Source organism: Paenibacillus prosopidis, from assembly GCF_003337375.1.
In the GTDB taxonomy this organism is placed as follows: domain Bacteria; phylum Bacillota; class Bacilli; order Paenibacillales; family Paenibacillaceae; genus Pristimantibacillus; species Pristimantibacillus prosopidis.
On record NZ_QPJD01000011.1, the window covers coordinates 173,015 to 230,685 of the forward strand.

General features: G+C 49.7%; 51 protein-coding genes, 2 pseudogenes and 1 other annotated feature (1 of these 54 cut by a window edge). Of the genes and pseudogenes, 12 read left to right on the forward strand and 41 right to left on the reverse strand.

The features are described from left to right. Nucleotides 1-244 precede the first annotated feature (244 nt). The 7 genes from DFP97_RS18315 to cls form a co-directional block, all read right to left on the reverse strand. On the reverse strand, nucleotides 245-790 hold the full coding sequence (locus DFP97_RS18315) for a glutathione peroxidase (protein WP_114381633.1): 546 nt from the start codon (nucleotides 788-790) through the stop codon (nucleotides 245-247). 557 nt (nucleotides 791-1,347) lie between these two features. Then, entirely contained in the window at nucleotides 1,348-2,682 is a 1,335-nt protein-coding gene (locus DFP97_RS18320) for a DUF2252 domain-containing protein (protein WP_114381634.1), read from the reverse strand. A gap of 23 nt (nucleotides 2,683-2,705) precedes the next feature. Next, nucleotides 2,706-3,185, reverse strand: coding sequence for a CcdC family protein (locus tag DFP97_RS18325; protein ID WP_342773282.1), 480 nt, complete (start codon nucleotides 3,183-3,185; stop codon nucleotides 2,706-2,708). 158 nt (nucleotides 3,186-3,343) lie between these two features. Then, nucleotides 3,344-4,798: a catalase gene (locus tag DFP97_RS18330; RefSeq protein ID WP_114381635.1), complete on the reverse strand. Its 1,455-nt coding sequence runs from the start codon at nucleotides 4,796-4,798 to the stop codon at nucleotides 3,344-3,346. A gap of 152 nt (nucleotides 4,799-4,950) precedes the next feature. Further along, nucleotides 4,951-5,784: a winged helix-turn-helix transcriptional regulator gene (locus tag DFP97_RS18335; RefSeq protein ID WP_114381636.1), complete on the reverse strand. Its 834-nt coding sequence runs from the start codon at nucleotides 5,782-5,784 to the stop codon at nucleotides 4,951-4,953. Beyond that, nucleotides 5,769-6,155 (reverse strand): Fur family transcriptional regulator, encoded by a 387-nt coding sequence (locus tag DFP97_RS18340; protein WP_114381637.1) that lies wholly within the window; start codon nucleotides 6,153-6,155, stop codon nucleotides 5,769-5,771. The genes DFP97_RS18335 and DFP97_RS18340 overlap by 16 nt, the downstream gene beginning before the upstream one ends. 560 nt (nucleotides 6,156-6,715) lie before the next feature. Continuing rightward, a complete protein-coding gene (gene cls, locus DFP97_RS18350) occupies nucleotides 6,716-8,164 on the reverse strand; it encodes a cardiolipin synthase (RefSeq protein ID WP_114381639.1) in 1,449 nt (482 codons plus the stop codon). Between the two features lie 173 nt (nucleotides 8,165-8,337). On the opposite strand from cls, the gene DFP97_RS18355 reads away from it, so the two are divergent. After that, complete coding sequence (locus DFP97_RS18355; protein WP_114381640.1) at nucleotides 8,338-9,654, forward strand: deoxyguanosinetriphosphate triphosphohydrolase family protein; 1,317 nt, start codon at nucleotides 8,338-8,340, stop codon at nucleotides 9,652-9,654. A 103-nt stretch (nucleotides 9,655-9,757) separates the two neighbouring features. On the opposite strand, the gene DFP97_RS18360 is transcribed toward DFP97_RS18355, so the two are convergent. Continuing rightward, nucleotides 9,758-10,729: a nucleoside hydrolase gene (locus tag DFP97_RS18360; RefSeq protein WP_114381641.1), complete on the reverse strand. Its 972-nt coding sequence runs from the start codon at nucleotides 10,727-10,729 to the stop codon at nucleotides 9,758-9,760. Nucleotides 10,730-10,801: 72 nt separating this feature from the next. Here DFP97_RS18360 and DFP97_RS18365 point away from each other — a divergent pair, with 72 nt between their 5' ends. Continuing rightward, complete coding sequence (locus tag DFP97_RS18365) at nucleotides 10,802-10,957, forward strand: DUF1540 domain-containing protein (RefSeq protein WP_114381642.1); 156 nt, start codon at nucleotides 10,802-10,804, stop codon at nucleotides 10,955-10,957. A 132-nt stretch (nucleotides 10,958-11,089) separates the two neighbouring features. Here DFP97_RS18365 and DFP97_RS18370 read toward each other — a convergent pair whose 3' ends face one another. Beyond that, nucleotides 11,090-11,914, reverse strand: a complete 825-nt coding sequence (locus tag DFP97_RS18370; RefSeq protein ID WP_114381643.1) for a M15 family metallopeptidase — start codon at nucleotides 11,912-11,914, stop codon at nucleotides 11,090-11,092. A gap of 289 nt (nucleotides 11,915-12,203) precedes the next feature. On the opposite strand from DFP97_RS18370, the gene DFP97_RS18375 reads away from it, so the two are divergent. Further along, nucleotides 12,204-14,066 carry an LTA synthase family protein gene (locus tag DFP97_RS18375; protein ID WP_114381644.1) on the forward strand — a complete coding sequence of 621 codons (1,863 nt, stop codon included), beginning with the start codon at nucleotides 12,204-12,206 and terminating at the stop codon, nucleotides 14,064-14,066. A 55-nt stretch (nucleotides 14,067-14,121) separates the two neighbouring features. Here the strand turns inward: DFP97_RS18375 and bcp are convergent, their stop codons facing one another. Further along, nucleotides 14,122-14,595, reverse strand: coding sequence for a thioredoxin-dependent thiol peroxidase (bcp, locus tag DFP97_RS18380; RefSeq protein ID WP_114381645.1), 474 nt, complete (start codon nucleotides 14,593-14,595; stop codon nucleotides 14,122-14,124). 26 nt (nucleotides 14,596-14,621) lie between these two features. Next, the gene (locus DFP97_RS18385) at nucleotides 14,622-15,683 is read right to left on the reverse strand and encodes an asparaginase (RefSeq protein WP_114381646.1); all 1,062 of its coding nucleotides are present in this window, start codon (nucleotides 15,681-15,683) and stop codon (nucleotides 14,622-14,624) included. Between the two features lie 234 nt (nucleotides 15,684-15,917). Here DFP97_RS18385 and DFP97_RS18390 point away from each other — a divergent pair, with 234 nt between their 5' ends. After that, entirely contained in the window at nucleotides 15,918-16,493 is a 576-nt protein-coding gene (locus tag DFP97_RS18390) for a PadR family transcriptional regulator (RefSeq protein ID WP_114381647.1), read from the forward strand. A 62-nt stretch (nucleotides 16,494-16,555) separates the two neighbouring features. On the opposite strand, the gene DFP97_RS18395 is transcribed toward DFP97_RS18390, so the two are convergent. The 17 genes and pseudogenes from DFP97_RS18395 to DFP97_RS18475 form a co-directional block, all read right to left on the reverse strand. Next, nucleotides 16,556-19,771: an efflux RND transporter permease subunit gene (locus tag DFP97_RS18395; protein ID WP_114381648.1), complete on the reverse strand. Its 3,216-nt coding sequence runs from the start codon at nucleotides 19,769-19,771 to the stop codon at nucleotides 16,556-16,558. Between the two features lie 22 nt (nucleotides 19,772-19,793). Continuing rightward, nucleotides 19,794-20,234 (reverse strand): MarR family winged helix-turn-helix transcriptional regulator, encoded by a 441-nt coding sequence (locus DFP97_RS18400; protein WP_114381649.1) that lies wholly within the window; start codon nucleotides 20,232-20,234, stop codon nucleotides 19,794-19,796. Between the two features lie 246 nt (nucleotides 20,235-20,480). Continuing rightward, on the reverse strand, nucleotides 20,481-21,593 hold the full coding sequence (locus DFP97_RS18405; protein ID WP_114381650.1) for an SHOCT domain-containing protein: 1,113 nt from the start codon (nucleotides 21,591-21,593) through the stop codon (nucleotides 20,481-20,483). 466 nt (nucleotides 21,594-22,059) lie between these two features. After that, complete coding sequence (locus DFP97_RS18415; RefSeq protein WP_114381652.1) at nucleotides 22,060-22,395, reverse strand: glycosyltransferase family 2 protein; 336 nt, start codon at nucleotides 22,393-22,395, stop codon at nucleotides 22,060-22,062. Then, a complete protein-coding gene (locus DFP97_RS32300) occupies nucleotides 22,388-22,513 on the reverse strand; it encodes a glycosyltransferase (RefSeq protein WP_114381653.1) in 126 nt (41 codons plus the stop codon). The genes DFP97_RS18415 and DFP97_RS32300 overlap by 8 nt, the downstream gene beginning before the upstream one ends. Nucleotides 22,514-22,814: 301 nt before the next feature. Beyond that, a pseudogene (locus DFP97_RS32305) lies at nucleotides 22,815-22,964 on the reverse strand (hypothetical protein); the annotation flags it as partial. 226 nt (nucleotides 22,965-23,190) lie between these two features. Next, nucleotides 23,191-24,563: pseudogene (locus tag DFP97_RS31945) on the reverse strand (sugar phosphate nucleotidyltransferase). A gap of 14 nt (nucleotides 24,564-24,577) precedes the next feature. Then, nucleotides 24,578-25,696, reverse strand: a complete 1,119-nt coding sequence (gene gmd / locus DFP97_RS18435; protein WP_114381655.1) for a GDP-mannose 4,6-dehydratase — start codon at nucleotides 25,694-25,696, stop codon at nucleotides 24,578-24,580. Nucleotides 25,697-25,712: 16 nt separating this feature from the next. After that, nucleotides 25,713-26,654, reverse strand: a complete 942-nt coding sequence (locus DFP97_RS18440) for a GDP-L-fucose synthase family protein (protein WP_114381656.1) — start codon at nucleotides 26,652-26,654, stop codon at nucleotides 25,713-25,715. Between the two features lie 14 nt (nucleotides 26,655-26,668). Continuing rightward, nucleotides 26,669-27,550, reverse strand: a complete 882-nt coding sequence (locus DFP97_RS18445; protein ID WP_114381657.1) for an NAD-dependent epimerase/dehydratase family protein — start codon at nucleotides 27,548-27,550, stop codon at nucleotides 26,669-26,671. Continuing rightward, complete coding sequence (locus tag DFP97_RS31610; RefSeq protein WP_245976375.1) at nucleotides 27,547-27,762, reverse strand: GDP-mannose 4,6-dehydratase; 216 nt, start codon at nucleotides 27,760-27,762, stop codon at nucleotides 27,547-27,549. The genes DFP97_RS18445 and DFP97_RS31610 overlap by 4 nt, the downstream gene beginning before the upstream one ends. Before the next feature lie 29 nt (nucleotides 27,763-27,791). Continuing rightward, nucleotides 27,792-28,016: an NAD-dependent epimerase/dehydratase family protein gene (locus tag DFP97_RS31615; protein WP_245976377.1), complete on the reverse strand. Its 225-nt coding sequence runs from the start codon at nucleotides 28,014-28,016 to the stop codon at nucleotides 27,792-27,794. Then, nucleotides 28,016-28,795, reverse strand: a complete 780-nt coding sequence (gene rfbF, locus DFP97_RS18455) for a glucose-1-phosphate cytidylyltransferase (protein ID WP_114381711.1) — start codon at nucleotides 28,793-28,795, stop codon at nucleotides 28,016-28,018. The genes DFP97_RS31615 and rfbF overlap by 1 nt, the downstream gene beginning before the upstream one ends. Before the next feature lie 614 nt (nucleotides 28,796-29,409). Next, complete coding sequence (locus DFP97_RS18460; protein ID WP_114381658.1) at nucleotides 29,410-31,431, reverse strand: ABC transporter ATP-binding protein; 2,022 nt, start codon at nucleotides 31,429-31,431, stop codon at nucleotides 29,410-29,412. Nucleotides 31,432-31,453: 22 nt separating this feature from the next. Continuing rightward, nucleotides 31,454-33,199 carry an ABC transporter ATP-binding protein gene (locus tag DFP97_RS18465; protein ID WP_114381659.1) on the reverse strand — a complete coding sequence of 582 codons (1,746 nt, stop codon included), beginning with the start codon at nucleotides 33,197-33,199 and terminating at the stop codon, nucleotides 31,454-31,456. Between the two features lie 714 nt (nucleotides 33,200-33,913). After that, entirely contained in the window at nucleotides 33,914-34,561 is a 648-nt protein-coding gene (locus DFP97_RS18470; protein WP_114381660.1) for a transcriptional regulator, read from the reverse strand. 259 nt (nucleotides 34,562-34,820) lie between these two features. Then, a complete protein-coding gene (locus DFP97_RS18475) occupies nucleotides 34,821-35,417 on the reverse strand; it encodes a DUF1349 domain-containing protein (protein WP_114381661.1) in 597 nt (198 codons plus the stop codon). Nucleotides 35,418-35,864: 447 nt separating this feature from the next. On the opposite strand from DFP97_RS18475, the gene hmpA reads away from it, so the two are divergent. Next, nucleotides 35,865-37,097 carry an NO-inducible flavohemoprotein gene (hmpA, locus tag DFP97_RS18480; RefSeq protein ID WP_114381662.1) on the forward strand — a complete coding sequence of 411 codons (1,233 nt, stop codon included), beginning with the start codon at nucleotides 35,865-35,867 and terminating at the stop codon, nucleotides 37,095-37,097. 35 nt (nucleotides 37,098-37,132) lie between these two features. Here hmpA and DFP97_RS18485 read toward each other — a convergent pair whose 3' ends face one another. The 6 genes from DFP97_RS18485 to DFP97_RS18510 all read right to left on the reverse strand — a co-directional run bounded on the left by DFP97_RS18485 (nucleotide 37,133) and on the right by DFP97_RS18510 (nucleotide 44,348). Further along, a complete protein-coding gene (locus DFP97_RS18485; protein WP_114381663.1) occupies nucleotides 37,133-37,633 on the reverse strand; it encodes a Crp/Fnr family transcriptional regulator in 501 nt (166 codons plus the stop codon). A gap of 31 nt (nucleotides 37,634-37,664) precedes the next feature. Next, nucleotides 37,665-39,974: an ATP-dependent DNA helicase gene (locus DFP97_RS18490; RefSeq protein WP_114381664.1), complete on the reverse strand. Its 2,310-nt coding sequence runs from the start codon at nucleotides 39,972-39,974 to the stop codon at nucleotides 37,665-37,667. Between the two features lie 362 nt (nucleotides 39,975-40,336). Continuing rightward, nucleotides 40,337-40,741, reverse strand: a complete 405-nt coding sequence (locus DFP97_RS18495; RefSeq protein ID WP_114381665.1) for a hypothetical protein — start codon at nucleotides 40,739-40,741, stop codon at nucleotides 40,337-40,339. A 45-nt stretch (nucleotides 40,742-40,786) separates the two neighbouring features. Further along, on the reverse strand, nucleotides 40,787-40,978 hold the full coding sequence (locus DFP97_RS18500) for a hypothetical protein (protein ID WP_114381666.1): 192 nt from the start codon (nucleotides 40,976-40,978) through the stop codon (nucleotides 40,787-40,789). 27 nt (nucleotides 40,979-41,005) lie between these two features. Then, nucleotides 41,006-42,178 carry a PP2C family protein-serine/threonine phosphatase gene (locus DFP97_RS18505; protein ID WP_114381667.1) on the reverse strand — a complete coding sequence of 391 codons (1,173 nt, stop codon included), beginning with the start codon at nucleotides 42,176-42,178 and terminating at the stop codon, nucleotides 41,006-41,008. Between the two features lie 469 nt (nucleotides 42,179-42,647). After that, nucleotides 42,648-44,348, reverse strand: a complete 1,701-nt coding sequence (locus DFP97_RS18510; RefSeq protein WP_114381668.1) for a glycoside hydrolase family 2 protein — start codon at nucleotides 44,346-44,348, stop codon at nucleotides 42,648-42,650. 148 nt (nucleotides 44,349-44,496) lie between these two features. Between DFP97_RS18510 and DFP97_RS18515 the strand changes: the two genes are divergently transcribed. Beyond that, on the forward strand, nucleotides 44,497-45,717 hold the full coding sequence (locus DFP97_RS18515) for a DUF4872 domain-containing protein (RefSeq protein WP_114381669.1): 1,221 nt from the start codon (nucleotides 44,497-44,499) through the stop codon (nucleotides 45,715-45,717). 99 nt (nucleotides 45,718-45,816) lie between these two features. Here DFP97_RS18515 and DFP97_RS18520 read toward each other — a convergent pair whose 3' ends face one another. Further along, nucleotides 45,817-46,047, reverse strand: coding sequence for a cold-shock protein (locus DFP97_RS18520; RefSeq protein WP_114381670.1), 231 nt, complete (start codon nucleotides 46,045-46,047; stop codon nucleotides 45,817-45,819). 164 nt (nucleotides 46,048-46,211) lie between these two features. Beyond that, nucleotides 46,212-46,685: a hypothetical protein gene (locus DFP97_RS18525; RefSeq protein WP_114381671.1), complete on the reverse strand. Its 474-nt coding sequence runs from the start codon at nucleotides 46,683-46,685 to the stop codon at nucleotides 46,212-46,214. Nucleotides 46,686-46,809: 124 nt separating this feature from the next. On the opposite strand from DFP97_RS18525, the gene DFP97_RS18530 reads away from it, so the two are divergent. Together DFP97_RS18530 and DFP97_RS18535 are read left to right on the forward strand one after the other, a co-directional pair. Then, nucleotides 46,810-46,941 (forward strand): DUF4023 family protein, encoded by a 132-nt coding sequence (locus DFP97_RS18530; protein ID WP_114381672.1) that lies wholly within the window; start codon nucleotides 46,810-46,812, stop codon nucleotides 46,939-46,941. A gap of 141 nt (nucleotides 46,942-47,082) precedes the next feature. After that, nucleotides 47,083-47,335, forward strand: a binding site (T-box leader). Nucleotides 47,336-47,408: 73 nt separating this feature from the next. Further along, nucleotides 47,409-49,088 carry a glutamine--tRNA ligase/YqeY domain fusion protein gene (locus tag DFP97_RS18535; protein WP_114381673.1) on the forward strand — a complete coding sequence of 560 codons (1,680 nt, stop codon included), beginning with the start codon at nucleotides 47,409-47,411 and terminating at the stop codon, nucleotides 49,086-49,088. 125 nt (nucleotides 49,089-49,213) lie between these two features. On the opposite strand, the gene DFP97_RS18540 is transcribed toward DFP97_RS18535, so the two are convergent. Both DFP97_RS18540 and DFP97_RS18545 read right to left on the reverse strand, forming a co-directional pair. Next, a complete protein-coding gene (locus DFP97_RS18540) occupies nucleotides 49,214-49,540 on the reverse strand; it encodes a hypothetical protein (RefSeq protein ID WP_114381674.1) in 327 nt (108 codons plus the stop codon). Nucleotides 49,541-49,626: 86 nt separating this feature from the next. After that, nucleotides 49,627-50,328 carry a pirin family protein gene (locus tag DFP97_RS18545; protein ID WP_114381675.1) on the reverse strand — a complete coding sequence of 234 codons (702 nt, stop codon included), beginning with the start codon at nucleotides 50,326-50,328 and terminating at the stop codon, nucleotides 49,627-49,629. A 138-nt stretch (nucleotides 50,329-50,466) separates the two neighbouring features. Between DFP97_RS18545 and DFP97_RS18550 the strand changes: the two genes are divergently transcribed. Both DFP97_RS18550 and DFP97_RS18555 read left to right on the forward strand, forming a co-directional pair. Continuing rightward, a complete protein-coding gene (locus DFP97_RS18550; RefSeq protein WP_114381676.1) occupies nucleotides 50,467-51,774 on the forward strand; it encodes a phytoene desaturase family protein in 1,308 nt (435 codons plus the stop codon). Beyond that, nucleotides 51,764-52,711, forward strand: coding sequence for an RNA polymerase sigma-70 factor (locus tag DFP97_RS18555; protein ID WP_114381677.1), 948 nt, complete (start codon nucleotides 51,764-51,766; stop codon nucleotides 52,709-52,711). Before DFP97_RS18550 ends, DFP97_RS18555 begins: the two co-directional genes overlap by 11 nt. Here the strand turns inward: DFP97_RS18555 and DFP97_RS18560 are convergent. The 3 genes from DFP97_RS18560 to ggt are packed head-to-tail and all read right to left on the reverse strand — an operon-like array spanning nucleotide 52,692 to nucleotide 56,381. Further along, on the reverse strand, nucleotides 52,692-53,552 hold the full coding sequence (locus DFP97_RS18560) for a fumarylacetoacetate hydrolase family protein (RefSeq protein WP_114381678.1): 861 nt from the start codon (nucleotides 53,550-53,552) through the stop codon (nucleotides 52,692-52,694). The genes DFP97_RS18555 and DFP97_RS18560 overlap by 20 nt on opposite strands. Before the next feature lie 16 nt (nucleotides 53,553-53,568). Then, the gene (locus DFP97_RS18565; protein WP_342773283.1) at nucleotides 53,569-54,828 is read right to left on the reverse strand and encodes an amidase; all 1,260 of its coding nucleotides are present in this window, start codon (nucleotides 54,826-54,828) and stop codon (nucleotides 53,569-53,571) included. Further along, nucleotides 54,801-56,381 carry a gamma-glutamyltransferase gene (gene ggt, locus DFP97_RS18570; RefSeq protein WP_245976379.1) on the reverse strand — a complete coding sequence of 527 codons (1,581 nt, stop codon included), beginning with the start codon at nucleotides 56,379-56,381 and terminating at the stop codon, nucleotides 54,801-54,803. The genes DFP97_RS18565 and ggt overlap by 28 nt, the downstream gene beginning before the upstream one ends. 242 nt (nucleotides 56,382-56,623) lie before the next feature. On the opposite strand from ggt, the gene chrS reads away from it, so the two are divergent. Next, entirely contained in the window at nucleotides 56,624-57,106 is a 483-nt protein-coding gene (chrS, locus tag DFP97_RS18575; protein ID WP_114381681.1) for a chromate efflux transcriptional regulator ChrS, read from the forward strand. After that, nucleotides 57,107-57,671, forward strand: the 5' portion of a protein-coding gene (chrB, locus tag DFP97_RS18580) for a chromate efflux transporter ChrB (protein WP_281270983.1). It continues 74 nt past the right edge of the window; only the first 565 of its 639 coding nucleotides appear in the window; it begins with the start codon at nucleotides 57,107-57,109; its stop codon lies off the right edge, out of view.

Genomic DNA, 57,671 nt, shown 5'->3' on the forward strand with positions numbered 1-57,671 from the left:
GGATGCGCGAACGAACTTCTTATGGGATTTAGCTACAGCTAAAACTTCTGCCCTTCTTCGAATGGCTTTGGGTAGTCGTTCACATCATCATGTACGCCCGCACGTACAGTCACAAAACGCCAGCATAAATCGTCTATCCACGCCACCTAACGTCAAAGTCCCCCATCTAACGACGGAAATAGCCATAAAATGGGCTTTTTAGAGCCCGCAGACCGCATAAATTAAATTTTAGGGTGAGGGAGAACTACAGCAGCTGCTCGATATCAGCCTTCATATTTAGCGGCTCGTCGGTAGACTCGAACCGTTTTATAACGTTGCCTTCGCGGTCGATCAAAAATTTCGTGAAGTTCCATTTGACCGAGTTGCCTTCGAGGAAATGAGGCAGCTTCTCTTGAAGGAATGCATTCAGCATTTTTCCACTTGGTTCAGTTATATCGAATCCTTCAAAAGGCGCTTCCTCCGTTAAATAACGAAACAGTGGATGTGCCGTCTCGTCACGAACATCGGTTTTCGCAAAAAGAGGGAAGGTTACGCCATAATTCAATTGGCAAAAGCTTTGCACATCAGAATTGGCGCCCGGCTCCTGCTCGCCAAACTGGTTGCTTGGAAAACCGAGTATTTCCAGTCCTTGCTCTTGATACTCGGCATACAGCTTTTGCAAATCTGTATATTGCGGCGTAAAGCCGCATTTGCTTGCGGTATTAACAACGATAAGAACCTTGCCTTTATATTGCTCCATGCTAACTTTCTCACCTTTAATGGTTTCCAGCTCATACGAATAAACGCTCATTGATAATTGCCTCCTCTAATTGTAATTAAGTTTTTATAAATTTAATTGTATACAATTTATTTCTAGAGACAAGAATATCACGCCTCCCGCTCATCTGTCAAATTCGCATAATACTTTTGCACGCAGAACAGGATCACCCTGCGGGTTTTTTCCAGGAAGGTCTAACGGGAAAACATCCCGCTAATAGTTCTATTTGAATGATAACGAAAGCCTATACATGGAAAACCTCCCGTTATTTTAATCCGATTCGGACAATATTCGAGAAAACCCCCGATTTAGATGGAGCTTTTCCGGTTGGCTATCTGTCTGAATGATTTCGGCAGCAAATTTACTGGAGAAATTCCTTTTATTAACGAAAGGGGCCTGCCGATTCCGGAGCGCTACTGCCCAATATGGACTCGGAGCGAAATCCGATCGGCCTATTATTTCCTCGGGAATAAAATAACCCATTTCAATTTTTTGTGATTCATACTTTCCTAAACAACAAAAAAACCGCTCTCCGCGCCGACTATCCAAGGCGCAGGAAGCAGTTCTACTCCGCCATAATTTATCAATGATTACTTCTTTCTCCCGATCAGCCAATCCGTGAACAACGAATAATCATGCTCGACCTGATCCGCGTAGGATATGGCCCATTGCCCAATAGACAAACAGAATCCATCCTCATCGCTGCCCATCGCCTTTACGATTTCCTTCTCACTGTGATAAGAGAGTATGCCCTGCTCCACATCAGCATCAGCCCGCGCATGCATTTTTGCCGTCAGATGCCCCATACATTCCGTAACGGACAATAAATCACCCATCGTTTCGAGCGATTCCAGCTTAAGCCGTTTCTTATAAGGCGACCGTTCCCGCACATAAAAGTGACGTTCCCCTATCGACAACCAGCCTAGATAAGGATCTGCTTCATGATGCATCGCCTTTTGCGTCATTGTCACCCGTTGGCCTTGATGCCCGAACATGGACCAGAACGTCTCATCATAAGGCATAAAGTAAGCCGGGACCGGAACGCGCACTTCCTTTACTTCAAGCACGACGTCGTCCTCACCCTGCTCCTCTTCACCCGCCTCAATTAACATATAGAATCGGTCAAGGCCGATCGAGGCCGTCCCGGAGCCGTGCTTCACTGCAATATCCTTCACCTGAAAATGGCGCAGCTCCTCCGCGTCATCCGCAGCAACAGTCGCCAAATAATCGGGCCATGCTTCGAGCAGCGCGGCTCGCTCCTCATCAGTCGGCGGCACAATCTCCTCATTTGCCGCGAATTGACGATGCTCCTGTACGAGCGCGGTCACCTTTTCGAGAAAATGCAGATCCCTGCGTTTTTGCAGCTTTTTGAGCAGCTTCTTGACGGGACCCTCAGCCGATTCAATATCAATTGTAAAGGTAGCTGGATCGTCTTTCCCTTTCGCAAATCTGCGCATTTGCTTCGAGTAGGCCCGCAAATACGCTTCAATCGCAGCGAATTGACTGTAGACCGGCTGCTCCTTCAGTCTGCCAACGAGCGCAATGCTTACCGACATTCTAAGCAGGTCATATAAGTACGAGCCCAGATAGCCCTCATCGAAATCGTTCACGTCATAGACGAGCGCCCCCCGCTCATTGCGAAAGGCGCCGAAGTTCTCGAAGTGCAAGTCGCCTTGTATCCATGTCGGACGATCAGCCGGGGTATGATAAGGAAACCATTCCCTCGACACGTCAAAATAAAACAAATAAGCGCTGCCGCGAAAAAAGGAAAACGGCGTCGCCGCCATTTTCTGATATTTTTCTGCACGCTTGCCGCGCTCGAGCATCATAATTTTATTATCGAATTCTTGAAAAATAGCGGATAAAGTCCGCTTTCTCAGCTTGTTCTGGGTTAGCTTTACTCGTTCTGTCAGCTTCGAATCCATATTCGTTTCCCCCATTCAAACTATTATTCTACTTTTTGCAATCTCATATAGTCGCTTACCATAGCGAGCCGCCACGGAATAATCATTCCGAAAGCGAGTAAATAAAAGATCGCTCCGGTTTGAGGAATCGACATGTACTGCTCGACGATACTATGCAGCGACAGCCGTATGGCAAACAACGTAATCATAATAAAGACGAATGCTTTGGATCGCCTGACATAAATCTCGGATTCCACCCGTTCCAAACGGGTCGTTACGATTAAGGGGAAAGCGAAAATCAACATTCCCGTCCCGAAAGCGGACAGTCCCCATCCCCACGGAATGTGGGTAACCGAAAAAGCGAACATGATAAACCCGGTCGCCATTCCTAGAGGAGGCATTATGATTTTGCGTAAGGAGGTTGGTTGTTTCCCTGCCCGAATTCGAAGCATGATAAGCATAATTCCGGCCATAGCCGAAACAATTATCGAGCTGACTTGGATCATTTGTGTAGATAGCAGCACCGCGTCTTGCCCCCGTTTTCCTGGTATGGATGCCCTTATATGTATAACATCGTACTTCAAAACAAGGATCACTGCAAATACGGAAATGCAGCAAATTAAAAATAGACCTTTAGTCCGCCCAAAGCGAACTAAATGGTCTGTTTTGCTCATTTCTATGATTAACCCTGAGGGGCATATTGGCGAATATCAACGCCAAGCGCTTCGGACAGCTTCATGCCGAGCGTGCGGTCTGCGCGGAAAAAGTTGCAGATGGCGCGCAGTCTGATATCGTCATTCGTTTGCTGCAGCTCGCCAACCAAATTAGCGACCAAATTCGCTTGCTGCTCCTCCGGAAGTGAACGGTAGCGCTCGCCTGCTTGCGTGAAATCGTCGGTTTTGTCGATTTTCCGGCGGCCTGCCGAGCCTTGCAGCGGCACGTAGGAGTCCGCGTACGCCGGCGCTTCCTTCGGACTCTCGGACGAGCTGTTCGGCTCGTAATTGACCGGTGACGGATCGGCCTTCATTGTCATCGCTCCGTCCCGCTGATGGTTGCGTACGGGCGCATACGGGCAGTTAACCGGGATGTTCAAATAGTTCGCTCCAAGGCGGTATCGCTGCGTATCCGGATAAGAGAACAAACGTCCTTGCAGCAGCTTATCCTCTGACGGCTCAATACCAGGCACTAAGGCGCTAGGCGAGAAGGCCGACTGCTCTACCTCCGCGAAGTAATTGACCGGATTGCGGTTCAGCGTCATCGTCCCTACTTTTTGCAGCGGGTACATATCCTCAGGCCACACCTTCGTCGGATCAAGCGGGTCAAACGAATAACGCTCCACGTGATCTAGCGGCATCAGCTGTACATGAAGCTCCCACTCCGGAAAGCTGCCGAGCTCAATCGCGTCGTACAAATCCCGTGTCGCATGGTTAAAATCCTTCCCCTGCATGTCGCTCGCTTCAGCCGCCGTAAAGTTGCGGACGCCCTGAAGCGACTTCCAGTGATATTTCACATAGGTCGGCTGTCCAGCGTCGTTGATCCATTTGAAGGCATGTACACCGAAGCCGTCCATTTCACGATAATTGGCCGGCGTTCCGTCATCGGAGAACAGCCATGTCAGCATATGCGTTGATTCCGGCGAAAGGGTCATGAAATCCCAGTACCTTGCAGGGTCTTGAAGGTTTGTATTCGGCGCCGGCTTAAGCGAATGCACCATATCGGGAAACTTCATCGCATCGCGGATAAAGAAGACCGGCAAATGGTTGCCCACGATGTCATAATTGCCTTCCTGCGTATAAAACTTTACGGCAAAGCCGCGCGGATCACGAGCCGTCTCCGGTGATCCCGTCCCATTGATAACGGTCGAGAATCGCACGAATACGGGCGTCTCCGTACCTGCCTCCTGCATGAAATGAGCCTTCGTGTGCGCCTTCATGCTGTTTTCAGTCCGGAACACGCCATGTGCTCCCGCGCCCCGTGCATGCACAACACGCTCAGGAATCCGCTCCCTGTCGAAATGCGCCAGCTTCTCCAGCAAATGATAGTCTTCGAGCAGCGCCGGACCGCGCTGTCCTGCCGTACGTGAGCTTTGATTATCGCCAACCCGCGTTCCCTGATTCGTCGTTAAATAATGTTCCATCATAGCACCTCATCCATTGGTTTATATATTTAGACTTGATCTAAATCCTTAAACCAATCATATCGGATAGGTGCCTGCTTGTCATGAAAACACGATGAACGAAAGATGAAAGTTAGATGAAATGGATCGTAAGGCGTTGATCCTTATCCGGATCACCGGTCGCGGTTATCCGCAAGTCTGTAGCCTGCGCCGCGTACCGTAACGATATATTTTGGGGAAACGGCGCTGTCCTTCAGCTTTTTACGCAAGCTTTTTATATGGGCATCGACCAAATTGCTGCCTCCGTAGAACTGCAAGCCCCACACGGTATCAAGTAACGATTCACGCGTCAGAACAGAACCGTCCGAGGACATAAAGTGCAGCAGCAAATCGTATTCCGTCTTCGTCAGGTCAATTCGCTGTCCATTCCGGTCCACAGTCATTTTCTTTAAATCGACATAAATATCTTTAAATGTCCGAATGGCTTCTGCAGCCGAATTCGGTGCAGTTACCGGCCGGTTCATTAGCATGCGGTTAATGCGGTGCAGCGCTTCCTCGGGCTGTGCCGGCCAAACGAGCAGCTCAGCAGCGCCTATAGCGGCCGTGCCGCGCGCTGCATAAGATTGCTGGTCAAGCAGAACGAGTACAGGCACTCCGTGCTGCTCGGCAGACTCGAGCAATTCCGCTCCAGCCTGCAGCGTATTTCCGCTGGGGGATTGAACAACCGGAATTGCATCATAAACAAGAAGCTCAGGCTGAAGGCTTTGCAGCATGCTTTTATTAAAATCATGCAAAGAGAACACGTCAAAGCAATCCGCCGACAATGCGACGAGCAAGCTTTTGACCCGCTCTGGCAGCGGACTGATTATCATCACCCGCTTGGTTAGCGAGCAAAGCATACCGCTCTGCGTTTGTTCTTCGGACAAGTGGAGTGCCTCCTGACCGTTATTCAGCGACGCTTCTCCATTCGGCATGGCTTCATTGATTAAAGTTATTTCGTCGCGCATTGTTCACATACCCCCTCCAGTACGACCTGTGCATGCTCAATCGAATACTTCGTTTCGTGAGCAACCTTTTGCAGCCACTCATTAGGCAATTCCGTCAGCACCTCGTCAACCCGTCCGCATTTTGTGCAAACGATATGCTGGTGCTCGTCGGTCCGCGCATCGTAGCGGCTAACCGCTTCGCCAAGCTTAAGCTCCCGGATAAGCCCTACATCGGTTAAATAGCGAAGCGAGTTATATACCGTGCCGTAAGCGAAATTAAAGCCCTTGCCGCGCAGCCGTTCAATGACATCCGCCGCCGTTGGATGGTCCTCGGCATGCTGTACTACCTCGAAAATCGCTTTACGCTGTATCGTTAAGTTGATTTTGTTCATTATGGCTTCATTCCTTCGATTAATGACTTTAGACTAAGTATAAATACATATGCAAAAACGGTCAACAGAGATGTAGGAAAGACTCCGGATTTAGGAGACTTCTATTGGGGCTATACTGGATTTCATCCTATAAATCTATTTAAAATTTTTATATCAAATTTAATAGTCAGAATATTTACAAAATTAAAATAATATTGTATACTTAGCCTATCTTAACCGAGAGGGGATAGTCCATTGGAGTAAGTTAGCGATGCATGTCTCATTAACTCGGAAAGGAGTACCATATTCGGTAGTTGGACATGCGGGGAAAGCAGCGGATTCGACGGTAGGAAGACAGGTACTTAAGGAAAGGACGGGATTTGGAGCAAATCGAAAGGAATTTGACCTGAGGTCAATTACGTTAGGATCGAAGTCGAAAGGGTTTGTAACAAATCGAAAGGATAATGATGAAAGCGTGCAAGAAGCGGATTGGAGCGTTTGAATAAATTGAATAGTTGTAGACCAAGCACGTGAAGGGATTCTGGTTATCACAGATAAGCAGAATCCCTTTTTACGTCTGTTTAGAGGATTGGACTGAGCAGCCTGGAAATCGATTCTTTAATTCGATTTACAAGCGGACGAGCCGCATAAACTTCTTTGGTCAGCAGTCGGCAATTTTCTGCATCGAGCTCGAAAATGCGTTGCAGCTTAGCCGCTGTCTGCGTATCATAAATAAACGCATTCATCTCAAAATTCAGCTTGAAGCTGCGAATATCGAGGTTGGCTGTTCCTACCGATGCGACTTTGCCGTCGATAATGAGTGTTTTCGCATGAAGGAATCCCTTCCCGTACAAATAGCATTTGACCCCGCCGGCAATCAATTCACCCAAATACGAATGAGTGGCCCAATATACGAAGAAATGATCAGGCTTGTTCGGCAGCATAATACGGACATCCACTCCGCACATAGCAGCAATTTTCAGCGCGTTCATTAAACTTTCATCGGGTATAAAATACGGCGTTTGCAAACAAATCGTCTCTTTTGCGGCAAAAATCATTTTGATATACGCATCTTTTATTTGCTGGTACTCCGAATCGGGACCGCTCGCTACGAGCTGCATGCCAATCGAGCCCACATTATCGCTGATGACGGGAAAATACAGCTCATTCAGCATGATTCTGCCTGAGGCTGCCAAATTCCAATCCATTAAGAACTGCGCCTGCATTTGCAGTACCGCGTTGCCCCGCACCTTCAGATGAGTGTCCCGCCACTCGCCGTAATGCTCATTCAGCCCTAAGTACTCGTCGCCGATATTAAATCCGCCGATGTAGCCGAGTTTGCCGTCAATGATAACGAGCTTGCGATGATTACGATAGTTGATTTTCAAATTAAGATAAGGAATCCGCGATGGGAAAAAAGCCGCTTCCCGGCCTCCAGCTGCCTTTAGCTCATGGAAATAACGCCTTGGCAATCTCGAGCTTCCAATATGATCATACAGAAACTTAACTTCAACGCCTTCGGCAGCCTTAGCTGCGAGCGTCTTAACAAGCCTTCTGCCAAGCTCGTCATCGCGGACAATGTAATACATGAGATGAATATGGTGCTTGGCAGCTTCTATATCCTGGAGCAGCGCATCAAATTTCTGATTTCCTTCGGTGAAAATTTCGACCGCATTATTGCTTGTGAATACCGCATAGCTCGTTTTCAAATTCATATACATCATGTCGGTATACTCCTGCATCGCACTGTCTTTGAATGTTAATTCACGGTCCCGCAGCTGACGCATCTGCCTCTCTACCGTATGCTCGATAATTCGCTGACTGTCCCCGAGCAGCTTATAAAGCTTTCTCTTGCGCACCTTTTGCCCCAAAATCAAATACAGCACGAACCCGAACACCGGGATAAAGAAAAGGACCATGACCCACGCCCAAGTTGTGCTGGCGTTACGCCGTTCCAGAAAAATAACGGTAAGCGCCAAAAATATGTTAAGCAGCGTAATAAGCGCGTATGCGTTGTGCATAATTGCCATCCGTATGAAGCACCTCAGTTTTATGTAAAAGTTAATGCGATCATACTCCATGCACGGAGTATGTTTCAAGCTTGAAAGTATGCTACAATTTCAAGCAAAAGCAGCTTGCGCCTTTTTGGGCGGTTTAAAAATCTCATTGAACCGCGGAAGTGGCACTCACTGGAGGAACGACGATGGACATACGAAAACAGCGGCTGGATGAGAAAACGCTCGGTACGTTTAGCGAAGAGCGTGACGAATATGAACGTGATTATGCACGGGTGATACAGTCACCCGCCTTCCGGCGCTTGCAGGGAAAATCGCAAGTGTTCGGAGCAGGCACGGGCGATTACTATAGGACAAGGCTTACCCATTCGCTTGAGGTATCTCAAATTGCCCGCGAGGTTGCCCGCCGGCTTGGGAAGCAATATGATTTTCTGGCACGCAAGGAGCATCCGGGACTTATTCTTGACCCTGCGGTTGTGGAGATCGCTTCAATTGCGCATGATCTTGGGCACCCGCCGTTCGGGCACAAAGGCGAAGAGGTGCTTAACCAGGTGTTAACCGAGGAGTATAGTATGCCTTATGAAGGGAATGCCCAAAACTTCCGGATATTAATGTTTCTGGAGAAGCGCGCCGGCAGCGGCAGCGGCTTGGATCTGACGGCAGCCGTGCTGCTCGCCGTTAACAAATATCCGTTCGGTCTTGACGAGCCTGGCAGGCTCAAGGGCGTGTACAGCTCTGAATGGGGAGACATCGAGCAAATAAGGCGCTTATGGAAAATGCCTGTCGGCTGCTCCACTTTAGAAGCGCAGCTGATGGACCTTTGCGATGATATCGCATATTCCACACATGATATCGAAGACGGCATTCGAGCCGGCAAAATTCAAATGAACCGGGCCTTTTTCGAGGATAGCCGGCTAATTCACCACCTGGTACAAGAAATTGTAGAGGATAAGGGCAACAGCGGAGTAGGCTGGGGCGAGGTGGACATTCCTGCAATGGTTAAGCAAGTGCTCATGTCTTATTTCGAGCAGTGGGAGGCGCTATACGCAAGCTACGATCGCGAGGCATCCCGCACAAGGCGCGAGATGAAAGCCCGGTGGGTGAGCATTTTTGCCGGGAAGGTCGGTATTATCGATGATACTACAAGAAGCTGGAAAAAGGTCACATTCGTCAATAACGGGCAGCAGGATATCGAATTGCTACGGACAATGGAAATATTGAAAAAGCTTGCTTGGGTGACGCTGATCAAGGATTTCCGCGTGCAGCGGCTGCAGATGCGCAGCGAGATCATGATCCGGAGACTGTGGGACAGCTTCAAGGTGCCGGAGTACGGCCGGCTGATTATCCCGCCCGATTGGATTGAAAATTACGAGCAGCACAAAAATAAATGGAGCTGGCCGCGCTTCGTCGCGGACTATATCTCCGGCATGACCGATGCCTACGCCGAGAAGGTGTACGCTGAGCTCTACGCCAGCAAATCCGGCTCGATTTATGAGATGGACTAGAATACGGAAATACAAAATAGCTCAACAGACAGTGAGTCGGACTCATTGCCTGTTGAGCTTTTTTATCTCCATCCGGACGGGCTTTATCGCCTGAGATAACAACCTAATCCCGCGCCGCATTCGCGCTGACTGCGCTGGCGGACAGATCGGTAATGTAGTCGAAGAAGCGGACTGGATCTACGTCGTAGACAAGGCTGACTGGACGCCCATCCTCCGTCTCGATAGTACGCCCTTGGCTTTGGCCATCCCTTATAACGGTGCTATGTACCGTCCTTACTTCGACGAGCTCAGGGTTGCCGACGATAGCAGTTGTAAGCACATCCCACAAATAGTAAGTCGAATTCGTCTCCATATATACGAGAGGCGGGCATGCCGCATAACATTGACCGACGAAATCGAGTCCTTCATGTCTTCGCAGCGAAGCCCAACGATTGCGAACCTCTACCGTAAGCGGCACTTTGTTCGTGCTCTCGAGCGCAACGAGCACAATCGGGATACGGCTTGCCCATACCCGGGCTACCGCGTCCGGATCCCAGAACGCATTCCATTCCGCGGTTCCGTCATGCTCAGGCTCTTCAACATTGCCGCGCTCGTTAAACGTTCCGCCCATCCAGACGAGCTTCCCGATCTTCGCTTCGACATCCGGCGCCTCGTCCAATGCTCTTGCAAGGTCGGTAAGCGGGCCGGTAAAGAGCAATGTCATCGGCTCCTCCGAGCGGCGAAGCTGTTCAATCATATGCTGGTGAGCAGGCAATTCAGCGACCGCCGTCTGGATCGTTCCCGACTCATTAAGGATAGGCAGCGCATCTACGAAAAACGTATGCATCCGCCACGCTGCAGGAAACGGATTGCGGCCGCGCGAGTTAGACCTTGCTACCTCAATCCCGCCTGTTTTTGCCGGATCCCCGAAACGATCGATTATTTTGCAGCTGGCCTTTACGCCAGGCTCTAAATAGCCGTCAGCGGGTATGACGGAAATACCCGTCAGCTCCACGTCTTTCATTTGAAGCAGCAAAAATAAAGATACCAGATCATCTACGCCGGCATCGTGATTAAAATAAAGCTTGACTCCCATGCCTAAACATCCTTTCCAAGTATAAAACGATATATCGTTTGTCCATCCTATTGTGGAGGAGGTGAATTGTCAATGGCCAAGGATGTATTGTGTGAAGTGAATTCGTGCAAATACTGGGCGGCAGGTAACCACTGCGCCGCTTCATCTATTTATGTTGTTAACAACCGCGGTAAAGATGCAAGCAACTCCGGAGAAACAGATTGCAAAACGTTTGAACCAAAGATCTAAAACTTTATTTAACCGATAGAAGCAGCGCAGCCACTCTGAGAAGTTTGCCCCGCAAACTTCCTTCGCGATACCCAGATATCGCGGGCAATTCCTTTAGAATTGCGCAGATGTGGCTTGCGCCGCTGCTATTGTTTATTTGGAAACAGGTACCGCATCATAATACTCTTCAAGCGTTTCGCCGCTTTCTTTAAGCTCAGCAGCCAGCTCCGTCCCGACATATCTCAAATGCCATGGCTCATATTGGTAGCCGGTAATCGCTTCTTTACCTTTCAGGTATCGAATGATAAAGCCAAATTCATGCGCATGCTCCTCCAGCCATAACGCTTCCTTCGTACCCGCAAAGCAATCCGCCGCCGCGCATTTACCGTCGCTGCCGGAGATGTCAATGGCTAAGCCGGTTTCATGCTCGCTTGTACCGGGAAAAGCGCTGTACGTTCTTGCTTTCACTAAGCCGTCTCTCTTTACATACCGTTCAAACAGCGATTTTTGGGTCGTATGGGAACGATATGCGGATACGCCGGCCAACGCGATGCTATCGTTTTCTGCCGCTGTAAACATCTCCTCGATCGCCCCGGCCGCCTCTTTGCGCAGCATCCGCTTTTCAACTTTCTCATCAAATATAAATCGCACATCCGGATATACTAAGTCAGAAGGATTATAATCTTCCGGAAGCTTATTTTGCTTGTTCACCATCACAGTAATGCTCTCCGGCTGTGCAATTACAGCCAAACCATCCTCCGTCTGGCCAGCTTGTCCATCCCCGGCAGCCGGCGTCTCGACATTATCTGCGTTTTCTAATACATCCTGCACTTCCCCGCCGCTCTCTACGGTGCCTTCTTCCACAGCAGACTGCTTAGGAGGAATCGTCGTTGAATCGCCGGTCTTGATAAAGGAGTAAACAATCACCATAGACGCGCATACGATAATAAAAAACAAAAACCTTTTTCTTTTTTTCATGAAGAGCCTCCAGCTGTTATTTTTACATATATTCCATGTATTTATTCGAGGGTTTGCGCCTTGCCTTCTTACTTGCTAATTAATAGACTACTAAAACAAACACAATGTTTCAAACTTTATCATATTTCATTTGCTTGATTGGGCATGGAGGTGCCTTTTGCCTTTTGACATTGGTCCATAATTAGGAGCATAATGGATATAAGTTTACAATACTTATATATAACTTCAAACGGGCTGCTAGCTCTATCCACGAGACGGCCTGTTTTTGCTGTGAAAGGTAGGCGGTTAAATGACATTTCTTACTCCAAAACGATTGTTAAGCACTCGTCCCATACTATTTTTCTCATTTATTATGCTTCTCAAAAGCTATCTCGCGTGGATGGTTATTTTTGAAGACGGGTTTTCCTGGACAACGATATTAAAAGAAATTCCCTTTGTTCTTATCGTGTACTGCTTAATAGAATGGTTCGCATCAAAACGTAAGCTAATTTACTATTTAATCGCGAATCTAGTCATGACACTCATCTTATTTGCCGTCATTATGTATTATAAGTATTACGGCGTTATCGTAACTTATCTTGCGCTCGAACAAGTGAATCAGGTTACCGCGGTAAAAAATAGCGTATTTTCACTCATGGACCCTTACTACTTGCTAATCTTCATTGACATCATCATTATGGCTGTTCTCTTGTTCCGGCCGAAGAAAGCGCTCAATTGGAAGAGAGAAAGCTCGAAGAAAGAAAATAAACGGCTTGTTGTTGCTCTATTTAGCATATCGATCGCTCTGTGCTTGTTTAACATTTTGCCAAACCGCGCCAGCATGAATGAGATTCTCAAAGCGGAGCAAATGGGTATCCTCAACTACGAGGCTTATATGATTTTCTCGAATAAAGACGTTGAGCTGCTCGATCCAAACCATATCACGCAGGCCAAAATTGACACGGTCAAAAAGGTTCAGCAGCCTGCAACACCTGAGCTTTGGCAGAAGGCGGCCGGCAAAAACGTCATTATTATTCAAATGGAGTCGTTCCAAAACTTCCTTGTTAATTTGAAAATCGACGGACAAGAAGTTACGCCGAACCTTAATAAGCTAGTAAACGAAAATTACTATTTCAAGCACTTCTACCAGCAGGTCGGTCAAGGAAATACGTCGGATGCCGAATTCGTGGTAAATACTTCATTCTACATTCCGCCGCGCGGCGCAGCGACGATGGAATACGGGGACAAAGAACTTCCAAGCTTGCCGAAATTGCTCAAAGCGCAGGGATACGATACGGCAACGTTCCATACGAACGTTGTGGAGTTTTGGAATCGCAGCGAGCTTTACAAATCGCTCGGTTTTGACCGTTATTATGATCAAAAGTTTTTTGGCCTTGAAGATACTGTCTTTTTCGGAGCCTCTGATGAACAGCTATATGCTAAAACGGCTGCGGAATTGGATCGTATGAGTCAAAACGGTAAGCCGTTTTACTCGCACATCATCTCGATGACTGCGCATCATCCGTTTACTATTCCTGCGGAAAAATACAAAATGACTTTGCCGGAGCGTTATGAAAACACCTTTGTTGGCGATTATATACGCTCGCAAAACTATGCGGACTATGCCCTCGGCTTGTTCATTGAAGATTTGAAGGCACGCGGCATTTGGGACGACAGCTTGGTTCTGCTTTACGGCGATCATCTCGGCCTTCCCATTTATTCGCTTGACCGCGATGACAAAGAGCTGATGGCTGAAATTTACGGCCGTGAATACGGCTATACCGATATGATCAACATTCCGCTCGTGGTCGCATCAACCGGTATTACGGAGCATAAAGTTTTTGATCAGCTTGGCGGTCAGGTTGACGTCCTGCCCACGGTCGCGAACCTGCTTGGCATTTCCCTGGACGATCATATTAACTTTGGACAAGATTTGTTTAACCAAACTTATAACGTGCTGCCGCAGCGCTATTACTTGCCAACCGGCTCGTTCCTCAGCAGCAAGGAGCTGTTCATGTCGGGCAGCGGCTATGAAGACGGCAAGCATTACTCGTTAGCCGGTGACGGCGTCACCGAGCAGGAAGCAACCGAGGATGAATATCAGCGCGCGCTCGAGCTGCTGAATCTATCGGATAGCTATGTAAGCCAATTACCAAGCTGGAAGAAGCAATAAATAAAATGGCTCACCCTAAAGCGGCAAAAGCGGCTTAAGGGTGAGCCATTTCCTTTTAAATACCTTTAACTGCCTCAAGCACTTCCTTCACATGACCCTCCACGCTGACCTCGCGCCATTCCTTAACGAGCGTACCTTGCTCATCAAGGAGAAAAGTGGAGCGTTCGATCCCCATAAACTCTTTGCCGTCTCTGCTCCGCAGCTTCCACACGCCAAACAGCTTGGAAACCGTAAGCTCGGTATCTGACAATAGCAAGAATGGCAGCTCATGCATATCTACAAATTGCTCATGCGAGGCTAAATCATCAGGGCTAATGCCGATAACCTCCGCATTGTTCGCACCGAACTCTCCATTGAAGTCGCGGAAATCGCAGGATTCCGTCGTACAGCCCGGAGTCATATCCTTCGGATAAAAATAAATGACGAGCTTTTTCCCTGCATAATCCGCTAGCTCGATTTCCTTGCCGTTTGATGCCTGCAGCTTAAAATTCGGCACCTTGTCCCCTACATGCACTTGGATTTGTCCCATGATCAGTCTCCTCTATTTAATATTATTTATTGCACTTCGTTGCGCTCGTAATACAAAGATGTCCCTGTCACAAATGCTGCCGCCTGATCTTTGGTGTCATATAAACCATACGCAAGCATGAGCTTCGTAACAGCCGCTTCTATCGACATATTTTCAATGACGATTGCTCCCGCTTCAATGAGGCGTAGAGAAGAGGAGTATCGCGCATCCGAACGGTCTCTAATCGGGCAAATATAGAAATCGATGCCAAGCGCAAGGCAGCGGGCTATAAATTTCGGGAGGGAATAAGGCCCCTCCTCTATCGCACACGCCGTGCCCGAATGGTGCAAATCATGCAGCACAGCTTTCGGCGGCTTCGCCGCAAAATCATAAAACGAATAATTTAACCCGGGATATGGTTTTATGTATACGATACCCGTGTCGATTGCGAGCGTCTGAGGCTCCCATTCGAACCGTGAAACAGGCGGCTGCGTAAGCGTCTCCGGCTTCGGATTGCGCGCATGTTCACGCCACACAAACCTTCTATTTACCATCGTACCATAAGGTATGCCATAGGGACTGCCAAATTGATCCGTAAACGATACGGACTGCGTAATCCTCGTCCCCAAGTAAACGAGCGGCTCCCCTTGATCGTTCTCATACAGGGCAAACACACCCGGCAAAGCGTCGTTCGCTATAAAATCGATCGCATTCGTGAAGTTCCGGAGACCGTTGCTGCGCTCATCGGATAGCGGATAATTGCTTGCCGTCAGCACGACCGGTACCCTCGTGTCCGCAAACAAATAACCCATCATCGCAGCGCTATACGCAAGCGTATCCGAGCCATGCGTAACGATAACGCCAGCATAAGCGTCCAGGTCAACGCCGCGAATCGCTGCAGCAAGCGCTTGCCAATCGTCCGGCGTTATATTTTCGCTTAGCAGATTCAGCGGCTGTACCGCTTGAAGCTTCACATCGTCTCTATACAGCGGACTGTTGTTATAAGCTTCTATTAGTGAATAGGAGCCTGATTGATCGACATCAATGCCTGCTCCCTGCCTTTTGCTGCCAATGGTGCCTCCTGTAAATACGACCAGCAGATGCTTCATGGACCATCCTCCTTGCGATCATGCTAAATGAACTTATGTATACCGTTATCGTATATGCCGTTCCGCATCCAGGTCAATACTCTTCATGCTCTTAACAGGTTACCCCGTCCGGCTGATTTCATCATATTTTAACCAATTTTGATAAAGTGTAAATAATAATAATAATCATTGTCAATGCTGTAGAAGAAGCTTGCGATAGGCATATATCGCATTACGATAACTGAGGTGACTAACATGCTGGACATAAAGAAAGATGCATATGCAGAGAAGCCGCACCGTGGCGGCAATAGTCAAGGAGTTGATGGGCATCGAGGCAGCGGCAAACGGTATTTTGGCCGAGGCGGTGTAAGGTTTGCCCTGCTAAAGCTGCTCGAGGGTGAGCCGATGCATGGTTATCAGATGATGAAAGCTTTGGAGGAACAATCCGGAGGGCTGTACGCGCCAAGCGCAGGCTCCATCTATCCAGCGCTGCAGATGCTCGTGAAGAGCGGATTTGTAGTCGTCAAAGAAGAGGAAGGCGGAAAAAAGGTCTATAAGATCACGGAGCAAGGCCGTTCTGCCTTAATACTGCTTCCGGATGGATCAAGACGCGCTGCAGCCGGTGATGTCCGCCACTCTCCTCAGGCGGCAGCATTTCTGAACGAGAGGATACGGCGCACGCTTGGTCTCTCGAATGAATCCTTCGATCTGCTCCGCCTGGTCACCCGGGCTGAGCATGAGGCAATCGCCAGCAAGGAGCTTTCCGCTAAGCTTCGGCAGCTTCTCCACAAGCAGAAACAGCTAATTATCCAATTTCTGGTTGGGCACTGAAATGATAAAAAAAGGAGCTGCCCATCCAGGTCTACGACCTTGGGAAGCCCCTTTTTCAACCTTTAAATCGTTGTATCATGCGATACTTGATGTCCTTGCGTGCCGTGTGCCCGCTCTAGTGAAAATCCTTCACTTCCCGCATCCTGCTTGCGTCCCATGAACGGCCACCAGTTAGCCGGTCCGAACATGCGCACCATAACCGGAACAAACAATGGAAGCATAAGCAGCGCGTACATGAATAGTCCGCATAATACGATCGTCGCGATTTGCAGGAGTGACATCACGCCTGACGGAAGCATCGCGGCGAAGGTTCCTCCCAAAATAACGGCAGCTGACATAATAACCGTACCCATGTTTTTCATCGCTTCCAGAATCGCTTCCTGAGGCGGCATATGCCGGTACTCTTTGAAACGGTCCATTAGGAATATACTGTAGTCGATACCTAGCGCGACCAGCATAACGAAGCCGAAAAATGGCACCGCCCAGCTTATGCCCGATTGCCCGAGCAGCCGCACGAAAATTACTTCCGCAATCGCAAGCGAAGAATAGAACGTCACGAGGAGCGATGCGATCAGGTAAAGCGGCATGACGATCGAACGGAACAGGATGATGAGTATAATCGAGATTCCGATCAGCATCAAAATAACCGTGCGGGAATAATCGGCATCCGAAATGTTGCTAAGGTCGTTATTCATGCTCGTAACGCCGCCGATCGCTACTTGCGCGCCGCTATAGTCCGTCCCTTGAACGGCACGTTTGGCTGCAGCCTCCAGCCCGTCAATTTGGGCCATCGTTTCCTGCGAGTACGGGTTGCCGCTAAATACGACATCGAACTTCGCCGTCTGGCGGTCCTCCGACATATAGACATTCAGTGCGGATTGGAACTCCTCATCCGCAATCGCTTCCTCTGGAATATACCAGCCCGTCATTTGTTTATCCGGCGATTCTGCCAAGCCATTCAAATAACCGCCTGCGGAAGCTAAACCATCGGTTACTTGCGATAAACCGTCTACGCTTTGATCAAGTCCGCTCGTAAGCTCACCAAGCTGATCATTTAACGCAGCGAAGCCGGCTTGAAGCTCCTTCTGTCCGCTCGACAGCTCATTAAAGCCCTGTGAGACGCTTGGCAGCTTCGAAACGATTTGCCCTTGACCTGCCGCAGCTTGTGCAATGCCGCTTTGCAGCTCCACAATTCCCGCTGCCAGCTTGCTAAGGCCTGCTGCGAGCGCCGATTGTCCGCCTGAAGCCTGCGCGAAGCCCTCATTCGCTTGCGTCATCCCTGCCGAGATGCCTGCAAGCTGCTCATTCATCTGTGACAATTGGCCGCTGATGCCTGCTGCGCCTTGCTGCAGCTGGCCAAGCGTGCTTAACGCCTGCTGGAAAGCATCGTCGTTCTCCAGCTCCGGATAGCTATCCTGCAAACCGCTGAGACTCTGCTCTACGCCTGACAATCCTTCTGCAAGCTTCGCCTGCTCGGAAGCAACGGCACGATAGGCTCCAGTTAATTGACCGAGGCCGCCGCCCAGCTGCTCATAGCTGCCGAGCAATTCACGGCTGGCCGCTGCCAGCTGCTCCGCACTCGCGTGCGCTTGCTTCAGACCCTCGCTAAGCTCTTCAGAGCCAGCAGAACCGTCCAGCAGACCCTGCTCAATTCGCTTAAGCCCGTTTCCAAGCTGTACGATACCTTCCTTCAGCTCATTCGTACCATCGACCAGCTGACCTGCGCCGTCTACAGCCTCGTTCAGCTTCGGCGCATTTGCGCTTAGTGCGCTGCTAGCCTCCGATAATCCGTCTCCGATTTTACCTAAGCCTTCACCGCTCTTGCCAAGTCCGTCCTCAAGCGTCACTACTTGATCAGATACGAGGAACTGCTCTATGACATCGCCAGTCGGCCGGGTTGCGCTGCGAACAACCTTGACGCCTTCCGTTTTCGCAAGCTCACGACTCACCTGCTCCAACGCGGCAAGTCCTTCAGGCGTATCCATCGGTTGATCTGCTTTGATAATGACCGTTGTCGGCAGCGAATCGCCAGGTCCAAAGCTATCCGAAATAATATTGAACGCTTTGACCGATTCGTACTTATCGCCAATCTCGTCAAGCGAGTTGAACGAGATCGAGCCTTTGTAAGCTGTCAGGAACGGAACGATGATAACCGCCAAAATAACAAGCGCCCATAACGGCCGTTTCAGCGAAAATTTACCGACAGTCCCCCATAGCCGGCTCGGCTTATGCTCAAGAGAGCCTCTGGATGGCCAAAATAATGCCTTGCCCAGCACCGCCATGAAAAACGGCACGATCGTAAACAGCGCGATGAGCAGCACCACTACTCCGACCGCAACCGCAACTGCCGAGCGGTAAAGCATGAAGGTCGAGAAACCAATAGACGCGAAGCCTACGAGCACCGCAAGTCCGGAGAACAGCACCGTTTTGCCGGCTGTCCGGTACGTATGAATAATCGCCTCTGTCTTGTCGCCGCGATGGGCAAGCTCTTCTTTAAAACGGCTGATAAGCAGGATGCAATAGTCCGTTCCGATTCCGAACAATACGGCAACGAGAAATATTTGCGTAAAGTTCGAAAGCGGGAAATCGAAATAGTCGACCAAATAGGCAATAATCGACTGCGATACCAAATAAGTAAAACCAACCGCAACAAGCGGCACGAGCGGCGCAACCGCCGAACGGAATACTGCAAACAAGATGATTAAAATAAATCCGAGTGTAATAAACTCCGTCTTCTTAAGCCCTTCTTGCGAGCTTTGCACGACATCCTCGGAGATCAGCCAGTTACCGGTATAATAGTGATCAACCTTTACATCCGATATGGCATCATACAAACCATCGCGAAGCTCGGAAAGTTCACGGTCTCCCGCCTCCACATTTACGAGCGTTAGAACGGTGCTGCCATCCTCGGATACCATCTGCTCCTCCAGCTCTTTGGTATCAAAATGGCTTGTGACGGAGACGATGCCAATGGCCTCTCCTTCACGCTTCAGCTTATCGATGCCGCTCTTCACATCGGCTAAATCAGCGTCCGATAAGCCTCCTTCCTTATGAAACACAAGCACGGTTGCCATGCCGCTGCCAGCGCCTGCGCCGTCTTCCCCGCCAATCGCTTTCTGCAAATCACTTGCAATAGTCGACGAGTAGCCGTCCGGCACATTGATTTGTCCTTTTGTGCGAACGAGCTCCTCCATGCCCGGCGCGGTAATCATCAATCCGGCTGCAGCCGCCAGCCACAGCGCCAGCACCAGCCATCTAAACTTTAATACGGTTCTCATCTCTAGGTACTCCTCTCCTCTACTACGATTGCATCATTTCCTTCGCCAGCTTCTCAAACGTCTCGATAAAGTTTAGCGCTTCCTGCTCGTCAAAATGCTTCAAATAATTCGCAAGCATCGGTTGAAGCCTCTCCAGCATAATTTCGCACATCTTTACGCCTTCATCCGTCAATGCCAAATAAATGACTCTCCGATCCTTATCATCAGGCAGTCGTTTGATGAGCTTTTTGTCGGTTAATCGGGTTACAATAGCGGTAATGGAGCTTTTTCCGACACAAAAAATATCAGCCAGCTCAGAGGATGTACACATTTCCCGCGTACACAAATACCGAAGTACCGCAAATTGGTCAACCGTCAATCCTTCCGGCATTTGCTCGCGGAACAACGCATTTAATCTCCGGTTGACGACAAAATTAGCCTGCTCGTAGCGCTCAATAATTTGATGCAATAAAACTTGATCCACACTGTTGTCCTCCTTCTCATGCTGCTGCAGAACGCTCATAAAATGATTCTATTGTAGAATAGTTCGATAATAGAACTATATCAAATGGCTAGGCACTTAAGCAATGGAACAGATATGAATGTATTGTGAACATATAGTGAGTGTATGTCGGCGGCGCACCCCTCGATTTCTCTGAAATCCTATATAAATTAAAGGCTGCCCTATATAGTCATTGACTAATAGGACAGCCTCATTATTAGGTCTGAGTTATGCAGTCGTTGCCGATGTTGTCGTGTCGGCTGCCGGCTGGTCCCCGGAAGCTGCTCCGCCCCGTTCGCCGCGCGGACCTTTACCGCCCATGCCGCTCATTGGAAGCTCGCCGTTCACATGCTTAGTCGCATGCTCGACCGCTGCCGCGAGCTTGGTATCATACTGCTCTTGCGTTATTTCACCTGCAGCAAGCTGCTCGTTCAGCTTTTCCTTGATCTCGCTCACCCAAGCATCAACTACCGTTTGCACGTCAACGCCCTTCTCAGTTGCGATAGCTGCAATTGTTTTGCCTTCCTCAATCTCCGCCTTCAACTCGTCCGCGGTTAATCCGAGTGCTTCGGCTATGGCATCGATGCTGTCGCCCCAGCCTTTGCCGCCCTCCGGAAGCACGCCGTTCACATGGTTAGTTGCACGTTCAACCGATGCCGCGAGCTTGGTATCATACTGCTCTTGCGTAATTTCGCCGGCAGCCAACTGCTCGTTCAGTTTTTCCTTAATCTCGCTCACCTGGGCATCAATAACCTTCTGTACGTCAACGCCCTTCTCGGTTGCAATAGCGGCGATCGTCTTTCCTTCCTTAATCTCTGCCTTCAGCTCGTCCGCAGTTAATCCAAGTATTTCAGCAATAGCGTCGATGTTTCCGCCCCATCCGTGGCCGCCGCGTCCGCCATGCTTGCCGAATCCGAAGCCTTTGGAATCTAGCAATTTTTCCGCTTTCGCAGCAGCATCCACATCAGCATTAGCCCCAGCTTCAGCCTGCGCCACTTCGAGCCATTCCACGAGCTTCGTCTTCAGCTCCTCACGGGTTTTACCTTGCTCTACAGCAATCTCAGCCAGTGTCAAAGTTTTCAACTTCGTTTGAAGCGCCACTTCGTCCAGCCCTAAGTATGCAAGAAGCTCATCTTGTATTTGATTGAATCCGTGCCCGAGTCCTCCGCGTTTGCCTGCAAAAACTTTTTTGGACGTGCTGTCCTCCGCCTGAGCAGCCTGCGTGCTCTGTGTATCGGCTGCCGTAGCCGCATTAGCGAATTGGCTTGCCCATAGGCTGCCGCCTCCAAGTGTTAGCGTTAACGCGATTGCGCCTGCCGTAATTGCTTTTGATTTCATCATCTTCTCTTCCACCTCTCACTTTCGATTTGTTCTTACAAGTACCATCCTAACCAGCATTCCTTAAACTTCCTTTAAATCAAACTGAAAGTTGGCTGAATATGGTTGGACAACTTTTAATATGATGAAAAGAAATGAAAAGGAGCTGCCGGGGCAGCTCCTTTTACTTATTGCACTTTTTATACCATCGTGACCGGAATGCCAGGGGATAATTCAGCAATCCGTCATCATAATATTTCCATTTATACATCCTTCAACGAAGAGTCTAGTCAACTCAGATTTACGAACATGATAACTATCATCCATATTATTCCAATTAGAACTGCCGCCATAATGCAAAATCATGTTTTCGATGATCTCAAACTTAAATTCATCAAGGTAGATTTTTCTTATATCCGCAGGCAGATGATGCAGATTGTTGTTTGTTGATTGAATATGAGATGTATTCGACATATTTTTAACTTTCAGATTATTGTTTTTCTTCATCCAATAATGCAAATAACCGCTCAAATGGCTGCGGCAGCCATTCCCAGAATAGTTCGCCAAAATATTGCAGACCCGAAGTCACGAAGCCGACCTCCGGCTTGTTTTCCAATACCTGGTAAAGCTTCTCAATCATAGTAGGATTAACCATATCGTCCGCATCTAAAGGCAAAATGTATTTTCCTCTTGATAGGTTGATACCGAAATTTCGTCCGTTCGGTAAGCTTTTATTTTTCTCTATTAGAACCACACGTACTTTCGGCATGTTCAATTGTTTTAAAACTTGAATCGTATTCACATCAGTCGAGCCGTTGTCAAACAACTATGATTTCGATGTCCTGAAAGGTCGAACGCAAACAAGAATCGACGGCATCTTCCACAAATTCCCCGTAATTGTAACAAGGAATAACCACGCTGACGACCGGATTCATATGGAACATCCTCCCAAATCCTCTCAATTTCCCTCAACCCCATCCGATATCAGTTTAAATTTCCCTTAAAATTTCATGCCCTCCACATTTGGTTTTATCCTTGAAAAATATTTTACGGGGAAAGGGATATCTGTGCTTACTTGGCCTTGTATGTTTAAACATCCATTTTTCAGGAAATCCGTAAGACGGTGTTAGCACTTTTATGGATTCCTCAAGCAAATATTCTGTTCTGTTTAAATGCGACTCGTCATAATCCGTCGCAATGATCCCGTTGCTCGAACCATGCCTGATGTTTTTTCCAGCGTCCGGACTAACTACAATGATCAGTCTTTCCCCCGTTTAATCCGTCCATAAAATAGCTGATTCCTTGACCGAAAGGAACGTAAGCCAAGCTGGCGGGATTTCTTTCACAAGCGAATATGCTGTTATCCTTCCCATAAAAACCGGGATGAATGACTGCTGTAACCCTTCCGACTCAGGCAGCTGCTGAGAACGATCCATGGAGTAGCAATAGGTCGTATTCCTATACAATCATCAACCACAAAAAAGATAATACGCGATGTTCGATAAAAGCTGCTGCTTGAAATCATGCTCGCGTATAAACTCCACTTTAGGATGCATCTATATCAAACGCATATATTGATATTCATGCGCCGCGTCAGAATTGGCACATTACGAAACATGTTTCAACCCCTTCCAGAGCAGTTCCGTTCGATTTCGTCCCATGATAGGAAGAGCCGTATTGTATCTTCTTCACCCAGCTCGCTGCCCATCTGCACTTCGATCATTTCCAGATCCGTCGTCGCCTTCATGCTGTGCCCTGCCCCGGCCGGAATTTGCAATACATCGCCTGCACTGACGTGTATCAACTGTTCATTCATCGCAAATATGCCTTCGCCCGAGAGAATCGTCCAAACTTCTTTTCTCTTATGATGAATTTGATAGCTCGGATTTTTACCTGCGTGAACGATAATCTTTTTCGTGAGCCGCTCATTCCCGCTTCGATCATTGGTATAATCCAGTACACGGTACCAGCCCCAACGCCGCTCTTCATACATGAGCCGTTGATCGGTATCGTTCATCAGATCTTTGATCTTTCTGCTTGCCGATTTATCGGAAACCAGAATCCCATCGGGACTTGCGGCTACGACAATGTTGGACAAGTCGATCACTTTTACCGGGATATCCAGTTCGTTGATGACATGGGTATTCCGGCATAATTCACTGATGGTACCTTTCCCCTGCAGGGATGTGTCCAGCTCCTCAGTAAGCGTCTCCCATGTACCCAAGTCTTTCCAGCTTCCGTTGTAAGGATAAACGGCCAGTGTTCCCGCTTTTTCCACGATTTCATAGTCAAAACTGGTTTTCGGCAAGGTATCGTATGCAGATTGAAGCTTTTCGTATTGAACAGGGATGCCTCTTTCCTGTAGAAGAGATACCATATACCCCAGCTTGAATGCAAAAATCCCGCAGTTCCAAAGTGCATTTTCTTCCATCAGCGTTTGCGCACGCTGCTTCTGCGGTTTTTCAACAAACATTTTCACTCTCTTACAGGATCCCATGCCTATTTCATCATCAGGAACGATATACCCGTACTTCTCAGAGGGGTGATCAGGCTTTACGCCAATCAATATCATTTCGTAATCGGACTCAGCACTGAGCTGCTCCAATTCTTTCAACCGGGAGTAAAAATGGTTTTCTGTATACGAATCTACCGGCAGCACGCAAACCATTTCGTTTGCACCCGCTTTGACAATGGAATGCAAGTAGGTACAAGCCAGAGCAATGGCAGGGAACGTATCGCGCCTTTCGGGTTCGACGATCAATCGAACGGAACTATCCAATTGGCTCTGAATAATTTCCGATTGCGATTTGCTGGTCGCCACATAGATGGATCCGTCGAGACCAGCCGATTTCAATTGGCTCCAAACTCTCTGCAGCATGGATTCCAATTGCTGGTTTTGATTTCTCAAAACATTAAAAACTGCTTCGATCTGGAGTCGTTGGACAAAGGCCATAGCCTTTTGCCGGAACCTCCCGACAGCAATATCAATTTCATTTTGTCACATCCTTTTAAGTGGGATGACTCCTCCTGACTTCATAGCCGTTCCGTTTCAGATGAGCCTCCCGCTGGGCCTCCGCCAGATCGCTTGCCACCATATCCGCCACCAATGCCTTCAAGTCGTATTTCGGCGTCCAACCCAGTTTCTTATTCGCTTTCGACGGGTTACCGAGCAGAAGTTCCACCTCTGTCGGCCTGTAATATGCGGAGTCTACGGTAACAACTTCTTTACCGATCGGAAGCTGATGCTGTACATTTCGGCAAGCAGCCACAAGGCCCTTTTCATGCTCTTTTTGACCGACGAATTCAATGTCAATACCAATGTGCGCAAAAGACAATCTGACAAATTCCCGTACTTCCGTCGTGATCCCGGTTGCGATAACAAAGTCCTCCGGCTCCTTCTGCTGGAGCATCAGCCACATCGCTTCTACGTAATCTTTGGCATGTCCCCAATCTCTCTTCGCGTTCAGATTACCCAAATACAATTTGTCCTGAAGCCCCAGAGCGATTCGCGAAGCCGCCCTCGTAATTTTGCGGGTAACAAACGTTTCACCGCGAATCGGACTTTCGTGATTGAATAGAATTCCGTTGCAGGCATACATGCCGTAAGCCTCGCGGTAGTTCACCGTGATCCAATAGGCGTACAGCTTCGCTGCCGCATAAGGACTCCGCGGATAAAACGGCGTTTGTTCACTTTGCGGAACCTCTTGCACGAGCCCGTATAATTCGGAGGTGGAGGCTTGATAAATTTTTGTTTTTCCCGCAAGTCCGAGAATCCGTACCGCCTCCAAAATTCGCAAGGTCCCTAGTCCATCCGTGTTGGCCGTATATTCCGGTGTCTCGAAGCTTACGTGGACGTGGCTCATTGCGCCCAAGTTATAAATTTCGTCTGGACGCACTTTATCGATCACTTGCACAATATTCATCGAATCGGTCAGATCTCCATGATGCAGGAAGAAATTCACTCCCTCTGCATGGGGATCCTGATACAGATGGTCAATTCTGTCCGTATTGGTAAGCGAGCTTCTTCTCTTCAAGCCGTGAACCTCATACCCTTTGCTCAGTAAGAGTTCCGCAAGATAAGAGCCGTCTTGCCCCGTAATTCCCGTGATAAGCGCAACTTTGACCATATAGTGACGACACCTCCTATTGATCGTAATGTTCTTGAAACCAGCGGTAGGTTTGTTCAATGCCATCCTTTAAACCGATTGACGCTTTCCAGCCTAACCGGTCGGTTTTGCTAACATCCAGTACTTTCCTTGGCGTGCCATCCGGTTTCGTGCTGTCAAAGACGATATTTCCCGTAAACCCGACAGTTTGCCGGATCAGCTGCGCAAGTTCCTTGATCGGCAAATCTTCTCCGGTTCCAATATTGAGGAAAGGTCCAACCGTCTTCGCATGGAATTTATCCATCAAATAAATGCAGGCGTCCGCCAAATCGTCGACATGAAGAAACTCTCTTCTTGGCGTTCCGGTTCCCCAGACTACGACATGACCTTGCCCTGTGGCTTTGGCCTCATGAAATTTCCGGATGAGCGCAGGCAGCACGTGAGAATGTTCAAGGTCAAAATTATCGTTAGGTCCATATAAATTGGTGGGCATAACCGCCATAAAATTCGTATTATATTGCTTATTGTAGGCTTCGCACATCTTGATTCCGGCAATTTTTGCAATCGCATAAGGCTCATTGGTATGCTCGAGTTTCCCGCTTAGCAAATAATCCTCCATTAACGGCTGGGGCGCCATTTTGGGATAAATGCAGGAGCTTCCGAGGAACAGCAGCTTTTTGGCTTGAAACCGGTACGAAGCATGAATCACATTCGTTTGAATCGCTAAATTTTCCCTGATGAAATCGGCGGGGTATTTGCTGTTCGCATAAATCCCTCCTACTTTCGCAGCAGCCAGAAAAACGTATTGCGGCCGGTTTTCTTCAAAGAAATGATCCACTTGATAAGGATTGGTCAAATCCAGCTCGTTCCGCGTTTTGGTTAGAATATGGCGGTAACCCAAAGCCTTTAGCTTGCGGACCAAAGCGCTGCCTACCAGACCGCGGTGTCCGGCAACATAAATGCTCGATTCGGTATCCATGTCGACCCCTCTTTTCAACTGCTTAAATTCATGAACCGTTTGATCCCTTCCTGTAAAGAAACTTTGGCTGTCCAATTCGGCAAAGCCGCACCTTGGTTCCATGGCACCATAATTTCACGCTTACGGTAAGGGCGCCCGCCCCACACAATTTGCAGCCGGCGTCCGGTTGCCTGCTCGAAGGCCTGCACCAGATCCTTCAGACGAATCGGATGCCCGGAAGATATAGCGTACACTTCATCCTTTACCCCTTGTACCGACACCAAGCGCTCCGCTACCGTGACATAAGCATCTGCGACATCATCGATGTAAACGATGTCCACCAGCTGCTCTCCCGGAGACATGGCCAAAGGCTTCCCGTCCAGCGCTGCCCTTTTCAGCAAATTCATGATCTTGGATCGCGGATCGCCAGGCCCGTAATTGTCATAAAGCTCAAGCGTAATGGCTTTTAAGGGAGCCGTTTCCGTATAAAACGTTAAAATATCTCTAAATGCTTGCTTTGTCGCATCATAAAGGGAGGACGAGCTGTAGTCTTTATTGTCACAGTGCTGCGAGAAGGTTCCGGTATTGATGAAACAATAAACGTGATTTGCCAGTATAGCCTCTACCAGCTGGGTTCCGAACACGACATTACTTTGCAGCATGGGTACGATATCTTCGGGGGTATGGGTAACGGAAGCAAAAGCCGCCAAATGAATCACGATGTCAGGAGCCGCTTGCTTGATAATGTCAAACAACTGTTTCGTCGAACCGTCGTGTCTATGAATGCTCACGCCATAGCAAGCCTTTTCAAGTAAAGTGAGCTTAGAATCGGTCCGGGCTATTACATGTACGTTCCAACCGCCGGCTGCAAGAAGCCGGACAACATTCGAGCCGATATAACCGGTTGCCCCGGTTATCCCCCCAGCGCATCATCTTCCCGGTAACCGTATTTCCTTTCATTGTTTTCATAGCATTTATCCGAAGTCACGTTAATGACCGCTTTTATTTGTTTTCCGCATGTCGTTGCATGCCTGACCGCTTCCAGCAGATGTACGGTTCCCATTACATTCGTTTCAAAAGTGTGTACCGGCGCATCATACGATGCCCTCACGAGCGGCTGGGCCGCCATGTGGATGACGATATCAGGGTCAGCCTCAATCAGCGTCCGGCTAATAAATCTTTGTCCCTAATATCCGCAATGACGGAACGGACCATGGAACCGATTTGGCCCAATTCATACAAATTGGGATTTGTCGGCGGCTTCAGGGCATACCCGGTTACTTCGGCTCCCATAGAAGCAAGCCAGAGGCAGAGCCAGCTGCCCTTAAAGCCGGTATGGCCGGTTACAAATCCTTTTTTACCGGTCCAAAATACCTTATCCATTACATGTCACCTTTTTTCCAGGGAGCCTTCCCGCTTCTCCACAACTCTTCCAAATAGTTTTTGTCCCTCATCGTATCCATGGGGTGCAAAAAGCCGGAACGTTTATAAGCCATCATATGGCCGTCTTTAGCGATTTTCTCAAGAGAATCCTTCTCCAGATTCGTCTGATCGTCCTCAATATATCGAAGCACTTGCGGTTCCATCACGAAATAACCGGCATTGATCCAACTGCCGTCTCCTTTTGGTTTCTCGGAGAAATCCTTTACCGCATTATCCGAATCCAAATCGAGTGCGCCGAATCTTCCGCTTGGCTGGATCGAGGTCACCGTGCACATATTTCCGTTAGAACGATGATAATTCACCAAGTTTTGGATGTTGATATCCGCAACGCCATCCCCGTAGGTCAGCATGAACGTTTTATTCCCAATATATTTTTCAATCCTTTTCAAGCGGCCGCCAGTCATTGTCGTCTTCCCCGTATCTACAAGCGTTACCCTCCACGGATCCGACACGGAGCGATGAATCACCATTTCATTTTCTTTGGAAAAATCAAAAGTAACATCCGATTCATGCAAAAAATAATGCGAGAAAAATTCTTTGATGTAATAGCCCTTGTGGCCCAAACAAATAATAAAATCATTAAATCCGTAATAGGAGTAAGTTTTCATGATATGCCATAAAATCGGTTTGTCCCCGATCTCAATCATCGGCTTCGGTTTAAACTGTGACTCTTCGCTGATTTTTGTTCCGAATCCACCCGCTAGAATGACCACCTTCATGTCCCGATCCACATTGACCAATCAATCACCCCCGCTTTCTACCGTTAATTTCCGTAAACGACGCCGCTCATGCTGACGAGATCCGAAATAATGGCTTCGCTTTGCGCTCCTTTTGTTATTTGCACCGTTAACGTATACATCTGTTCAGGCTTTGTGATCCCCGATTCCACATGAGTGAGCGTTGCTAAAGCAAGGAAGCCGGTCTCGTAAATGACACGTACTCATTTCATTCAAACTTTAATAGATTATGCAGGTTTGAATAGATCGGACTAGACAAAAGCGTTTTTAAAAAATTGGTAAATCCTGCATTGAAACGACAAAAGGCTGATCTCATCCAATGCGGATAGATCAGCCTATATTTTCGTTCACTGATGCGTAAACTCACTATTAGTGAAGTAAACTTCACAATTTCGATAGACAAAAATGTCGTATCAAAAACAATGGCAAATCTCACTGCCCATGATGCCTACCTCATGGCGAGTGAGGTTTGCCTCACTAAATTGAAAACATATCGTATTGTAGCGAAATAGAGTGAGATTACTCTTATTGTTTAGTGAGCATGCCTCACTCTTTCGCAGCAAGCAAGCAGGCATTGGCTTGTTAGGCCGAGTGCCTTACGCCGGCAACGCCGAGCCTAACTGCAGCTGGTACATCGCGTAATACTTGCCATCGTACTCCATCAGCTCATCATGGCTGCCGCGCTCGACGATAACGCCGCGGTCAAGCACGAGAATTTGATCGGCTCCCCGGATGGTCGACAGCCGGTGCGCAATGACGAAGGTGGTACGGCCTTTCTTCAGCACATCAAGCGCCTCTTGAATAATCGCTTCCGTCTCCGTATCGATGCTGGCCGTAGCTTCATCCAGAATGAGGATAGCAGGATCATAGGCCAGCGCCCGCGCGAACGAGATCAGCTGCCGTTGTCCCGCAGACAGTGTGCTGCCCTTCTCAATGACCGGCGCATCGATGCCGCCCGGCAGCTGACTGAACATATCGTACGCGCCAACATCGCGCAGCGCCTGCTCGATCTTCTCGCGGCTAATCGCCGGATTGTCGAGACTAATGTTCGAAGCAATCGTTCCCGTGAACAGGAACGGATCCTGCAGCACAATGCCCATATGCTGCCGCAGCAGCTGCTTCGGAATCTCTCTCACATCGGTACCGTCCACAATAATGCGCCCTTCGTTCGAATCGTAGAAACGGAATAGCAGGTTCAAAATCGAGCTTTTGCCGGAGCCGGTATGGCCTACGAGCGCAACCGTTTCGCCTTGCCGCGCATGGAAGGAAATATGCTTCAGTACGTACTCATCCTTTTTATAAGCAAACGAAACATCATCGAACTTCACATCGCCCTTGTAGCGCTCCATCGTACCCGAAACAAAGTCGATCCCTTCCTCGTCCATCAGCTTAAACACCCGCTCTGCGGATACTCTCGCCGTCTCCAGGTTCGAAAGCTGGTTGACAATCCCGACAATGGGAGCAAACATCCGGTTCATATAATCGACGAACGCATAGAGCACGCCGACCGATACGGCCGTGCCGAATGAATCACCCCAGAACAACCAAATGACGATTAGAAATAAAACGTTACGGACGACGTTGACCAGATTGTGTGAAGTAATGGAATTGAGACTGAGCAGCTTATTTTGATACGTGTAATAATGCTCGTTCAGCTCTTCAAATTCCTTCGTCGTCTCCTTCTGCCGGCGGAACGCCTGAATAATCGTCATCCCTTGAATGGACTCGTTAATCATCCCGTTGATCTCGCTAAGCTTCGTCCGGATAATCCGGTTATAGCGTGCCGCAAACCGGCGGTAAACGATAATCCAGACGATTAGGATCGGGACAAGCGGCAGCGCAATCAGCGCTAAGCGCGCATCCAGAAGAAACAAGGCGCCATATATAGCAGCCATATAGATAATACCTGTAAAGAAGTTTGCCAGCACCGCGACATAAAGCTCGCGAATCGCTTCCGTATCGTTTGTAATGCGGGAAACGACCTGCCCTGCCGACAAATTGTCGTAATAGTTAACCGGAAGCCGCTGCGTATGCGCGAATATGTCATTACGCATTTTGCGAACAATCCGGTTGGCTGACGTTTGCAGCATGAGACGTTGACCGTAAGTAAATGCCGCAACGAGCAGGAGCAAGCCGAAATACATAACAGCCAGTCTTATAAGGGCCGGAAACTCCGGCTTATAGAAGGAATAAAGCTCCTTCGACGACAGCCTAGTCACTTGATACGTCGCGGCTTCACCCGTTTCCTTGCTCGTGACAGTCATCGTTTCCCCATTTACCTCACGCTTGCCGCTTTCGAAACGAAGTGCTTCATCCAGCCAATAAAATTGGCGTCCTGCCTGCAGTACCCTTACCTCTCTACCCTTCTGCTCCCCAGAAGCAAAGTGATCCTCGCGCTTATACCATTTATCTTTATAAAGAACCGCATAAGGCTGCTCTGTTTCGACCTCATGCCATTTTTTCTCGATGCCGAGAATGTTTTGGTCAATCATCCGTTTAGCAATAAACGGTCCTGCGAGCTCCGCGCATACGGCTAGCACGAGCAGCAGCAGCGCAAGCATGATCGGTTTTTTATAAAGCATGGCGTATTGAAACAATCGTTTTCCTGTGTGACCCATTGTCCTTCACGCCTCCATTTTGTTACGTTTCAATAATAGCTTCCAGCTGCTGGCGATCATACTGCTCACGATACCAGCCGCCCCTCTCCAGCAATTGCTCATGCGTGCCTTCCTGCACGATCCGTCCCTCGTCGAGTACGATAATCCAATCGGCATGCTGAACCGCCGATAAACGGTGCGTGGTAATAAGCGTCGTTTTGCCGGCCCGTTCCGTTCGGATGCCTTCAATAATTTCCGCTTCCGTCTTCCCGTCTACGGCCGATAAAGCATCGTCCATCAGCAGTATTTCCGGATCGGCGATAAGCGCCCGCGCAATGCTGACCCGCTGCTTCTGACCGCCGGACAGCGCAACGCCCTTTTCGCCCACAAGCGTCTCCAAACCGTCAGGCAGAAACTGAATATCCTTCGCGAACGAAGCGCGTTCCAGCGCCCGCTGCAAATCCTCTTCGGAGCCTTCCTTCAGGCCAAAAAATATATTTTCGCGAATTGTCCTCGAGAAAAGGATAGGCTGCTGCGGCACATAACCGATCCAGCCAAGCAGATGTTCAATCTTCAGGTTGCCAAGCGACGCGCCCGATATGCTGATATCGCCGCGTCCGAGCGGATATTCCCGCAGCAGCTGCTTCAGCAGCGTCGTCTTGCCGCTGCCGGTCCGGCCGACGATTCCGAGTGTTTGCCCTTGGCGAAGCTTGAACGATACGTCGATCAAATTATCAACCGTGGAGGTTGGATAACGAAACGTAACATTCCGGAATTGAAGAGATGACGGCTCCTCTACATGAATAGGAGCACTCGCGTCCGCAACGTCCGGCTTATAGCCCAGCGTCTCGTTTACACGGTCAAGCGATGCGTTGCCGCGCTGCATAATGTTTATCAGCTCGCCGATTGCGAACATGGGCCAGATCAGCATTCCGAGAAATACGTTAAAGGAAACCAATTCCCCGAGCGTTATTTCGTTATGGAACACTAGGTAACCGCCGTAACACAGTCCGATTAGGTAGCTCGTTCCGACAAGAACCTTCATCGTAGGTTCGAACAGCGCATCGATACGGGCTACCGCGATATTTTTGCCAAGCACTTCATTCGTCTTGGCGCTGAACCGCTCCTGGCTTGCTTCCTCCTGCACGAACGCCCGGATGACCCGAACGCCGGACACGGATTCCAGCACCTGATCGTTCAAATCTCCGAATGCATCCTGCGCATCCATGAACCGCTCATGAATCTTCTTGCCGTAATGCTTCATTGCCAGCGCCATCAGCGGCAGAGGCAGTAAGGCGGCAAGCGTCAGCTTCACGCTGATAAGACCGGCCATCACGATTAGAATCGTGATCATGAACAATGTCGAATCGATCAACGTTAGAATACCAAAGCCTGCTGTCTGCGCAACCGCACCCAAATCATTCGTTGACCGCGCCATTAGATCACCAGTCCGGTTCCGCTCATAGAAGGTCGGCGTCATCCGCAGGAAATGTCTCATTAACCGCGACCGCAGCAGCCGCTCCAGTACAAACGCACCGCCAAACAGCTGATAATGCCAGATATACGTAATGATATAACCAAGAACCGTCAGACCGATCCAGCCAAACAACACGCGGTTAAACTCGGCCTGACCAAGCAAATCCTGATGAATGCCGTCAATCGTATAGCCAATCAGCCATGGCGGAATGACATCGATAAAGCCGGTCAATATGAGGAGTGAAATGGCGATCGTATAACGCTTCCAATTCATCTTAAAAAACCAATTTAATTTTTTGAGTACACTAAACATCCTTTTCTACCACACCTTCCGCTATCCATCCAAGCGTCAAATTTCCCATAAAATACAAAGAAGCGCGCCGCCGTAACGACACGCTTCTTCCAGCTGGAGACACGGCTTTGACTTCAGCCGCGCTTCACAGACATAGAAAAGGCGCATGATTACGGTAACGTAACCATGCGCCTTTGATGATGGGAGTACCCTTAATCAAAGAGAAATGACGCGCGGATGGATTACGTTATTCATGTTCAAACGATTATTCACAGCTACGGACAAATTAAAATGAATGCGGTTTCTCATGGAACGTAATCCTCCTCTCGTTGAAATCTAATTGTCACTTTACCATCTGAAGAAAATACTGTCAATACCCGAACGGTTATTCTTTTTTTATTTACAAAAAGCTCACATATGTTTGGTGGAGTAGGGTTGCGTGGCGCAGGAGACCGCTAGCTTGTACAGATGCGGACACCACATCCGTTATTTGTGTGAAAAAGGCATATAATGCGAGCCTTGCGGACATTGGTTCCGCTATACACCATAGAATGCACCAAATATAACCATTTTGGAGCAAATAACGGATCCGATGTCCGTAAGCACCTCAAAACAGGGGCAAATCGGACAAATAACGGATTTGATGTCCGTGTATTCCAATTCAAGGAGCCGTTTGGTGTTTCAATCCAAGCAAAGCACCGACAATGCGAGTAATAAACACCCTGATGTTCTGTTTTACATTCTAAGCTTGTAGGTCCGGACACGTTCTTGACCACTGGCAACGCATAATAATTGCTGTTCAACCAAGCCGTGCAGAATTCGCCTTGCATGCCGATCGCTAACTCTAAGATGCTGAGCCAGCTCCAACGGCGTGATCGGACGCAGCAGGCGCCGCCCAAAGCGTAACGTTTCTGCCTCAACCCAAGATAAATGGACAGGAACATCCGTTGAAATGAATTTTCCAATGAAAGAAAGAATTAACTGTTGGCATTGTTTGGGTTCATCTGTAATAGAAAGGTACGCAATCGGCAAGAAAATCCACCCGTCGAGGGCCATTAGACAATGACGCTGGCATAAATCCTTAAATCGTTTTACATCAATATCCCTGGCATGAGATCCGTATCCCTGCACCTCAATACCGCCTTTCATGCCGCTTGGCATATAAGCCAGGTCCAGATAGCGATAGCCATTATTGAAATCACGCACCTCCCACTCAGGATACAAATGATCGAAATTTCCAACAGTGGGAAACCAGACTAAACGCAGGAATTCGAACGTACCATGGCCAAGCCCTTTCTCAAGCAGCTCACGCCTCCTGTGATTCCTTTCTGCAATCAGATTTACGTGCAGCCATTCCTCATAGTTTTGCTCAAATCGCGACACTTGGATTCACCTTCCTCTCAAGTAAATTAACCTTATCGGTCTTTCAACAACCCGAAGAACAACAAAAGCCGCTTCGATACACAGCACCAGAAATTCTCAATAAGGTGTTGGATGTATCGAAGCGGCTTGTGCTTCACAACCGGCTCTTTGTGTTTATTATAAATAATTCATAAAATTTTGTCTAAAATGTTTTTACCTACAAAAAATCCAGTAGATGACAAAAAATAGGTAAGCAGCCTTACTGCTTGCATAATATCCCCTAAAATCGGCTGTCCGCTCCGGGTTCTGATAATAGTAAGTAATCAAAATGGACTCGACAACCGTCACCCTTTGGAGATTGTGCCACTACACCTGCAACTATCCCGGAGGGGCATTTCATCCCGAAATACCGAATTAACCTCCAATCCTCTCCATCCGGCGAATAAAAAAAGGACACACAGTCTTGTGATTTCGTTATGCGCAAATACGGTTTTTCGACCGTAACACGCTCTGAATTACAATCATCTGAGGATCCGTCCCTCGTAACAACAGAAACAATCGTGGGATATTGGCCGTTGAATTCAAAACAAAGCTTAGCCCAATTATTATGATCTGACATCAGCATCAAGCATCCGGAATCATAGGTATGCCGCATCTCAGCTCGAAGCCGAGTTGTCAACTCGAATGACGAATCGACAGGGAGATGAAGAAACGGCGCAGAGCTTGCAATGTGTTTTCCTGCCGGGTCCTGAAAGAAATCCGCAGAAGGCGGGGCGACAATCATAAGCCCTGCCTCTTCGGTGTACATCGAAATTTCCGGCGGATTTATCCAGCTCATTTGTCCCCGAGCTTCAGCGATAAACAAATTATTCATCATTCATATCCCCACTTTCGAATGGCTTTATTTTCATTACCTACCAAGTTTGACTAAATTCCCTGCGATGTAATAATTCGTCAACTGCCGATCCTTATCCTTTTAAGTAAAAATCCAAAAAACAGGTATAGGATAGCCTGATCGCTTCCATGCTGAAATCTGGAGGTGGAGAGTATCATCGTATCCAAGATCGCACCATGGCGCTCGCCATTACTCGCAGTGTTATCCAATAATTCATTAGAAGGAATTTTACATTGGTAGTGGTCATATCACCACTTCCAACGATGTCACCCGCATCATAGTCAAAAGATATTTCACCTGTTGGTTGTCACAAATCGTTGCGGTTTGCTGTGATCATAATCACATGGCTGCGCGCTCACCGCGTCTATACTTGGCTTATCATACTTTCTTATATTTTGACTAAGTTAATAGACGTTGGAGGGGTTAGCCATGTTAAGCGAAAAATCGATTCAAATGATCAAATCAACGGTGCCCGTATTAGAGGTTCACGGCGTTACGATTACGAAGCGTTTCTATGAGCTGCTGTTCGGCAATCATCCGGAGCTCTTAAATCTATTCAATCACGCCAACCAAATGCAAGGCAGGCAGCAGACGGCACTTGCCAACACGGTCTATGCAGCGGCTCTGCATATCGATAACCTGCCAGCGATTATTCCGGTCGTAAAGCAAATCGGGCATAAACATCGCAGCCTAGGCGTGAAAGCCGAGCATTACCCGATCGTCGGCAAGTACTTGTTGATGGCAATCAAGGATGTGCTGGTCGATGCGGCTACGGATGATATTTTACAAGCATGGGCAGAAGCTTACGGTGTAATTGCCGACGCTTTTATCGGAATAGAGGCGGAAATGTACGAGCAGACACGCACGCAGGCTGGCGGCTGGGAAGGGTTTCGGGCATTCCGGGTGGAGCGGAAGGTGAAGGAAAGCGATGTGATTTCTTCCTTCTACCTGGTGCCTGAGGACGGCGGGGCGTTGGCCGAGTTTGAACCCGGGCAGTACGTAAGCATAAAGATGCAAATAGCGGGTGAAGAGCATACGCATATCCGGCAGTACAGCTTGTCCGACTCCTCTGGAAAAGCTTATTACCGCATCTCCGTCAAGCGCGAGGATGCCGGACAAGACCGTCCAGCTGGCAAAGTATCGACGTATCTGCACGAACACATACATGAAGGCGCTATTGTGTGGCTTTCAGCGCCAGCAGGAGATTTCACGTTAAACCAAGCGGATGAACGTCCGGTTGTACTCCTTAGCGGCGGGGTTGGCTTGACACCGATGATAAGCATGCTTAACAAACTGGCCGAAAAATATCCGGAGCGCCCAGTAACCTTCATCCATGCCGCCCAGAACGGGAATGTGCATGCCATGAAAGATGCTGTTACAACACTTGCTCTCAGCCATCCGCAGCTATCCGTCTACTATTGCTACGAGAAGCCGACGGAGCAAGATCGAAATGAGAAGGCGTTCCACAAAGAAGGCTATATCGATCTGGCCTGGTTAAAACAAGCTATCGCAGATCCGAATGCGCAGTACTATTTCTGCGGTCCCGTTCCGTTTATGCAGGCCATTAATCGCGCTCTGCACAGCATGGACATACCCGAATCGGATATTCATTTCGAGTTTTTCGGTCCTGCAGCCAGCCTCGAGCCTGTAGCTGTAGTATAACAGTCGCGGTCGACCAACGGGAGAACTCCACTCTCTTATTTCGGCTGGGCGCGCAGCAATCTATTCACCGTTTCGCGGCGAAGGCCGATGAGCTGCCCGATCTCATCCTGTGTCAGCACATCGGTTAACGTTGCCGGAGCGATGAAGTCCTGAAACCATTGCTGCAGCTTCCGCAGCTTATCCGCTGGCGCTACTTGGGTCAATTGATCGATCCGCTGCTGCATCATGCGCAGCTTATTCTGTAGAAGCAGAGCGATTTCCCGGCATTTCTCCGGGCTCCGCTCCAGATCCTCATACCACTGCTGCGGAGATACCATCTCGATTTCGCTGGTAACCAGCGCAATGGCCGTTCCGTGATACGGCATGGGACTAATTAAAGAATGATGCGGAATCATTTCATGAGGCACGATGATATTAACCAGGAACGGATTGCCGTCCTCATGGACACGGACAATTTTAAGCAGACCGCTCTTCACGTGAAAGAGCAGTCCGCTTTCTCCTTGGTGAAACAGCGCTTCGCCTTTATGCAGCAGCATGGCTGGCATATCCCCCTTTCCGCAATGTAATTTACCCCTTCCACTCCTCCGGCAAAAGGCGCTGGTAATGCGGCTGCAAATACCGGTCGTCAATGAGCATCAGAGTACCCCGATCGGTTTCCGAGCGAATTAACCGGCCGCCCGCCTGCAGCACCTTGTTCATGCCCGGGAATACATAAGCGTAATCATAACCGCTCTTGCCCTGTTCGTTAAAATAATCCTTCAGCATGTTCCGCTCCACACCGAGCTGCGGCAAGCCTACCCCTACGACGATCACACCGATTAAACGGTCTCCCGCCAGGTCAACGCCTTCTGAGAACACGCCGCCCATAACGGCAAAGCCTATTAACGACTTCCCGCTTCCCGCCTGAAACGATTCCAAAAATCGATCCCGCTCCTCTTCAGGCATATCCGGCTTTTGCAGCAGAATCTCCACATCTGCCGCATCACCCGCAGACGTCCGCCACTCCATTAGCTCCATATACGTTTCATACACGGCATTCATGTAAGCATACGAAGGAAAAAAGACGAAGTAATTGCCGGGCCGCTCGACCATTAACCGCTGAATCAGCTCCGAAATAGGCATTTTTGACGCGTCACGGTCATTGTACCTGGTCGAAAGCGGCTGTATGATAACGTCAAGCTGCTCTCTTGAAAATGGCGACGGCACCGAAAGCGTATAGTCATCTTCCCCCGCGCCCAGCATGTCCATATAGTATGAAACGGGTGACAGCGTAGCTGAGAAATATATATGCGAACGGTAGCCTTTGCCCATCTGCTGCAGCAGCAGAGACGGATCGAGGCAGAACAGCTTCAGCCTAACATCATTCTTCGATAGCTCCGTATAGACGACATATCGCTCATCGAACAGCTTCGACGTGCGTGTGAAGGTTTGCGCGGCAAAATAAGTATCGAGCAGCAGCCCGCCGCCGCGCCCTCCAACGCCTGCGGAAAGCGCCTGTTCAGCTGCCGGAACGAATGCCTCGACCAAAGCAACCAGCTCCTCCGGCAGCTGGTTCTCGACTAAATGCGGCGCGCCGTCGCTCCTTTTGCGCAGAGCGATGAAATAATCGTTGATCGCTTTTGCCGTCCGGTAGCCTTCGGCATGCACGCCCTTCAGCTCCCGCTGCAGCGCTAAGAACGGAGCCTTCGTCAGCTCCGCCGAGAACATCTCTCGAGCGCGGTCGACGAGATTATGCGCCTCGTCCACGAGCAGCGCCGTCTTCTTTTTCATCTCCGCGTACTGCCGCTTAAACGATATGCGCGGATCAAAAATATAATTATAATCGCAAATAACCGCATCGGCCGCATAGGCGATATCAAGCGAAAATTCGAACGGACACACCTGATGCTTCCGGGCATATGCTTCAATGACCGGCCGTGTCATTACCGTTTCATTTTCGAGCAAATCAAGCACCGCTCCATTTATCCGGTCATAATAGCCATCCGCATACGGACAATGCTCCTTATCGCAGCGCACTTCCTCCTGGAAGCAAATTTTCTCCTTGGCGGTAATCGTTACCGCATGAAGATGCAGCCCCTTCGACTTCATGAGCAGCAGCGCATCCTCGGCCGCCGCTCTCGTAGTCGTTCGCGCCGTCAAATAATAAAACCGCTGCAGCATGCCCGCACCCATAGCTTTGATGCTCGGATAGGTTGTCGAAATCGTTTTGCCGATGCCGGTCGGCGCTTTCGCAAACAGACGGACGCCTTCCTCAATCGACTTGTACACAGCACCTGCCAGCTTCCGCTGCCCCGCCCGGTAAGCTTCGAATGGAAAGTCCAGCGTCTGTATGCTTTCGTTTCTAGCCCGTTCATGTCTGCGCCGCTGCCGGGCGTAAGGCGCATATCGCGCCACTACCTCATAGACATACTGCTCAAGCTCGTCGAATCCGACCTCCCGCACAAACCGCCGCTCTTGCTCCGTCTCCGTCTGTACATAGGTAAGCTGCACGCGCATGGAAGATTGCTCATGCTCTTTGGCATACATATAAGCGTAGAACAGAGCCTGCGCCCAGTGCACGGGATATCCGTCGCCGCTAATTTGTTCAAGGTCGCCGCCAGTCGACTTAATCTCGTCTATAGTCATGACAGGCCCGGTTGCGAGCAGCCCGTCGCAGCGTCCGTCCACGACAAAAAGCAGATCATCCAGCGCGATGTCTGCCCGCACATAAACTTCCTTCTGATCCTGTTCGCCATACGTCCGCTGCACCCTTTGATGCGCTTTCGTTCCCTCGTGCATCGTTTCGACCGTATTTAATCTAACGTCGATGCTGCCGCTTAGAAACACATATTCGACTAAGTGTCTCACCGAAATCGTAACCGTATCATTGGTTAACATAACGTATTGTCTACCGCTCCCATGAAGAACATTTGTTCTTCTATTGTAACATAAGCGTAAACGGATGGCGCGGTCCTTTGATAGCAAGTTCAAATTTATCATGAGATATATAGGGAAATCATCCAGCTAATTGCTCCGTTTTAATCAAATCTTACTCCATATAAAAGGAAAACCTCCGGCTAATCGAATCCGATTCGCTCAAAAAATAAGAAAACCGGCGAATTAGAAGGAGCTTTTCCATTTAGATGAATCTCTCATGTTATCGAAGACATCTTAACGGGAGGATTTCCTTTTATTCATTAAAGCATAAGGCGTCACAGGAGGCAGCGCTCCTATTCCTATAGAATCAGGTCCGGAATCCGTTATACGAGATCAATATTCTCCGCTTCTTCCGTCTCTTCCTCTGGATGCTTGCCTACCCCGTTCAACAAATCAGTGCCGTGAAACTCATCTGCAGGCGATGCGGGATCGACCGGGCTGTCCTTCGCAATGGCATCCGCATCCGGCACTGCTGCCAATTCCTCCGAAATCTCCTCCGCCGAATCCACCTCTGTATCCGCCACTATTCCGGCATCTATTGCTTCAGGTATATGAGACTCAGTCACATCCCCATACGGATAACGCTCTAACAACTGCTCCGATGCGTCTCGTACCGCGCCTTCCTGTCCTTCATCTGCAAACAAACCGAATGCCGGATCGATATCCTTCTCCGTCACCAAGCTTTTATGCTCGTGCTCATGTCCGTTATTTTTATGATCTATTGTCATATTCATTGCCTCCCTCACTGGTATCTAGCATATAGTACCCTGCTATTACGTTGTTCTAACCAAATTAGTATGTGAGGGATACACCATTTTCATCCAAAAAAAGTACCAGGCAGCCGGTAAACGTCCGATCACCGCGCGCAGCTCCCAGCGCGCGGTGTGGCGTTGCATGACGGCGGTCGACAGCCATTGACCTTCCCGGTCAATGGCTGCTTTATTCTTATCCACGATGATTTCCACTGAGCCCGCCTTGAACTACGAAAATCGCTATAAACAAGCTAAAATAGCAATTGTCGCATTATCTTGATACAGTCTTTGCTGTGAGATAACGTGCTCCAATATAAATTCTGCCGCATGCTGCGGCGGTAAGCGGACTGCTTCCTCCAGCAGCTGCTCCGACAAATCGTCATATAGACCATCACTGCATAATAAAACCCAATCGCCCGCCTGCAGAGTAAATGGCGCCCGATTGGCGTCAATCTCATCCAAAATGGGAATACCCAAGTAGCTCGTCAGCAAAGCCCGTTCCGGGTGCGTCTCTGCTTCCTCTCTGGTCATTTGTCCGGCTTTAACCCGCTCGTGAAGCCGGTTGGCATACACATGATCCCGAGTTAATTGAATAAGTACGCCGCCCCTGTATAAATAGATTCGGCTATCCCCCGCAGATATCCAGTAAAGCCGCCCCTCCTGAATAACAGCAGCAATGAGGGTCGTGCCGACGCTCCATTCCAGCTCATGCCGTTTCGCTAGCCCATACACCTCTTCGTTTGCCTTATGCAGCGCCCGCTCAAGCGCCACGGGAACGGGCTCTTCAGCCGTTTTGCCCGTATATTCGTTTAGCATCGCTTGAACGGCAAGCTGGCTCGCTTCCCTGCCCATCGCGAGACCGCCCATCCCATCGGCGAGCACAGCGAGAATGCCATAACGTCTAACAGCCGCAGGATCGTCCAAGGCAGAGAAGCTGAAGGAATCCTGCTGCTCCTCCCGGGCTCCGATATGCTGCGCATTTCCCGGAATGACCTCCGTCCAGTTGAGCAGTCCCTCCTTCACCTCCGCCTCCCCGCTGATTCCAGCCTGCAGATCTTCCATTCGTGTTACAGGATAATCCAGTGGTGCTATGATCGGTGTAATCGTCATAAAAGGCTCAGTTATAGCTGCTCCGCCAGGCGCAGGTGCAGGCGCGGCCAGCGTTGCACGCTCAGGAACGTCCACTTTCTCTTTACCTGAACGTCCGCGGCCCGTCAGCTGCCCTGCGATAAGGATGACCGCTAACACCACCCCGAATCCAACCGTGCTCCACAACAGTATCGTTTCAATAAAGTTCCTTTGCTGCTCCGACACTTCGTTACCCGAACGAGGAATAAATTCCCAACCAACAAATGCTGCTACAAGCAGCAAAAAGACAATCGACAGCCCATAATAAACCCATTTCTTAACCATGTGACCCTCCTGCCGGTCCGATCTTATATCCACGCTAAAATAACAACAGCATGAGTGCCGCTAAACCTAAGCCAATAATCGATGTGATGACACACCCCTTTGCCTTGCCCGGCAACACCGATGCCAATTAAAAAAATGAATACTTACTGACTCACCCTTTCCGTTTGTTCCTATTTGGTTGCTCATCACCCGATGCTGGCGAATACAATAATCCTTATTTATAGGACCTTCGTTTTATTCCAGCCGCGTGCCGCCTAGACAAAACTCGACCTCTTACGTGTAACGATGTTGGATAAGCTCATTTGGGGACTTATAGGTGAAAGCAGGAATAAGTGGTGTGACATTAAAGGGTCTGGTTGCGGTTACGGAGGGTTTGCGAGGGCTGAGTAAATGCCATTGGCTAAATCATATAAGAAGGGCCTGCAGCGCAATTACTTATTGCACCGCAGGCCCTACATAACCTTACTCGCTATTTTCCTTCACCTTGTCGAAAATACTGCTTTACCGTTTCATAGGCCAGCTTAGGCCGGCGGTAACGGTCAACAATTCCTTTGCTGTTCTGCGTACCTGCTCTGGTCAGCAGCCAGCCGGTCCCTTCCGTCACGCGGCAATCGCAAAACTGCCAGATAAACATGCCGGATATGAACGGCCGCTTCGTATAGGCGTCGAGATTGCGCTCTATGATATCGGCTTGCCGCTCCTCTGTTCCCTTCACGCGATTCGGGTCGCGCAGGCCGTAATAGCCGTCGCCGCCGAATTCGCTCATAATCATCGGCTTGCCGAGACCGCCGAGCTCGTCGGCCCATTTTCTCGCTTGATCGCTCAGCTCGCCCGGATCCTCATCGCCGTACCACAGCGGGTACAGATTAAACGAGACGATGTCTGCCAGATCGAAGCAAAGCTCCTTCTCGCGATGATGGCTGGCGAATGACAGCGGCCTTGACCGGTCCATGCTGCGAATTTGCTCCAGCTGCTTCCGGTACATGACCCGGCCCTCCGGCGTATCGCTGGCGCATTCGTTCAGAATAGCCCAAATAATAATGCTCGGGTGGTTAAAATGGCTCTCGACCATCTCACGGTTGCAATCCTCGCACTGACGCTCAAAGTTTGGATTTTGCATCTGCTCTAAGCTGAGGCCACGTGCGTGATTCTCCTCCCACACGAAGATACCGCGCTCGTCGCACAGATCGAGGAACCGCTCATCATTCGGGTAATGGCTGGTCCGGACCGCGTTTGCACCCGCTTCAAGCATGAGCTCGATATCATGAACCATGAGCTGGTACGGGAACGATGCGCCGACGATCGGATGATCCTCGTGCCGGTTGAAGCCCTTCAGCACAACATCTTCGCCGTTCACTTGAATGCGGTTATTCAACGTCGTCACGGTGCGGAAGCCTACCCGCTCGGTCAAATCATCCAGCGGATCCGCATAACCTTCCGCGTACAATTGAACGTCTAGCAAATACAAATGCGGATCCGTATTCGACCAGGCGTTTATGTCGGTAAATGTACGACTGACGGTAATCGCCTTTACTTGACCCGCCTCTACCTGCTCCCCGGCAGTGGTGAACGCTTCATTAGCCAGTTGTCCCTGAAGCGTTACAGTCTTTGGCTCCATTCCAATATTTCTCACATAGACCGTAATATCCGCCTGCCAATCGCCTGACGGCCTGGATGGCGTAAACGCAATCCTTTCAATAAACAGCTCCGGCACATATTCAACCGATACCGGACGGATAATGCCTCCGTATGTATAATAATCATTCGGCACATGCAGCGCGGAAGCTTCACTAAAGCTGTTGTCTACTTCTACAACGAGCTCATGCTTGCCCTGCGGTACATCTTTTACGATAGCGGTAAAAGGCGTATAAGCGTTATAATGGTGGGCAATTTTTTCTCCATTGAAATAAACATCAGCCGTATGGCTCACACCCTGAAAGTTGAAGCGCAGCGAGGTTTGCTTTTCAATGACCATCGTTTTGCGAAATACGCCTTTCCCCTGGTAGGTAGAGAAACGGGGATGCATCTCCCAACAACCCGGAACCGGCATTACATATTGATATTCGCCTTCGTACGGGACTGCCGTGTCCCCGTTGATCGGCTGGAACTGCCACTCGCCCTCTAACGATTGGGTTTTGCGCACCTTATGGGTGTGAAATAAACGAAGCATGTAGAACCCCTCCCTTGGGATGAATATTCCCATCTATTGTAACGCTCCCGCATCGGCTCGTCCAATGATGCGCCGTAGCTTTCCAGGATGGAATCTGTTATTTTAAATACGAAACTTTCCATCCGCAATTCCGCAAAGGAGACTGACCATGCGCCATTTTGTTTTAAGCCCGGGCTTCCATAATGATACGAATGCCGCGAAGCAGCTGCTTCAGCATTACATAGAATCTGGTCATTCCGACCTTCTGACCGAGGAAATGATACTCGGTATCGGAGGAGGAATCGGCTACGGCTACTTTACTTTTTACTACGAGAAGGAAGACTTCACTAATTTTCACTTAGGCACGCGGGCGGGATGGGAAGACAGCGCCGGTTTTATATCCGGTATCTTTCGCTCGCTCGGCATACCGCTCGAACAGAAGCAAACGAAGAACAAGGATGCCGCGCTCAAACTCATCTCCAACTATTCAGAGCAGGGCAGACCTTCTATTATACCGGTACACCATGGCATTTTTGAAAATTGCAGTCTGCAAGAGAACGGGTATCCAATCTACTGTATCGTCTATGGCCTCGAGCGGGAAACAGGAACGGCGAAGCTCGCGTTTCGTTATAGCGACGGCATAACCATCTCCATTGAGCAATTAATGGAAGGAAGAAGCCGCTTATCAACCGCAAAGCTCGTGAATCAGGCTTTATTCATCCCAGATGCGAGTTATGAGGAAGCTGCTAAAGTGACTATGGAAACCATTATTGCCGCTTCCAAGCAAGGTATAGAACGCTGTCTCGCGCATGCGCACAGCACACGAATGGCCAACTTTGGCATCAGTGCGCTCTACAAGTGGGAGACTCGGCTTACCGCGGGAGACAAGCAAAGCTGGATCCGTTTATTTGAAGCTCCTAAGCACTGGTCAAAGGCGCTCTATTCCACCGTGCGTCACATCGTGCACAATACGGACGGAAGCGCGTTCCGCCCGGCTTATGCCGCCTTCTTGAATCAAGTAGGGACGCTGATTGATGAGCCTTTATTAAATGAGTGCGGTGAGCGGTTCGAAAAGACCGGCGCGCTTTGGCGCCAGCTTGCCGACCTCGCTTTACCCGATGAGGCAGATGCGGCCAAAGCGTTAAAGGCGCTTATCATCGACACGGAGCAGCTCATTCGCAACGGCGGCATGCAGCATGCCGATTATGTGCAGCGGCTCGATGGGATGAGCAAACAGAGGAAAGAGATGGAACAAGCAGCCGACTGGAAGACGGAGCAAAAGAAGGAGCATTTTATGGCAATGAGCCGGATTGTCGGACAAATCGCAGCGCAAGAGAAAGAGGCGCTAGACGTCCTGCAAGCGGCGCTCCAATCCGCCAGATGGGCGTAACCCGCTGGTGCTGTCCTTGACGGCAAAAAAAAGCCGAGATCTATGCGAACGGCGTGGGCCATTCGTACGAATCTCGGCTTGTCTCTGCGTGAAGGCCGCCTACATAATCGGCGTGCCTTTCTTTAGCGTCTTCAAGTCGCCGTTGGAGTTGGTGAGAATTGGCAGCATTTTCTCGCCGCTGACCATCGGAGCGTTGCACATTAAACAGGTCGGAACGTGATCAAAAGCAAAATTGTCGCGCATCCAACTGTTGCACCCATCCGTCTCGCATGTCCATACCTTCGTGTTTTCTTCCGGAATTTCTTCTAACGGTTTTTTACGATTGTACATGGTCATCCCCCTTCGCGTAAAAAAGGAAAAACTGCCTCAAACACATAGGTAAGTGGCAGTTATCGTTTATGATAAGCAGTGATATGTGGCGCTTGCTGCAAGCTTGCAATTGCTTCTATCGTACCATATTATGTCCATAAAAGGCAAATACCATGTGATGGAATTTATTTATTTAACAGATCCCCGCAGTAGCAGGCAAACAGCTGCTCCACCGGCTTAAAATAAAGATGCCCGTCCTCCCAAGGCTGAAAATGCAGGTCCATTCGGGAATCGCTCCAATTCGAAGGCGCAACCCGGCCCACCCGCCGCTCGACTTCTCCTTTACGCAGCCAGTGATCGTAGCCTGCCGGTTCGTTGAAATGAAACACATCCATCATCGGAATCCATTTCCGTTTGTCCGGCTGGCCCGGCCACTCTTCCAGATAGGGCGCCATATCCGGCACCAGCTCCTCCGGTCCGATCATGCGGTGCACGCATTCACAATAAATAAACACGTTGCGTTTCCACATGAAGCATCCCGCAGTCATAATTTCACCCTGCCGGATGAGCTGAAGTACCGCAGCTTCCTGTTTGGCGGCTGCCGCCCCTTCCGCCTCGAGACCCTCTCGCAGCTGCGCCCGCGCAATTAATCTAAACATGGCTTACCACACTCCGCTCGTTAAGTCGTTCTGCCTATTTTAACAAAAATATATCGAATACGCCTGATTTTTCATTTTTTCGGATATTCTAATTAAGGAAGCACAGCGGAAGGAGGATGAGGATATGGAGAGCACCAAGCAGTTTGTCGATAAGGTACACGATACGCAGCGTAAAGCGGAACGGAATAAACGGCGCAGAGGTAATGGCGACCCACAAGAAAGAATGGCCAACAAACAGCACAGTACGAACAAATAAGAGAATACGGCGGCTGTCCCGCAAGCAGCTGCGGCTGATAGCGGGTCAGCCGTTTTCTTTTCAAGGGAATGGCGAGTACCAGCGCTGTAGATAATGAGAGTTTACAAAAAAGGGAATTATTTGTTATCATTTAAGCAATATTCAAACGCGATGATGAGAAGAGTAGGGAAAACGTTCTTGCACAGAGAGCTCCGGCAGCTGAAAAGGAGCAAAGAGCTTTTCCCCGAACCAAGCCTCTGAGCAGCATGCCGGAACCGTGGGCGGGGATGGCGTGACGGGAGCTCCCGTTATAGAGCTAGAGTATAAGCATTGCCTGCAATGCCGTACTTGAAGAGGTTAATATGGCGACATATTAATGAATATGGGGTGGTACCGCGAAAATTTCGTCCCCAAGACACGAGGTCTTGGAGGTGAAGTTTTTTTTGTGCTGATTTACCGCTTATCACATTCATTAGGAGGAGTCGACATTGGATATTGAGAAGGAGCGTCAAACCGGCAACTTTTTATTTAAACTGATCAGTGAGGAGCTTGAAGCTGGAGCATTCGGCAGGGACATGTGCACGCGATTTCCTCCCGAGCCCAATGGCTATCTCCATATAGGAAGCGCCTACGCCATACACACGAATTACACAATAGCACAAAGCTTTAACGGAACGTTTCATTTACGCTTTGACGACACGAATCCTCTTAAAGAGGATATCGAGTATGTAAACGCGATTATCGAGGATATCAAGTGGCTCGGCTACGATCCGGGAAATCATATTTACTACGGTTCGGACTACTCTGACGAAATCTATAACGCCGCCGTCACCTTGATCAAGCATGGAAAGGCCTATGTCTGTGATTTGGCGCCGGACGAAGTAACGGAGTATCGAGGGACTTTGACGGAGCCGGGCAGGAACAGCCCTTATAGAAACCGGTCAGTCGAGGAGAACCTGGAGCTTTTTGCGAAAATGAAAAATGGCGCCTACCCGGCATCCTCCAAGGTTGTCCGCGCCAAAATCGATATGGGCTCGCCCAATTTAAATCTGCGTGATCCTGTTATTTATCGAATTATCCATGCTGAGCATTACAGGACGGGAACTGACTGGTGCATCTATCCGATGTACGATTTTGCTCATCCTATTCAAGATGCGATTGAGGGCATCACCTATTCCTTATGCTCAATCGAATTCAAGGACCACCGGCCCTTGTACGAATGGGTCTTAAAGGAGCTTGGTATCCCTGAGCCTCCGCGGCAAAGGGAGTTCGGCCGGCTGAGCTTAACGGGTGTTGTGACTAGCAAACGGTTTTTGAGGCAGCTGGCAGAAGGAGGTTACGTAGACGGCTGGAATGATCCCAGGCTTCCGACGCTCCGGGGCCTCAGAAGAAGAGGCTTCACGCCGGAAAGCATACGCGGCTTTATTGAGGAGATTGGCAGCATCCGAACCCAAAGTACGGTAGACATCTCATTGCTGGACCATTGCCTCAGACAGGATCTAAAAGAAAAAACGGTTAGCGTCATGGCTGTTTTGCAGCCTTTAAAGGTCGTCATCACCAACTATCCGGAAGATGACGTGGAACTGTTGATGATTGAAAATAACAGTGAAAACGAGATGCTGGGGAAAAGAGAGGTTCCTTTTTCCAAAACGATTTATATCGAGCGGGACGATTTTATGGAGCAGCCGCCTAAGGGCTTTCACCGGCTTAGTCTGAATGCCGAGGTAAGGCTGAAGGGTGCGTATTTCATCAAGTGCGAGGAAGTGATCAAGGACCCGGAAACAGGCGAAATTACGGAGCTTCGCTGCACCTATGACGAGCTCACGAAGAGCGGTACCGGATTTACAGGGCGTAAGGTGAAAGGGACGATCCATTGGGTCTCTGCGGAGCACGCCGTAAAAGCTGAAGTTCATTTGTATGATAAGCTGCTGCTGGAGCAGGACATTCCGAAGGACGACAGCAAGGATTGGACTGATAGGATCAACCCGAAATCGCTTGTTATCGTAAAGGACGTTTTGCTGGAGCCTTTCACCCGGCATGCGCGTATAGCACAAAAATTCCAATTTTTCCGCCATGGCTACTTTTGCGTAGATACGAAGCTCACAACCGGCGACAGGCTCGTATTTAACCGCATCGTACCGTTGAAAGATACTTGGAATAAAAGATGAGCCGATGTTTTTATCCATACGTTTGCGGGTGGTGCCAGCTGCGCTGGCATCACCCGCCCCCGTATGGAGAACGGAGAACTAATCGACCCGAAATGTGCCGACAGCCTCCTATGAGACCAAGCTGCTTAACTTGAGTATAGATGAGGATAATATTCAATCCTCGAGTCAGCAATAATCGTCAAGCTTGCTTGGTCTGAATCGTACTCGACGGAGCCATCTTTGACGTAATACCAGGTTTTCAGCGTCGGTTGATCGTCAAACTCCTGGAAAATAAACACGTTCAGCTCATTCTTGCACGCCAGCAGCTCCTCAATCGCCCCGCTCCATGGAATGCTGACCGTAAACTTCCATCCTTCTCCGTGTTGAACAACTGAATATGGAACAGCTTGTTTGTCCGAATCAATGAACATCCGCCCGCCCACCGCGTGCTTAACAAGAAGCGTTTGTTTCAAGTGGTCCCCTCCTTAAAAGTTTGCGAATGCAAACTTACTTCTAAAGCGTATGCCTAAAGTTTGCGAATGCAAACTTACTTTGAAGCTTACGGCAAATCAATGAGCATAAAAAATGCCTGCTCTGCCGCTGTAAGCTCCAGATCGCTCACCTGCTCGATATGCGCCGTATCTCCTGCAGCCAACGTTTCGCCATGCGCGCCCAGCTGACCCTCTATGATATAAAGAAACAGCTTGCGGTCCTTCGAGCCCGGTGCGTATGAGAGCTGCTTTCCCTGCTCCAGCTTGCTCAAGTAAATCGTCATATTTTGGCCGATCCACGCAACCTGCTCCGATGACTCATCGGATACAACCGGCAGAAGCGCGTTATGCAGCTTACCGGTGTCAAAGCGGCTAGCCTCATAGGATGGCGTCACCCCTCGCTCCTTGGGCATGAACCATAGCTGCAGCAGCCTCAGCTCTTCCTCGGCCGATGCGTTAAATTCCGTGTGAATGACGCCGCTGCCGGCCGACATCCGCTGTACCTCTCCAAATGAGGATACGACAGAGTTGCCTAGATTGTCCTCATGCCTAATCTGACCGTTCAATACGATCGATACAATCTCCATATCGCTATGCGGATGAGCGCCAAAGCCTCTTCCCGGAGCCAAATAATCATCATTGCATACGCGCATTACACTAAAGCCCGTTCGATTCGGGTCGTAATACTCACCGAATGAGAAGCTTGGATGGCTTCGCAGCCAGCCGAGATCTGCCGAATACCGCGAAGCAGCGGGAAATACTTTGATCACAAGTCTCTCCTCCAAACAACTGTTTATTTACTTACTTATTTATAGCAGGTTTTCAACTTCCAAGCAAGCTGTTGTCACACGATCGCATGCCTCTACGTCTTATTTGTATCACGTTCCAAAAAAGGAGATGAAACGCGCATGCAAACATTCGATGCAGCCGTCATCGGCGGCGGAATAGCAGGCTTAATAGCCGCTATCGAATTGGCAAAGGCAAACAAGCAGGTCGTTTTACTGGAGAAAGCAAGCAAAGCGGGAGGACGGGCGATTACGATCGATAAAAATGGAGCCCGCTTCAATCTCGGAGGGCATGCGCTTTATAAGGAAGGCGAGGCTTATTCTATTTTTCAGGAGTACGGGCTGAAGCTGCCGGGCGGATCTCCAAAAGGAAGCGGAGCGGCAATCTGGAACAACAAAGCGGTTCCGCTGCCGGGCGATCCGCTCACGTTATTGTCATCGCGGCTCTTGTCGTGGCGAGGCAAGGTCGAGCTTGGCAAGCTGATGGCTAAGCTGGGTCAAATAAACCCAAATACGCTCGGACGAATCAGCCTGCGTGAATGGGCGGAGCAAACCATTCATAATCCTATGGTTCGCCATATCGTTTATGCTATCTTCCGCACATCCACTTATTCTAGGGATATCGATTACCAATTAATCGGCCCTGTCTTGCAGCAGGTGCAGCGGGCGCTGAAGAGCGGCGTCCTTTATATCGACGGCGGGTGGCAGACGATCATCGATCAACTGCGCGATCACGCTATTCGGCTTGGCGTAGCGATTAAGCAAAATTCAAATGTCGTTGAAATCTCTCAGCTTAACGGAGCCGTAACCGGCCTTCAGCTCACAGGCAGCGAAACTAGCGAAACCATAAACGTCCACCAGGTAATCGCCGCCATACCGCCCACGGATTTACGCAGACTGATCCGGGATGCGGATCAGACCGTGATCGCGCGGTGGGTGAACGAAGCGCGTCCGATTATGGCGGCGTGCCTTGATTTATGCCTAAAGAAGCTGCCTGTCGCAAACCGCCATTTTGCGCTCGGCATCGACCAGCCTGTCTTCTTCTCGAATCATTCCAGAGTCGCAAAACTAACAGAAAATGGTACAATAGTTGTGCATCTCATTAAGTATAACGACATCTCCGGAAACGATTCTAAATCAGATGAAAAACTGCTGGAACAAACAATGGATATCCTGCATCCGAATTGGCGGCAGGAGGTCGTCGCCCGCCAGTATTTGCCTGCCATTACCGTCGCCCACGACTATGCGCATATCGGCCGTACCGTTCCGCAGCCCGGTCCCGCCGTCCCGGAAATCCTCGGACTGTATGTCGCGGGCGATTGGGCCGGCCACAATGAGCTGCTTGCCGACGCCGCTGCCGCCAGCGGCAAGCGTGCAGCCGGCGCCCTGCTCCAGCAGTTAACAAGAAAGGACGTATATCATGTCGTATGATTCGGCCGGCGAGCAGTGGTACACGACCTATAAGCCTCTATTATTTTCACATGCTTACCGCATGCTGGGCAGTGTAATGGATGCGGAGGATGTGGTTCACGATGCCTTCATCACCTTGAATAATGCCGATCTGTCTGCCATAAGGAATCCGAAATCGTATCTCTGCAAAATCGTAACAAACCGCTGCATTGACCGGCTTCGTTCGGCACGGCAGAAGCGCGAGGTGTATGTCGGACCATGGCTTCCCGAACCGCTGCTTACCGGGGACACAGACGAAACCTTCGGTGATCCTGCCGCCCGCTATTTGCAGCAGGAATCGATGTCCATCGCTTATGTCCTGCTGCTGCAGCAGCTTTCAGCCGTGGAAAGGGCCGTCTTCCTGCTTCGCGAGGCGCTGCAGTACGAGTACGACGAAATTGCCGATATGGTTGGAAAAAGCAGCACGAACTGCCGGCAAATTTATCACCGGGCGAAACGCAGCATGTCGGCTCACGAGAGTACAACGGGCGAGCAAACCGAACGGGCTGCAACCGCCCGGGCAGCGGGCGGCAAAATCGGCCTTATTGTGGAGCAGTTTCTGCACGCTCTCGCAGCAGGAAACATCCCTAAGGTGCTAAGCCTCCTTGCCGAGGATGCCATCCTTTATTCTGACGGAGGCGGCAAAGTAAAAGCGGCCGTACGCCCAGTAGAAGGCGCCGACCGCATTTCCCGTTTTTTTGCCGGCTTGCTTACAAAGCTTCCGGAAGGCTTCTCCGTTCAATTGACCAATGTGAACGGCCAGCCCGGCATCGTTACCTTCGAGCAAGGACGGCCTTTGACGGTCCTGTCATTCCGTATCGAAGCCGGCCTTATCGCTTCCGTCTATATCGTCGCTAATCCGGATAAACTGCGGCATCTTCAGCCGAAGCAGCCTTCAACTAATCCCGAACGGGATTAAGCAGCGGCTCGAAGTGATCGATGCGGCACTCCACCATATCGCCGTCCCGGATGACGACCGCTCCCGGGGTGCCGGTCATAATAATATCTCCGGGCAGCAGCGTCATCACCTGCGAATGAAAGGCGACGGCAAACGATGGGCGAAACTTCATGTTGAACACCTTGTTGCAGTGCGCTACCTCGCCGTTAATGACGGTTTCCACTTTGATCTCCAGTGGATCCGGAAATTCATCCTTCGTTATAAACTGCGGCCCAAAGCTGAAGAACGTATCAAAGCTTTTGGCTCTCGTTAAGTAACGCGGGTTTCTGGCATGAATATCGGCGGCCGTAACGTCGATTGTCGTTGTGTAGCCTGCGATGACATCGTATACGTCCGCCTCCTTAATGTTTTTGCACGTCTTGCCGATAATGATGCCAAGCTCCGCTTCCGCTGTAATTTTCCCGGCCTCAGGAGGAATCCGGATCGCATCGAGCGGCCCGATCAGACTCGTATCCGGCTTCATGAAGCTAACCGGCTCGTCGTTCGGATCTGCCATGGCCAGCTCGGCTGCATCCTTCACGTAATTCATCCCGATTCCCCAAATTTTGCGCGGCTGACGATAAAGCGGTCCATACGAAGCTTCCGTATAAGGAATCGTCATCAATTGGCGAAGCTTCTCCCTGCCTCCGCCGTTATACCATTCTGTCAGCTGTTCCAGTTCGCCCAGCCGGATCAGCTCAAACAGCTCCGTGCTCCAGCCCGTGCCTTCTGCCTCATTGATCGATTCTACCAAGACAAGCCCGCCCTCGCCCGCAAGCGCGGCAAGCTCCTTCCCGTTTACTTTTAGGGTAGACAGCTTCATCGGTTTAAGCTCCTTTTTAACCCATTTGTTTCATTCGGTCATCCACGACATTAGCCACCCATTCCAGCAGCCTCAAATCTTGATTACGCCCTGCAATAAATGATAGTCCGATCGGGCAGCCAAGCTCGCCGATAACAGGTACGGTTACTTGAGGCAGTCCCGCCAGACCTGCGACACAGCTCATTTCTAACGTTTGTACGCGGCGCTTTTCGACTTCCGCTCCCGATAATTGCAGCAGCGGAGCAATGGCTGGCACGGTAGGTACGACAAGGACGGCATCGCCGCCAAGCAGCTCCTCCATTTTTACCCGCACCCGGTCCCGCCTTGCAAATGCTTCGTTGTTTTCCTCCGGCTTAAGCGTGCTTGCCCAAGCAAATCGCTCGGCGATACCAGGTCCAAAGGACGGCTGCTCGCGCGTAACCCATCCGCCATGCTCGCGCCATATTTCCAGCCCTTGAATCACTCGAAAAGCATTCATCCACTCCCGCAGCCCTTCCGACGCCAGGACGACCTCCTCATGAACCCCAGCTAATGATTGCAGCATTGGGAAGAAGCGCAGCAAAACATTCTTAGAGTGTTCGTCCGGCAGCTCCCATAAATCCTGTGCGAAAATCAAACGGGAAAAGCCTTCCCGTTTTCCGTTAGACACCTTTTCATCTAATAAAACACGGCCGACATCAAGCAGCGTCTGTGCATCACGGGCCATCCAGCCCACGGTGTCGAAGCTCGGCGCCAGCGGTATGAGTCCGCTAACATCAACAACCCCGTGCGTTGGACGCATACCATAAATGCCGCAATAAGCAGCAGGAACACGAACGGAGCCCCCCGTGTCGGTGCCGATTGCGAAGTCTGCCAATCCAGCCGATACGACAACTGCCGAGCCGCTCGAAGACCCTCCGGGAATACGTCCCGGCGCTTTCGGATTTACCGGCGTGCCGTAATGGGCATTTTCACCGTTAATGCTGTACATGATTTCATCCGTTATCGTTGTTCCCTCCAGCCTTGCGCCACTGCCGAGCAAACGCTCGATTACGGCTGCATGACGAGCCGACGGACCGTGCGTCCGCAGCCAATCCGGATTGCCCGCACCCGGCGTATAGCCCGCAATATCAAACACATCCTTAACCGCAAACGACTTCCCGCTCAAGCTGCCGCTGCTCCCAGGCTCAATAACGATATGCTCATTCGCATAAGCGTTCCAGCTCTGTTTCATTTCTATATTCACCTCTATCCCGCTCGCAATCGTATCTACCAGCCAATCACCGCGCCGTCGCACCGCGGGTCCGATCCGCCCTGCAGGAAGCCCTGCTCATCCCGCATAATGGCATGCGCATGCCCCATAATACCGTCAAAATCCTTCACTTTACGCACCAGATGCCCGGCTTGCGCCAGCGACTCCAGCACACCGGCGGAAACGCGCCCTTCCACCTTCAGCTCCTGCGTCGGTTCGCCCCACGTCCTGCCCCACACCCAGCGCGGCTCGTTAATGGCCTGTTGAGGATCCATCCCGTAATCAATCATGCGGGTGAAAATAGCCGTCTGCGTCTGCGGCTGTCCCTCTCCGCCCTGCGTGCCGTAGAGCACGGCCGGTTTTCCGTCACGGCACGCTATTGCCGGCATTAACGTGTGGAATGTTCTTTTGCCCGGCTTTAAGCTATTTACATGGTTCGGGTCAAGCGAGAAGAATGAGCCGCGGTTTTGCAGCAGCACGCCTGTATCTCCGGCAACGACGCCCGATCCAAATTCAAAATACAAGCTCTGAATAAAGGAAATGGAATTCCCCTCCCCGTCAACGACCGCTGCATAAGCCGTATCGCTGCCAAGCACCTCCGACTGCTCCGAGGAGGCGCGGTTTAATTCAATGGAAGCAGCAAGATTTGCGGCATAATTTTTGTCTAAAAGCCGCTCTAGCGGCACGTTCGTAAATGCGGGATCGGATAAATATTTGTTCCGGTCGCGGAAGCTCAGCTTGAGCGCTTCTACACAAAGCTGATAATAGTCATGGGAGCCGTGCTCGATTCCGCTTAAATTAAATTGCTCTAAAATATGAAGCGCCATAATGCCGGAAAAGCCCTGCGAGTTCGGCGGCATTTGATAAAGGGAATAGCCTCTGTAAGAGCCCTCGACCGGGGTTACCCAATCGCCGTGATGATCAGCGAAGTCGTCAGCCGTAAGCAGTCCGTCATTCCGCTGAAGGAAAGACGTTATCTCCTTAGCCGTCTCACCCTTGTAAAATTCATCGCGCCCAAACTCCGCAAGCCGCCTCAGCGTCTTCGCAAGCGCAAGCTGCTTGAAGCGTTCACCGGGCTTTTCCGCTTGCCCGCCGGGCAAATAAATATCCGCGGTCTCAAGCGTCCTGGCAAGCACCGCTTCATTGTGCACCGTATTGTTGAATTGGTCCTTCGACATCGGAAATCCGTTTTCCGCATAGCCGATTGCCGGTGCAAGCACCCGCGCCCAGTCCAAGCGTCCATATTCACGATGAACCGCATCCCAGCCGTCAACCATGCCGGGCACTGTCACGATGCTGCCAATTCCCCGGTTCGGAATGGCTGCCGAGCCTGCGTAAGCGCTTATGTTAGCTTTATATCCGGATCTGCCGCTCGCATTGTAGCCCCGAACCTTTCCATCCGACTGGTGATAGCTTAACCAAAAGGAGTCTCCTCCGAGACTCGTCATATGCGGATAAACGACTGCCAGGCAAGCGCTGACCGCGACAGCGGCATCAAACGCATTACCGCCTTGCTCCAAAATGCGCGCACCTGCTGCCGTAGCTAAATAATGCGGGCTGACTACCATTGCTTTGGTACCTACTACGGACTGTTTCACAGCACCACTCCTAAAAAGTTTTAACAAACAAGCATTTGCTACGAATGATAGATTACCTAACACCATTCTCTAACTTTAAAATACCACCCCGCTAGATGATAGGCAACTAAAATGTAACCATTTTTCATATATTGTATTGAAAACGAATGTTATTGTGTATATATTTATACATATGGTAATAAAAATCCGATATTACAAGACACCTTGAAATAAGATCCGACTGAAATGGAGATGATCCGCAAGTGCAATCCAAACCGCCTGAAGAACAATTGACAATAGAAATCGACGATATTGATCGTAAAATCATTTCTTCCCTTAATTTTAATGGTAGGATTTCTTACACAGACCTGGCAAAGGAAATCGGATTATCACGTGTAGCCGTCCAAGCCAGAATTAACGCATTAATGGATGCAGGCGTCATCGAACGGTTCACGGCAGTCATCAATCCGGAGAAAATCGGTATTCACGTATCCGCCTTTTTTAACGTAGAAGTCGAGCCTAAGCATCTGCATGCCGTTGCCGATCAGCTGTCCACGGAACCTTTTGTCACAAGCCTTTACCATATGACGGGGCCGAGCAAATTGCATATGCACGGGCTGTTCCGCAACAATCAGGAGATGGAGCTCTTTCTTAGAGAGAAGCTGTATACGTTACCTGGCATTATGAGCGTCGACTGCCAGGTGCTTATAAACCGCTATAAGAGCCGAATGGGGATGAGGCTGTAGATGTTGGGAAGCAAATGGATGGACAACTCTTACATGCAGCTAACGTGGGCGATGATGAAGACGGGAATTATCGGCTATGGAGGGGGACCCTCGGTTATTCCATTAATACGTTATGAGGCTGTTACGAATTATAAATGGCTGGAAGACGAGGAATTCGGAGAAATACTGGCCTTAGCGAATGCGCTGCCGGGCCCGATCGCCACGAAAATGGCCGCTTACCTTGGTTACCGGGAGAAAGGTACGCTCGGAGCAATCGTATCGGTACTCGCACATATCGTCCCTTCCGGTATAGCGATGATTTTGCTGCTGACATTTGTACAGTATTTGAGCAGCGCCGCTTTCATACAAGGGATGATCGGCGCGGTAACGCCCGTCATTGCCGTCATGCTCGGCATGATGGCCTACGAATTCGGCGAACGGGCGGTCAAAGGACTGGGCAAATACGTAGGCTTCGGCTTCTTCGCTTTAGCTTTCGGACTGCTGCAAGGCATTCGTATCCACCCTGCTATCGTCATTATTTTATTCCTCGGCTACGGCGCTTTTCACCTGCGGACAGTTGCCGCCC

Excerpts from the sequence above, each read along its gene's own strand:
- DFP97_RS18315 (WP_114381633.1), bottom strand. The coding sequence starts at position 790 with ATGAGCGTTTATTCGTATGAGCTGGAAACCATTAAAGGTGAGAAAGTT.
- DFP97_RS18320 (WP_114381634.1), bottom strand. The coding sequence starts at position 2,682 with ATGGATTCGAAGCTGACAGAACGAGTAAAGCTAACCCAGAACAAGCTG.
- DFP97_RS18330 (WP_114381635.1), bottom strand. The coding sequence starts at position 4,798 with ATGGAACATTATTTAACGACGAATCAGGGAACGCGGGTTGGCGATAAT.
- DFP97_RS18335 (WP_114381636.1), bottom strand. The coding sequence starts at position 5,784 with ATGCGCGACGAAATAACTTTAATCAATGAAGCCATGCCGAATGGAGAA.
- DFP97_RS18340 (WP_114381637.1), bottom strand. The coding sequence starts at position 6,155 with ATGAACAAAATCAACTTAACGATACAGCGTAAAGCGATTTTCGAGGTA.
- cls (WP_114381639.1), bottom strand. The coding sequence starts at position 8,164 with ATGGCAATTATGCACAACGCATACGCGCTTATTACGCTGCTTAACATA.
- DFP97_RS18355 (WP_114381640.1), top strand. The coding sequence starts at position 8,338 with ATGGACATACGAAAACAGCGGCTGGATGAGAAAACGCTCGGTACGTTT.
- DFP97_RS18360 (WP_114381641.1), bottom strand. The coding sequence starts at position 10,729 with ATGGGAGTCAAGCTTTATTTTAATCACGATGCCGGCGTAGATGATCTG.
- DFP97_RS18365 (WP_114381642.1), top strand. The coding sequence starts at position 10,802 with ATGGCCAAGGATGTATTGTGTGAAGTGAATTCGTGCAAATACTGGGCG.
- DFP97_RS18370 (WP_114381643.1), bottom strand. The coding sequence starts at position 11,914 with ATGAAAAAAAGAAAAAGGTTTTTGTTTTTTATTATCGTATGCGCGTCT.
- DFP97_RS18375 (WP_114381644.1), top strand. The coding sequence starts at position 12,204 with ATGACATTTCTTACTCCAAAACGATTGTTAAGCACTCGTCCCATACTA.
- bcp (WP_114381645.1), bottom strand. The coding sequence starts at position 14,595 with ATGGGACAAATCCAAGTGCATGTAGGGGACAAGGTGCCGAATTTTAAG.
- DFP97_RS18385 (WP_114381646.1), bottom strand. The coding sequence starts at position 15,683 with ATGAAGCATCTGCTGGTCGTATTTACAGGAGGCACCATTGGCAGCAAA.
- DFP97_RS18390 (WP_114381647.1), top strand. The coding sequence starts at position 15,918 with ATGCTGGACATAAAGAAAGATGCATATGCAGAGAAGCCGCACCGTGGC.
- DFP97_RS18395 (WP_114381648.1), bottom strand. The coding sequence starts at position 19,771 with ATGAGAACCGTATTAAAGTTTAGATGGCTGGTGCTGGCGCTGTGGCTG.
- DFP97_RS18405 (WP_114381650.1), bottom strand. The coding sequence starts at position 21,593 with ATGATGAAATCAAAAGCAATTACGGCAGGCGCAATCGCGTTAACGCTA.
- DFP97_RS32300 (WP_114381653.1), bottom strand. The coding sequence starts at position 22,513 with ATGTTCCATATGAATCCGGTCGTCAGCGTGGTTATTCCTTGTTACAAT.
- gmd (WP_114381655.1), bottom strand. The coding sequence starts at position 25,696 with ATGGTCAAAGTTGCGCTTATCACGGGAATTACGGGGCAAGACGGCTCT.
- DFP97_RS18440 (WP_114381656.1), bottom strand. The coding sequence starts at position 26,654 with ATGGATACCGAATCGAGCATTTATGTTGCCGGACACCGCGGTCTGGTA.
- DFP97_RS31610 (WP_245976375.1), bottom strand. The coding sequence starts at position 27,762 with ATGGCGGCCCAGCCGCTCGTGAGGGCATCGTATGATGCGCCGGTACAC.
- DFP97_RS31615 (WP_245976377.1), bottom strand. The coding sequence starts at position 28,016 with ATGGATAAGGTATTTTGGACCGGTAAAAAAGGATTTGTAACCGGCCAT.
- rfbF (WP_114381711.1), bottom strand. The coding sequence starts at position 28,795 with ATGAAGGTGGTCATTCTAGCGGGTGGATTCGGAACAAAAATCAGCGAA.
- DFP97_RS18460 (WP_114381658.1), bottom strand. The coding sequence starts at position 31,431 with ATGGGTCACACAGGAAAACGATTGTTTCAATACGCCATGCTTTATAAA.
- DFP97_RS18465 (WP_114381659.1), bottom strand. The coding sequence starts at position 33,199 with ATGTTTAGTGTACTCAAAAAATTAAATTGGTTTTTTAAGATGAATTGG.
- DFP97_RS18475 (WP_114381661.1), bottom strand. The coding sequence starts at position 35,417 with ATGATGAATAATTTGTTTATCGCTGAAGCTCGGGGACAAATGAGCTGG.
- hmpA (WP_114381662.1), top strand. The coding sequence starts at position 35,865 with ATGTTAAGCGAAAAATCGATTCAAATGATCAAATCAACGGTGCCCGTA.
- DFP97_RS18485 (WP_114381663.1), bottom strand. The coding sequence starts at position 37,633 with ATGCTGCTGCATAAAGGCGAAGCGCTGTTTCACCAAGGAGAAAGCGGA.
- DFP97_RS18490 (WP_114381664.1), bottom strand. The coding sequence starts at position 39,974 with ATGTTAACCAATGATACGGTTACGATTTCGGTGAGACACTTAGTCGAA.
- DFP97_RS18495 (WP_114381665.1), bottom strand. The coding sequence starts at position 40,741 with ATGACAATAGATCATAAAAATAACGGACATGAGCACGAGCATAAAAGC.
- DFP97_RS18505 (WP_114381667.1), bottom strand. The coding sequence starts at position 42,178 with ATGGTTAAGAAATGGGTTTATTATGGGCTGTCGATTGTCTTTTTGCTG.
- DFP97_RS18510 (WP_114381668.1), bottom strand. The coding sequence starts at position 44,348 with ATGCTTCGTTTATTTCACACCCATAAGGTGCGCAAAACCCAATCGTTA.
- DFP97_RS18515 (WP_114381669.1), top strand. The coding sequence starts at position 44,497 with ATGCGCCATTTTGTTTTAAGCCCGGGCTTCCATAATGATACGAATGCC.
- DFP97_RS18520 (WP_114381670.1), bottom strand. The coding sequence starts at position 46,047 with ATGTACAATCGTAAAAAACCGTTAGAAGAAATTCCGGAAGAAAACACG.
- DFP97_RS18525 (WP_114381671.1), bottom strand. The coding sequence starts at position 46,685 with ATGTTTAGATTAATTGCGCGGGCGCAGCTGCGAGAGGGTCTCGAGGCG.
- DFP97_RS18530 (WP_114381672.1), top strand. The coding sequence starts at position 46,810 with ATGGAGAGCACCAAGCAGTTTGTCGATAAGGTACACGATACGCAGCGT.
- DFP97_RS18550 (WP_114381676.1), top strand. The coding sequence starts at position 50,467 with ATGCAAACATTCGATGCAGCCGTCATCGGCGGCGGAATAGCAGGCTTA.
- DFP97_RS18555 (WP_114381677.1), top strand. The coding sequence starts at position 51,764 with ATGTCGTATGATTCGGCCGGCGAGCAGTGGTACACGACCTATAAGCCT.
- DFP97_RS18560 (WP_114381678.1), bottom strand. The coding sequence starts at position 53,552 with ATGAAGCTGTCTACCCTAAAAGTAAACGGGAAGGAGCTTGCCGCGCTT.